48 protein-coding genes, 1 tRNA gene, 1 pseudogene and 1 riboswitch (2 of these 51 cut by a window edge) are annotated in these 57671 nt (G+C 72.3%); of the genes and pseudogenes, 32 read left to right on the top strand and 18 right to left on the bottom strand.

Annotated features, from left to right (window positions below; translation table 11 throughout):
* From AB0E91_RS14650 to mfd, 5 genes are all read left to right on the top strand, one after another.
* Positions 1–2440: the 3' portion of an SUKH-4 family immunity protein gene (locus AB0E91_RS14650; protein ID WP_361780394.1), read on the top strand. 359 nt of this gene lie to the left of the window's left edge; only the last 2440 of its 2799 coding nucleotides appear in the window; its start codon lies beyond the left edge, outside the window; the stop codon is at positions 2438–2440.
* A 162-nt stretch (positions 2441–2602) separates the two neighbouring features.
* Positions 2603–3487, top strand: a complete 885-nt coding sequence (locus AB0E91_RS14645; protein WP_361780391.1) for a cellulose-binding protein — start codon at positions 2603–2605, stop codon at positions 3485–3487.
* A 496-nt stretch (positions 3488–3983) separates the two neighbouring features.
* Entirely contained in the window at positions 3984–4772 is a 789-nt protein-coding gene (locus tag AB0E91_RS14640; RefSeq protein ID WP_161181570.1) for an ABC transporter ATP-binding protein, read from the top strand.
* Positions 4769–7348, top strand: a complete 2580-nt coding sequence (locus tag AB0E91_RS14635) for an FtsX-like permease family protein (protein WP_361780387.1) — start codon at positions 4769–4771, stop codon at positions 7346–7348. The genes AB0E91_RS14640 and AB0E91_RS14635 overlap by 4 nt, the downstream gene beginning before the upstream one ends.
* A gap of 302 nt (positions 7349–7650) precedes the next feature.
* Entirely contained in the window at positions 7651–11184 is a 3534-nt protein-coding gene (mfd, locus tag AB0E91_RS14630; protein ID WP_361780384.1) for a transcription-repair coupling factor, read from the top strand.
* A 98-nt stretch (positions 11185–11282) separates the two neighbouring features.
* Here mfd and AB0E91_RS14625 read toward each other — a convergent pair whose 3' ends face one another.
* Positions 11283–11969, bottom strand: a complete 687-nt coding sequence (locus tag AB0E91_RS14625) for a TetR/AcrR family transcriptional regulator (RefSeq protein ID WP_361780381.1) — start codon at positions 11967–11969, stop codon at positions 11283–11285.
* 115 nt (positions 11970–12084) lie between these two features.
* Here AB0E91_RS14625 and AB0E91_RS14620 point away from each other — a divergent pair, with 115 nt between their 5' ends.
* Both AB0E91_RS14620 and AB0E91_RS14615 read left to right on the top strand, forming a co-directional pair.
* Positions 12085–12960, top strand: a complete 876-nt coding sequence (locus AB0E91_RS14620; protein WP_361780378.1) for a hypothetical protein — start codon at positions 12085–12087, stop codon at positions 12958–12960.
* A 173-nt stretch (positions 12961–13133) separates the two neighbouring features.
* The gene (locus tag AB0E91_RS14615; RefSeq protein WP_361780375.1) at positions 13134–13850 is read left to right on the top strand and encodes an HNH endonuclease family protein; all 717 of its coding nucleotides are present in this window, start codon (positions 13134–13136) and stop codon (positions 13848–13850) included.
* Positions 13851–13945: 95 nt separating this feature from the next.
* On the opposite strand, the gene AB0E91_RS14610 is transcribed toward AB0E91_RS14615, so the two are convergent.
* From AB0E91_RS14610 to AB0E91_RS14595, 4 genes are all read right to left on the bottom strand, one after another.
* Positions 13946–15070 (bottom strand): hypothetical protein, encoded by a 1125-nt coding sequence (locus AB0E91_RS14610; protein WP_361780372.1) that lies wholly within the window; start codon positions 15068–15070, stop codon positions 13946–13948.
* 75 nt (positions 15071–15145) lie between these two features.
* Positions 15146–16888: a M48 family metalloprotease gene (locus tag AB0E91_RS14605; RefSeq protein ID WP_361780369.1), complete on the bottom strand. Its 1743-nt coding sequence runs from the start codon at positions 16886–16888 to the stop codon at positions 15146–15148.
* Positions 16889–17046: 158 nt separating this feature from the next.
* Entirely contained in the window at positions 17047–17763 is a 717-nt protein-coding gene (locus AB0E91_RS14600; RefSeq protein ID WP_361780366.1) for a hypothetical protein, read from the bottom strand.
* 280 nt (positions 17764–18043) lie between these two features.
* The gene (locus tag AB0E91_RS14595) at positions 18044–18736 is read right to left on the bottom strand and encodes a hypothetical protein (protein WP_361781302.1); all 693 of its coding nucleotides are present in this window, start codon (positions 18734–18736) and stop codon (positions 18044–18046) included.
* Between the two features lie 188 nt (positions 18737–18924).
* Here AB0E91_RS14595 and AB0E91_RS14590 point away from each other — a divergent pair, with 188 nt between their 5' ends.
* From AB0E91_RS14590 to AB0E91_RS14520, 15 genes and pseudogenes are all read left to right on the top strand, one after another.
* Positions 18925–21336 carry an N-6 DNA methylase gene (locus AB0E91_RS14590; protein WP_361780363.1) on the top strand — a complete coding sequence of 804 codons (2412 nt, stop codon included), beginning with the start codon at positions 18925–18927 and terminating at the stop codon, positions 21334–21336.
* A gap of 134 nt (positions 21337–21470) precedes the next feature.
* Positions 21471–22097, top strand: coding sequence for a hypothetical protein (locus AB0E91_RS14585; RefSeq protein ID WP_361780360.1), 627 nt, complete (start codon positions 21471–21473; stop codon positions 22095–22097).
* A 38-nt stretch (positions 22098–22135) separates the two neighbouring features.
* Positions 22136–23629, top strand: a complete 1494-nt coding sequence (locus tag AB0E91_RS14580) for a serine/threonine-protein kinase (RefSeq protein ID WP_361781299.1) — start codon at positions 22136–22138, stop codon at positions 23627–23629.
* Between the two features lie 204 nt (positions 23630–23833).
* Positions 23834–24661 carry a glycoside hydrolase domain-containing protein gene (locus tag AB0E91_RS14575; protein WP_361780357.1) on the top strand — a complete coding sequence of 276 codons (828 nt, stop codon included), beginning with the start codon at positions 23834–23836 and terminating at the stop codon, positions 24659–24661.
* Between the two features lie 141 nt (positions 24662–24802).
* Entirely contained in the window at positions 24803–25438 is a 636-nt protein-coding gene (locus AB0E91_RS14570) for a SurA N-terminal domain-containing protein (RefSeq protein WP_361780354.1), read from the top strand.
* A gap of 160 nt (positions 25439–25598) precedes the next feature.
* Entirely contained in the window at positions 25599–26585 is a 987-nt protein-coding gene (locus tag AB0E91_RS14565; protein WP_361780351.1) for a nucleoside triphosphate pyrophosphohydrolase, read from the top strand.
* A 60-nt stretch (positions 26586–26645) separates the two neighbouring features.
* Positions 26646–27938, top strand: coding sequence for a cytochrome P450 (locus tag AB0E91_RS14560; RefSeq protein ID WP_361780348.1), 1293 nt, complete (start codon positions 26646–26648; stop codon positions 27936–27938).
* Positions 27939–28144: 206 nt separating this feature from the next.
* Entirely contained in the window at positions 28145–29179 is a 1035-nt protein-coding gene (locus tag AB0E91_RS14555) for a transglycosylase family protein (protein ID WP_361780345.1), read from the top strand.
* A 192-nt stretch (positions 29180–29371) separates the two neighbouring features.
* A riboswitch (cyclic di-AMP (ydaO/yuaA leader) is annotated at positions 29372–29545 on the top strand.
* Positions 29546–29549: 4 nt separating this feature from the next.
* Positions 29550–30269 (top strand): transglycosylase family protein, encoded by a 720-nt coding sequence (locus AB0E91_RS14550; RefSeq protein WP_361780342.1) that lies wholly within the window; start codon positions 29550–29552, stop codon positions 30267–30269.
* 375 nt (positions 30270–30644) lie between these two features.
* Positions 30645–31931 carry a phosphopyruvate hydratase gene (gene eno / locus AB0E91_RS14545; RefSeq protein ID WP_361780339.1) on the top strand — a complete coding sequence of 429 codons (1287 nt, stop codon included), beginning with the start codon at positions 30645–30647 and terminating at the stop codon, positions 31929–31931.
* 135 nt (positions 31932–32066) lie between these two features.
* Positions 32067–32543: a septum formation initiator family protein gene (locus AB0E91_RS14540; protein ID WP_361780336.1), complete on the top strand. Its 477-nt coding sequence runs from the start codon at positions 32067–32069 to the stop codon at positions 32541–32543.
* Between the two features lie 45 nt (positions 32544–32588).
* Positions 32589–33041, top strand: a pseudogene (locus AB0E91_RS14535) (DUF501 domain-containing protein); the annotation flags it as partial.
* Positions 33042–33233: 192 nt separating this feature from the next.
* Positions 33234–34136 (top strand): Ppx/GppA phosphatase family protein, encoded by a 903-nt coding sequence (locus AB0E91_RS14530; protein ID WP_361781296.1) that lies wholly within the window; start codon positions 33234–33236, stop codon positions 34134–34136.
* A gap of 478 nt (positions 34137–34614) precedes the next feature.
* Positions 34615–35997 (top strand): NAD(P)/FAD-dependent oxidoreductase, encoded by a 1383-nt coding sequence (locus tag AB0E91_RS14525; RefSeq protein WP_199585611.1) that lies wholly within the window; start codon positions 34615–34617, stop codon positions 35995–35997.
* A gap of 190 nt (positions 35998–36187) precedes the next feature.
* The gene (locus tag AB0E91_RS14520) at positions 36188–37486 is read left to right on the top strand and encodes a cyclopropane-fatty-acyl-phospholipid synthase family protein (RefSeq protein ID WP_361780333.1); all 1299 of its coding nucleotides are present in this window, start codon (positions 36188–36190) and stop codon (positions 37484–37486) included.
* An 80-nt stretch (positions 37487–37566) separates the two neighbouring features.
* Here the strand turns inward: AB0E91_RS14520 and AB0E91_RS14515 are convergent, their stop codons facing one another.
* Positions 37567–40095, bottom strand: coding sequence for an FtsX-like permease family protein (locus AB0E91_RS14515; protein WP_361780330.1), 2529 nt, complete (start codon positions 40093–40095; stop codon positions 37567–37569).
* On the bottom strand, positions 40095–40865 hold the full coding sequence (locus AB0E91_RS14510; protein WP_361780327.1) for an ABC transporter ATP-binding protein: 771 nt from the start codon (positions 40863–40865) through the stop codon (positions 40095–40097). Before AB0E91_RS14510 ends, AB0E91_RS14515 begins: the two co-directional genes overlap by 1 nt.
* 456 nt (positions 40866–41321) lie before the next feature.
* Between AB0E91_RS14510 and AB0E91_RS14505 the strand changes: the two genes are divergently transcribed.
* Positions 41322–41405, top strand: a tRNA-Leu gene (locus AB0E91_RS14505).
* 91 nt (positions 41406–41496) lie between these two features.
* Here the strand turns inward: AB0E91_RS14505 and AB0E91_RS14500 are convergent.
* On the bottom strand, positions 41497–41748 hold the full coding sequence (locus tag AB0E91_RS14500; protein ID WP_361111968.1) for a hypothetical protein: 252 nt from the start codon (positions 41746–41748) through the stop codon (positions 41497–41499).
* Positions 41749–41909: 161 nt separating this feature from the next.
* Entirely contained in the window at positions 41910–42317 is a 408-nt protein-coding gene (locus AB0E91_RS14495) for a helix-turn-helix transcriptional regulator (RefSeq protein WP_361780323.1), read from the bottom strand.
* 236 nt (positions 42318–42553) lie between these two features.
* Between AB0E91_RS14495 and AB0E91_RS14490 the strand changes: the two genes are divergently transcribed.
* The 5 genes from AB0E91_RS14490 (at position 42554) to AB0E91_RS14470 (ending at position 46980) form a co-directional block, all read left to right on the top strand.
* Positions 42554–42769, top strand: a complete 216-nt coding sequence (locus AB0E91_RS14490) for a hypothetical protein (RefSeq protein WP_361111975.1) — start codon at positions 42554–42556, stop codon at positions 42767–42769.
* A 48-nt stretch (positions 42770–42817) separates the two neighbouring features.
* Entirely contained in the window at positions 42818–43036 is a 219-nt protein-coding gene (locus AB0E91_RS14485; protein ID WP_361780319.1) for a hypothetical protein, read from the top strand.
* Between the two features lie 122 nt (positions 43037–43158).
* Complete coding sequence (locus AB0E91_RS14480) at positions 43159–45090, top strand: hypothetical protein (protein WP_361780316.1); 1932 nt, start codon at positions 43159–43161, stop codon at positions 45088–45090.
* Positions 45091–45167: 77 nt separating this feature from the next.
* Positions 45168–45842 (top strand): hypothetical protein, encoded by a 675-nt coding sequence (locus tag AB0E91_RS14475; RefSeq protein ID WP_361780313.1) that lies wholly within the window; start codon positions 45168–45170, stop codon positions 45840–45842.
* Between the two features lie 277 nt (positions 45843–46119).
* Positions 46120–46980 (top strand): Bax inhibitor-1/YccA family protein, encoded by an 861-nt coding sequence (locus tag AB0E91_RS14470; RefSeq protein ID WP_361780310.1) that lies wholly within the window; start codon positions 46120–46122, stop codon positions 46978–46980.
* 70 nt (positions 46981–47050) lie between these two features.
* Here the strand turns inward: AB0E91_RS14470 and AB0E91_RS14465 are convergent, their stop codons facing one another.
* On the bottom strand, positions 47051–47281 hold the full coding sequence (locus tag AB0E91_RS14465) for a DUF4287 domain-containing protein (protein WP_161181373.1): 231 nt from the start codon (positions 47279–47281) through the stop codon (positions 47051–47053).
* A 98-nt stretch (positions 47282–47379) separates the two neighbouring features.
* Between AB0E91_RS14465 and AB0E91_RS14460 the strand changes: the two genes are divergently transcribed.
* A complete protein-coding gene (locus AB0E91_RS14460; protein WP_361780307.1) occupies positions 47380–47691 on the top strand; it encodes a hypothetical protein in 312 nt (103 codons plus the stop codon).
* 25 nt (positions 47692–47716) lie between these two features.
* Here AB0E91_RS14460 and AB0E91_RS14455 read toward each other — a convergent pair whose 3' ends face one another.
* The 3 genes from AB0E91_RS14455 to AB0E91_RS14445 form a co-directional block, all read right to left on the bottom strand.
* Entirely contained in the window at positions 47717–48499 is a 783-nt protein-coding gene (locus AB0E91_RS14455) for a hypothetical protein (RefSeq protein WP_361780304.1), read from the bottom strand.
* Positions 48500–48805: 306 nt separating this feature from the next.
* Complete coding sequence (locus AB0E91_RS14450) at positions 48806–50026, bottom strand: acetyl-CoA C-acetyltransferase (protein ID WP_361780301.1); 1221 nt, start codon at positions 50024–50026, stop codon at positions 48806–48808.
* Positions 50027–50213: 187 nt separating this feature from the next.
* Positions 50214–51236: an SGNH/GDSL hydrolase family protein gene (locus AB0E91_RS14445; RefSeq protein WP_361780298.1), complete on the bottom strand. Its 1023-nt coding sequence runs from the start codon at positions 51234–51236 to the stop codon at positions 50214–50216.
* Positions 51237–51397: 161 nt separating this feature from the next.
* Here AB0E91_RS14445 and AB0E91_RS14440 point away from each other — a divergent pair, with 161 nt between their 5' ends.
* From AB0E91_RS14440 to AB0E91_RS14430, 3 genes are all read left to right on the top strand, one after another.
* Positions 51398–52789, top strand: a complete 1392-nt coding sequence (locus tag AB0E91_RS14440) for a cystathionine beta-synthase (protein ID WP_361780295.1) — start codon at positions 51398–51400, stop codon at positions 52787–52789.
* A gap of 439 nt (positions 52790–53228) precedes the next feature.
* Positions 53229–54086 carry a MurR/RpiR family transcriptional regulator gene (locus tag AB0E91_RS14435; RefSeq protein WP_361780292.1) on the top strand — a complete coding sequence of 286 codons (858 nt, stop codon included), beginning with the start codon at positions 53229–53231 and terminating at the stop codon, positions 54084–54086.
* A gap of 112 nt (positions 54087–54198) precedes the next feature.
* Complete coding sequence (locus tag AB0E91_RS14430; protein ID WP_361780289.1) at positions 54199–54810, top strand: hypothetical protein; 612 nt, start codon at positions 54199–54201, stop codon at positions 54808–54810.
* Here the strand turns inward: AB0E91_RS14430 and AB0E91_RS14425 are convergent, their stop codons facing one another.
* The 5 genes from AB0E91_RS14425 to AB0E91_RS14405 all read right to left on the bottom strand — a co-directional run.
* Positions 54811–55185 carry a hypothetical protein gene (locus tag AB0E91_RS14425; protein ID WP_161181059.1) on the bottom strand — a complete coding sequence of 125 codons (375 nt, stop codon included), beginning with the start codon at positions 55183–55185 and terminating at the stop codon, positions 54811–54813.
* A 19-nt stretch (positions 55186–55204) separates the two neighbouring features.
* Complete coding sequence (locus AB0E91_RS14420) at positions 55205–55702, bottom strand: roadblock/LC7 domain-containing protein (protein WP_361780286.1); 498 nt, start codon at positions 55700–55702, stop codon at positions 55205–55207.
* Between the two features lie 31 nt (positions 55703–55733).
* On the bottom strand, positions 55734–56555 hold the full coding sequence (locus tag AB0E91_RS14415) for a transcriptional regulator (protein ID WP_361780283.1): 822 nt from the start codon (positions 56553–56555) through the stop codon (positions 55734–55736).
* Entirely contained in the window at positions 56552–56941 is a 390-nt protein-coding gene (locus tag AB0E91_RS14410) for a hypothetical protein (protein ID WP_361780280.1), read from the bottom strand. Before AB0E91_RS14410 ends, AB0E91_RS14415 begins: the two co-directional genes overlap by 4 nt.
* 179 nt (positions 56942–57120) lie before the next feature.
* Positions 57121–57671, bottom strand: partial view of a diaminopimelate decarboxylase gene (locus AB0E91_RS14405; RefSeq protein ID WP_361781293.1) — the final stretch only. Its footprint extends 820 nt past the window's final position; 551 of the gene's 1371 nt are visible here — the last part of the coding sequence; the start codon falls outside the window, past its right edge — the gene reads right to left on this strand; its stop codon occupies positions 57121–57123.

Below are 57671 nucleotides of genomic sequence, written 5' to 3'. Positions count from 1 at the left end.
GGCGGAGAAGCTGGGGGCGCCTTCGGGGTCCGGGGCGGGGTCGGTTTCAACTCCCGCCGCGGGTACGGCCTCTGGGCCGGTCCCGGGTGCGGCCCCTGCCCCGACCCCTGCCTCGACCCCAACCCCGGCCCCGGCTCCGAGGCCGGTCCCCGAGGCCGGTCCGGGGAGTGTGCCCGGCCCGCGTGAGGGCTCGGGCAGCGGACCCGGTGGCGGGCTCGCCGAGACGCGGCCCGGGGTGCCCGTGAGGGACGGGAGCGGTACGGCGTGGCCCCCGGCCGGTGCCGAGGACGCCTCCAGGACGCCCTGGGCGGGTACGGACACCAACGCGGACGAGGGCGAGGACCGCTCCGTACCGCTGCCCGCCACTGTGTTCTCGCCCCCGGTGGGCGACGGCGCCCCGCGCCCGCCCGCGTCCGAGCCGGGCGCCGAGACCGCGCTGATGTCGGGCGGCAGCCAGTTGCCGCCCACGGCGGTCACCCCGGAGGTGACGGCCCCCGGTGCCGTGCGGCCGGGTTACGCCCCTCCGCCGAGTGGCGACGCCGACGCGCGTCCGGGACGTCCGGTGCCGCCGGACGCCGGTGACATCGCCGACGCCGTGACGAGCAAGGCGGCGCCCCCGCCGCGCAAGGGCCAGGGCGCGCCCCCGCCCCCGCCGAGCGCTCCCGGCACGCCGGGCGCGCGTCCCGGTGGTGCGGCCGGGGACGAGTACGTGCCAACCCAGCTGGTCTCGGCGCTCGGTCCGGAGGGCCGGGACGGCGTTGCTCCACTGGCCACGTCGCCCGGTGCCCCGCAGCAGACCGCGCCGGGTACGCCCCCGGGTGTGCCACGCGCGCCCAGGCCCGCCGGTGCGCCCGGTGTTGCCGACCACGCGGAGACGGTGCTGGCCGCGCCTCCGGTGGGTGGTCCCGGAGTGCCCCCGCCGCCGCAGCCCGCGCCGGGCTTCGTGTCCGCGCCGGGCGCGCGGCCCCAGCCGGGCCCGTCGCCCGCCCCCGGCACGCCTCCGGCCCAGGGCACCCCGCCCGGCTCCGGCGCGCCGTCGGGTCCGGGTACGCCGCCTGCCCCTGGCGTGCTGTCGGGTCCCGGCGCCCCCCGCCCCGCGCCGTCGGGTCCGACGCCCCCGTCCGGTGCGATGCCGCCTCCCGCGGGGGTCGTGCCGCAGCCGGGTGGAGCCACACCGCCGCCCCCCGGTTCCGTACCGCCGGGCGCGATGCCGCCGCCTACCGGCCCCGCGCCCACCGGCCCGGCGCCGTCCGGTGCGATGCCGTACCCGGGTGCCATGCCTCCCCCGGGAGCCATGTCCCCGCCCCCCGGCGCGACGCCCCCGCCCGGTGCCATGCCGCCTCCCGGCGCGCCCCCCGGAGCCGTACCGCCGCCCGGTGCCATGCCCCCGCACGGCGCCCCGCTGCCCCCGCCGGGCGCCCCCGTTCCCGGCCGGCCCCCGGCGTACGGCTATCCGCCCCCGGCGCAGCCCACGGTCGGCCCCGGTTACCAGGCGGTGCTGCGCTACCGCGCCCAGGACGGTTCCGAGCAGCAGTTGATCCGGCGGTCCGCGCCGGGCATGCCGCACCCGGAGTGGCAGATCTTCCACGAGCTGCGGGCGATGAACGTGCCGCCGGATCAAGTCCTGGAGCTGCACACGGAGTTGGAGTCGTGCGAGCTGCCGGGGGCGTACTGCGCGCGGATGATCCGGGAGCAGTGGCCGCAGGCGCGGATCGCGAGCATCGCGCCGTACGGCACGGATCACGCGAGCAGGCAGCAGGGGATGCAGGAGCTTCTGGCGCATCAGGGTGAGCTGCACCAGGTGGCGGACGGCCCGGCGCGTCCGGCGCCGGTGCGTGCCCCGCTGCCGCCGGTGCAGCCGGCCGCGCCGGTCCCGCCGGAGGGTGTCGCGCACGAGCTGGCGGCGGCGTTCGGGCCGGGGGTGCACCGGTTCGACCAGCAGGCGGTGTCGCGGCAGGGTGTGCCGCCGGTGGTGGCGCACACCCTCGTGGTGGCCGGACTCCCGCTGGACATGGGCCCGTTCTTCTGGGCGCAGGCCCAGCCCGGTCGTCCGGTGCCGACGCTGGCGGAGCTGGCCGCCGAGCGCGGGGTGCGGTCCGCCTCGGACGCGGGCTCGTACCTGGTGATGGGCACGGACTTCGGCAAGGCGATCTGTGTGCAGTACGGCACGGCGAACATCGTCGCGGTGCCGGTGGAGAGCGGTCCGGGCGGCTCTCCGGTGCCGCCGCAGTTCGTCAACACCGGGCTTGTGGAGTTCACCCGCTGTCTGGCGCTGCTCGGCCGGATGTGGCGGCTGCGCTACGGCCTGAACCAGGAGCAGGCGGGCCGCTGGACCGTCGACTTCCAGGCCCAGCTGGCCTCCCTGGACCCGGCGGCGCTCGGTTCGCCGGAGACCTGGTGGTCGGTGCTGCTGGAACAGATGTGGGACGGGCTGCTGTAGCCGCAGGCGGTCCCCTCCGCCGTTCGCGTCGGGCCCTTCACTCTCGGGAGTGAAGGGCCCGACCGCGTTGACGAACCCTGACGTCTCTTCAGCTCATTTCGACATGCATCCCATCATTCTGTCGGGTATGTCGGACTGTCCGGGCGGAGAGGGGTTCCACGGGTGAGCAGCGCATCGGCGACGCCGTACGGCTTCAAGGCCGCCCGGGGGCACGGCTACCGCCCCGGCCAGGTCGACGCGTGTCTGGCCGCCCTGTCGCGGGAGCGCGACGAGGCGTGGGAGCGCGTCGCGCGGCTGACCGTCCTCGCCCGGGACATGGCGGCGGAGTCGGCGCGGCTGCGCGAGCGGGCGTCCCGCCTGGAACCGCAGACGTACGACAGCCTCGGCGAACCCGCGCGCACGGTGTTCCGGCTGGTGCGGGAGGAGGCGGTACGGCTGCGCGAGCGCGCCCGGGACGAGGCGCGCGAGCGGGTCGCGGCCGCCGAGGAACACGCGCGGGGCGTGCGCCGTACGACGCGGGAGGCGGCGGAGACGCTGTGCGCCGAGGCGGTGGAGACTGCCCGGCAGCGGCTGCTCGCCGCCCACGCCGAGGCGGAGGCGCTGCGTGTCGGCACCCGGCACGAGGTGCGCGAGCTGCGCCGGACGGCGCTGGACGGGCTGCGCGAGACCCGCCACCGTGCCGCCGCCCTGCTCGCCGCGCAGCCCGGGGAGCATGCTGCGCGCCGCTCGGCCGCCGAGCACGAGCTGACGGAGCGGGCGGCCACGCTCGAAGTGAACACGGCCGAACGGCTGGCCCGGGCGGAGGCCGCCCTCGCGGAGGCGAAGCGCACGCTCGCCGCGGAGAAGGACCGCGCGCCCCGGCTCCAGGAGGCGGCGGACGCGCGAGCCGCCGCGCTCATGGCCGCTGCCCTGGACCACGAGGAGCGCACCGCGCGCGAGACCGAGCACGTCCTGCGCGAACACGGCGAGATCTGGGACGAGGTGCGGCAGCAGGTGGACCACCTCCGCGACCGCCTGAGCGCGTCCATGGCGGCCGCTCGGAGCTGAACTCCGGCCGGCGCCGCCGACCCCGACCCGCCGCCCCCTCGGTGTCCCGTACACGCTTCGCGTGCGCGGGAGTTGTCGCGGTGGCCGCCCGCACGGGATACGGCGAGATACGGCGAGATGCGGCGGGGTGCGGCGGAATCAGGGTTGACCCTGACGCCGCGTGAGGGTGGAGGCTGTGCGGGCCGGGGGTGGAGACGACCCTGAGAACGTCTCCACCCGATGGTGGAGCACCCCTAGGGGTATCTCCGTACCGCGGGTCGGGGAGCGGTCGTCCCCCCGGAGGACGAGACGGCGCCCGTCCGCTCCTTAACCTGGCTTTACGCCGCTGGGGGGGCGGCGTACCCGAGCCGCCGGGGTGGGGTTTGCCCCACCCGGACCGGGGGCTCCGCACCAGCGCGCGGCACCCCCGGGGCCCGCGAGAATCATCGACACAACCCGTACGAACGCACGCGCCGCCGGCGCGCGCTCCGACCTGCCATCCCATAGGAGACATACCGTGACATCGGCTGTGACCGTACCCAGGCACGGGGGCACTGGAGGACCTACGGCCGTTGCCGCGCGGGCGCGGCAGGTCGTGAAGGCGTACGGCGCCGGGGAGACCCGGGTCGTCGCGCTCGACCACGTCGACGTGGACATCGACCGCGGACAGTTCACCGCGATCATGGGCCCCTCCGGGTCCGGCAAGTCGACCCTGATGCACTGCCTCGCGGGGCTCGACACGGTGACCAGCGGTCAGATCTACCTGGACGAGACCGAGATCACCGGCCTCAAGGACAAGAAGCTGACCCAGCTGCGCCGCGACCGGATCGGCTTCATCTTCCAGGCGTTCAACCTGCTGCCGACGCTGAACGCGCTCGAGAACATCACGCTGCCCATGGACATCGCGGGGCGCAGGCCCGACCGGGAGTGGCTGGAGAAGGTCGTGGAGACCGTCGGGCTCGCCGAGCGGCTCAAGCACCGGCCGACCCAGCTCTCCGGCGGCCAGCAGCAGCGCGTCGCCGTGGCCCGTGCGCTCGCCGCCCGGCCGGAGATCATCTTCGGTGACGAGCCGACCGGAAACCTCGACTCGCGCGCGGGCGCCGAGATCCTCGGCTTCCTGCGCCGCTCGGTGCACGACCTCGGCCAGACCATCGTCATGGTCACCCACGACCCCGTCGCGGCCTCCTACGCGGACCGCGTGCTCTACCTCGCCGACGGCCGGATCGTGGACGAGATGCGCCGCCCCACCGCCGAACAGGTCCTGGACCGCATGAAGGACTTCGACGCGCGGGGGCGCACCTCATGACCGTGCTGAAGACCTCGATGCGCAACTTCTTCGCGCACAAGGGCCGCATGGCGCTCTCGGCGATCGCGGTCCTGCTGTCGGTCGCCTTCGTCTGCGGCACGCTGGTGTTCACCGACACCATGAACACCACCTTCGACAAACTCTTCCAGGCGACGTCCTCGGACGTCACGGTGAGCGCCAAGAGCGCCTCCGACACCGGGGAGACCATGTCCGGCACCGGCAAGCCGCCGGTGATGCCCGCCTCCGTGCTCGGCGAGATCCGCAAGGCGCAGGGGGTGCGATCGGCCGAGGGCACGGTGTTCTCCACCCAGGTCACCGTCGTCGACGCCGACAAGGAGCGGCTCTCGCCCAAGAGCGGCGCGCCCACCATCGTCGGCAGCTGGAACGGCAACGACGCGCGCACCATGAAGGTCACCACCGGTGCGGCGCCCCATGGTTCGGGGCAGATCATGGTGGACGCGGACACCGCGAAGAAGCACCATCTGCGCCTCGGTGACGACATCGGCCTGATCACCGCGCTCGGCACGCACCACGCGCGCGTGTCCGGCATCGCCACCTTCACCGTCACCAACCCCGGCGCGGCGATCTTCTACCTGGACACGAGGACCGCCCAGCAGACCCTGGTCGGCCGCACCGGCGTCTACACCAACGTCAACGTCACCGCCGCCAAGGGCGTCTCCGACGACCGGCTGAAGAAGGACGTCACGGCCGCGCTCGGCGGCGGCTACAAGGTGCAGACGGCCAAGGAGGTCGCCAACGCCAACCAGCAGGACGTCAAGAGCTTCCTCGACGTCATGAAGTACGCCATGCTCGGCTTCGCCGGCATCGCCTTCCTGGTCGGCATCTTCCTGATCGTCAACACCTTCTCGATGCTGGTCGCCCAGCGCACCCGCGAGATCGGCCTGATGCGCGCCATCGGCTCCTCGCGCGGCCAGGTCAACCGCTCGGTGCTCGTCGAGGCCCTGCTCCTCGGTGTCGTCGGCTCCGTCCTCGGCGTCGGCGCGGGCATCGGCATCGCCGTCGGCCTGATGAAGGGCATGGGCCTGATCGGCATGCATCTGTCCACCGACGACCTGACCGTCGCCTGGACCACCCCGGCCCTCGGCCTGCTGCTCGGCGTGGTCGTCACCGTCCTGGCGGCCTACCTGCCGGCCCGCCGCGCGGGCAAGGTCTCCCCGATGGCCGCCCTGCGCGACGCGGGCGCCCCGGCCGACGCCAGGGCGGGTGTCGTACGGGCCCTGATCGGCCTGGTCCTGACCGGCACGGGCGCCGCGAGCCTGTACGCCGCGGCCGCCGCCGACCAGGCCAGGACCGGCTCGGGCTGGCTGGGCCTCGGCATCGTGCTGACCCTGCTCGGCTTCGTCGTCGTCGGCCCGCTGCTCGCCTCGGGAGTGGTGCGTGTCCTCGGCGCGGTCGTCCTCAGGGTCTTCGGCCCGGTGGGGCGCATGGCCGAGCGCAACGCGCTGCGCAACCCGCGCCGCACCGGTGCGACCGGCGCCGCCCTGATGATCGGTCTGGCCCTGGTGGCCTGCCTGTCGGTCGTCGGCTCCTCCATGGTGGCCTCCGCCACCGACCAGCTCGACAAGACCGTGGGTACGGACTTCATCATCCAGAACGACAACGGCGGCCTGATCACCCCGCAGGCGGTGCGGGCGGTCAAGGACACGCCGGACCTGGGGCGGGTCACCGAGTACAAGGCCGTTCCCGCGAACCTGACCACCCCCGACGGCAAGGTCGCCAAGAAGGAGACGATCAACGCCGCCGACCCGACCTACGCCCAGGACCTGCGCACCGAGACCGTCTCCGGCACGCTCGCCGACGCCTACCGGGCCGACTCGATGTCCGTCCCCGAGGGCTTCGCCCGCGAGCACGGGATCAAGGTCGGCTCCACGGTCACGGTCGCCTTCACGGACGCCCGCACCGCGAAGCTGACGGTCCGCGCGATCACCAGCGACGCCGGGATGGTCGACAAGGGCGCGATGTACGCCTCCATCGCCACGGTGAAGCGGTACATCCCCGCCGACCGGATGCCGCTCGACGTCCTGGTCTTCGCCACGGCGAAGGACGGCCGGCAGGCGGCCGCCTACACGGCGCTCAAGTCGGCCCTGCGCGACTACCCGCAGTACACCGTGCGCGACCAGACCGACTACAAGAAGGCGTTCAAGGACCAGATCGGCGGGATGCTGAACCTGATCTACGGCCTCCTGGCCCTCGCGATCATCGTCGCCGTCCTCGGCGTGGTGAACACCCTCGCCCTCTCCGTGGTCGAGCGCACCCGCGAGATCGGCCTCATGCGCGCCATCGGCCTCTCCCGCCGCCAGCTGCGCCGCATGATCCGCCTGGAGTCGGTCGTCATCGCCCTCTTCGGCGCCCTCCTCGGCCTCGGCCTCGGCATGGGCTGGGGCGCCACCGCCCAGAAACTCCTGACCCTGGAGGGCCTCAACGTCCTCGACATCCCCTGGCCGACGATCATCACGGTCTTCATCGCCTCGGCCTTCGTGGGCCTGTTCGCGGCGCTGATCCCGGCGTTCAGGGCGGGCAGGATGAACGTGCTGAACGCGATCGCGACGGAGTAGAGGGTGCGCGACCCGGTGCCCGGAGGCTGGAGGAGCCTCCGGGCACCGGTGTTTTTGTGGTTGTCTTTTTTGCGCGTGCTTTTTGCGCGTGCTTTTTGCGCTTGTCTTTCAAGTCCCACTTTTCAACTGACCGAGACGGGCGGGGTTGAGTGGGCAAGACGGGGGTCCAGGGGGCGGAGCCCCCTGGTTGTCCACAGCCCCGACCAAGTCCAGCGGCAGAGACGTACGCTGGAACGTACCCCCGGCCCGTGAAACGAGTCGGGCCGTTCGCGTTCCCACTCCCTGGACGGAAAGCCCCTCGCATGAGCCTGCACGGTCTGCTGGACGCAGTAGTCAAGGACCCCGCCCTCGCGGAAGCGACCACGGCGGCCGCGGACGGCAACCGCACGCACGTGGACCTCGTGGGTCCCCCCGCCGCCCGCCCCTTCGCCATCGCCGCCCTCGCCCGCGAGGCCGGCCGCCCGGTGCTCGCCGTGACGGCGACCGGCCGGGAGGCGGAGGACCTGACGGCCGCGCTGCGCTCCCTGCTGCCCCCGGAGGGCGTGGTCGAGTACCCCTCCTGGGAGACGCTCCCGCACGAACGCCTCAGCCCGCGCAGCGACACCGTGGGCCGCCGCCTGGCCGTCCTGCGCCGCCTGTCCCACCCCCGCCCCGACGACCCCGAGACCGGCCCCATCTCCGTCGTCGTGGCACCGGTCCGCTCCGTGCTCCAGCCGCAGGTCAAGGGCCTGGGCGACCTGGAACCCGTATCCCTGAGCACCGGACAGACCGCCGACCTCAACGAGATCGTGGAGGCCCTCGCGGCAGCGGCGTACGCGCGCGTGGAGCTGGTGGAGAAGCGCGGCGAGTTCGCCGTACGAGGCGGCATCCTCGATGTCTTCCCGCCCACCGAGGAACACCCCCTGCGCGTCGAGTTCTGGGGCGACGACGTCGAGGAGATCCGCTACTTCAAGGTCGCCGACCAGCGCTCCCTGGAGGTCGCCGAGCACGGCCTGTGGGCCCCGCCCTGCCGCGAGCTGCTGCTCACCGAGGACGTACGCGCCCGCGCGCGTGCGCTCGCCGAGGACCACCCCGAGCTGGGCGAACTGCTCGGCAAGATCGCCGAGGGCATCGCCGTCGAGGGCATGGAGTCCCTGGCGCCGGTCCTGGTCGACGACATGGAACTGCTCATCGACGTCCTGCCCAAGGGCGCCATGACCGTCGTCTGCGACCCGGAGCGGGTCCGTACGCGCGCCGCCGACCTCGTCGCCACCTCCCAGGAGTTCCTCCAGGCGTCCTGGGCGGCCAGCGCGGGCGGCGGAGAGGCGCCCATCGACGTGGGCGCGGCCTCCCTGTGGTCCATCGCGGACGTGCGCGACCGCGCGCGCGAGCTGGACATGATGTGGTGGTCCGTCTCGCCGTTCGCCGCCGACGAGGACCTGGACGGCGACACGCTCAAGCTCGGGATGCGCGCCCCCGAGGCGTATCGGGGCGACACCGCGCGCGCCCTGGCCGACACCAAGGGCTGGCTGGCCGACGGCTGGCGCACGGTCTTCGTCACCGAGGGCCACGGCCCGGCCGCCCGTACGACCGAGGTGCTCGGCGGCGAGGGCATCCCGGCCCGCCTCGACCAGGACCTCGGCGAGCTGAGCCCGTCCCTGGTGCACGTCTCCTGCGGCTCGATCGACAACGGCTTCGTGGACCCGGCACTCGGGCTCGCCGTCCTCACCGAGACCGACCTGACCGGCCAGAAGGCCGCGGGCCGCGACGGCACCCGTATGCCCGCGCGCCGCCGCAAGACCATCGACCCGCTCACCCTGGAGACGGGCGACTACATCGTCCACGAACAGCACGGCGTCGGCCGCTACATCGAGATGGTGCAGCGCACCGTCCAGGGCGCCACCCGCGAGTACCTGGTCGTGGAGTACGCGCCCGCCAAGCGCGGCCAGCCCGGCGACCGCCTCTACATCCCGACCGACCAGCTGGAGCAGATCACCAAGTACGTCGGCGGCGAGGCCCCCACCCTGCACCGCCTGGGCGGCGCCGACTGGACGAAGACCAAGGCGCGCGCCAAGAAGGCCGTCAAGGAGATCGCCGCCGACCTGATCAAGCTCTACAGCGCGCGCATGGCCGCCCCCGGCCACGCCTTCGGCGGCGACACGCCCTGGCAGCGCGAGCTGGAGGACGCCTTCCCGTACGCGGAGACCCCCGACCAGCTCACCACCATCGCCGAGGTCAAGGAGGACATGGAGAAGACGGTCCCCATGGACCGCCTGATCTGCGGCGACGTGGGCTACGGCAAGACCGAGATCGCGGTTCGCGCCGCCTTCAAGGCCGTCCAGGACGGCAAGCAGGTCGCCGTGCTCGTCCCCACGACCCTGCTGGTGCAGCAGCACTTCGGCACCTTCTCCGAGCGGTACTCGCAGTTCCCGGTCAACGTGCGCGCCCTGTCCCGCTTCCAGACCGACGCCGAGGCCAAGGCCGTCCTGGAGGGCCTGAAGGACGGCTCGGTGGACGTGGTGATCGGCACCCACCGGCTGTTCTCCTCCGAGACCAAGTTCAAGGACCTCGGCCTGGTCATCGTCGACGAGGAGCAGCGCTTCGGAGTCGAGCACAAGGAGCAGCTGAAGAAGCTCCGCGCCAACGTGGACGTGCTCACCATGTCCGCGACCCCGATCCCCAGGACGTTGGAGATGGCGGTCACCGGCATCCGCGAGATGTCCACGATCACCACCCCGCCCGAGGAGCGCCACCCGGTCCTCACCTTCGTCGGACCGTACGAGGAGAAGCAGATCGGCGCCGCCATCCGCCGTGAACTGCTGCGCGAGGGCCAGGTCTTCTACATCCACAACCGCGTCGAGTCCATCGACCGCGCCGCCGCCCGGCTGCGCGAGATCGTCCCCGAGGCGCGGATCGCCACGGCCCACGGCCAGATGTCCGAACAGGCTCTGGAACAGGTCGTGGTGGACTTCTGGGAGAAGAAGTTCGACGTCCTGGTCTCCACCACGATCGTGGAGTCCGGCATCGACATCTCCAACGCCAACACGCTCATCGTGGAGCGCGGCGACAACTTCGGCCTGTCCCAGCTGCACCAGTTGCGCGGCCGTGTGGGCCGCGGCCGCGAGCGTGGGTACGCGTACTTCCTGTACCCGCCGGAGAAGCCGCTCACCGAGACCGCCCACGAACGCCTCGCCACCATCGCCCAGCACACCGAGATGGGCGCGGGCATGTACGTCGCCATGAAGGACCTGGAGATCCGCGGCGCGGGCAACCTGCTCGGCGGCGAGCAGTCCGGACACATCGCGGGCGTCGGCTTCGACCTGTACGTCCGCATGGTCGGCGAGGCGGTCGCGGACTACCGGCGCCAGCTGGAGACCGGCGAGATCGAGGAGGAGCCGCCGCTCGAGGTCAAGATCGAGCTGCCGGTCGACGCGCACGTCCCGCACGACTACGCCCCCGGCGAGGGGCTGCGCCTCCAGGCGTACCGGGCCATCGCCGCCGCCAACTCGGAGGAGGACATCAAGGCCGTCCGCGAGGAACTCACCGACCGCTACGGCAAGTTGCCCGAGCCGGTGGAGAACCTGCTGCTGGTCGCCGGGCTGCGGATGCTCGCGCGGGCCTGCGGGGTGGGCGAGATCGTCCTCCAGGGCAACAACATCCGCTTCGCGCCGGTGGAGTTGCGCGAGTCGCAGGAGCTGCGGCTGAAGCGGCTGTACCCGGGTTCGCTCGTCAAGGCGAACGCGCACCAGGTGCTGGTCCCGCGCCCCAAGACCGCGAAGGTCGGCGGCAAGCCGCTGGTCGGGCGCGAACTGCTGGGCTGGGTGGGGGAGTTCCTGGCGGCGATCCTGGGGTCGTGAGGGCGCTACGGCTCTGACGGCGGGCGCGTCTCCCTCTGGGGGCGCGCCCGTTGCCGCGCCCGTTGCCGTGGTGGGCGGGGCTGTCAGCTCATGGCGGGTCAGCCTCCGGCGGCTCGGTCGCCGGCGGGCCGGTCGCTCGCGGGCCGGTCGCTCGCGGCCCGGTTTTCGCCGGACGCGGGGTCGGGCCGTTCCTCGTCCGCCGAGTGGAACAGCATCGCCGTGAGCGCGTGGAACACCTCCTCGGGGTCCTGGCCGCCCACCGGTCCGTCGAGGTTGTGGCCGAGGAGCAGGGTGGCGAAGCCGTGGGCCAGGGACCAGGCGGCGATGCCGGCGAGGCGGGCGTCAGGACCCCGGTCGCCGGGGTCCACGGCGGCGACGACCGCGCTCAGCGCGTCGGCGGCCAGGGTGCGGGCGGTGGTCAGTTCGAGATCGTCGGCGCGCAGCAGCTCCGGGGAGAACATCACCTGGAAGTGAGCGGGGTGTTCGCGGGCGAAGCGGACGTAGCGCACGCCCGCCTCCCGCAGGTCCGGCGCCTCCCGCAGGGCCTCGGCCAGCAGCCCGAACCCCTCCGCCGCGATGGCGGTGAGCAGCCCGGTCCGGTCCTTGAAGTGGTGCGCGGGCGCGGCGTGCGAGACACCTGCCCGGCGGGCGAGGTCGCGCAGACTCAGCCCGGCGGGGCCGTCGGTGGCGATGGCGTCGAGCGCGGCGGTGAGCACGGCGCGCCGCAGATCGCCGTGGTGATACGACGAACGCCGCTCGGCGGACGCCGGCTTCGAGGAACTCATGCGTACCAGAGTACGCCCGATCTAGTCATTGACAAGTTTCGCCCACCCCGGCAATCTGGACAGTGTCAAGTTCGGGGCGGCCCGTCCGGGTCGCGTACGGGGGAGGAGTCACGGCATGTCCGAGGAAACCGTGGGGACGGCACGCGCACGCCAGCTCTGGCACCTGCTGGAACCGTTCCACGCACTGCTCTATTACGCACCCGAGGTCGAGCGGGAATCGGCGGCGCTCGGGTACGGCGCCGGGGACCGCTGGCCGAGCTACTTCCCGCTGCGCGCGGCCCCCTTGGGCCCGGTCGGCGCCGAGCGGGTGACCTCCGCGTTCTACAGCTTCAGTCCCCGCATGGTCGCCCGGCACATGGACGGCGTGTGGGACGTCGCCACTCCGGACGAGGTGCTGGCCGCCCGTCTGCGCGGCATGGACGGCGCCTACCGGGCCGTCCTCGGCGACCGGGTCGACGGCCCGGAGCTGGCCGAGGCCGCCGCGCTCGCCCGGCAGGTCGCCGAGGCGGTGGGTGTGGAGGGCCGCCCCCTCGCCGCCGCCAACGCCGAACTGCCCTGGCCCGAGCCCCCGCACCTCCAGTTGTGGCACGCGGCCACGATCCTGCGCGAGCACCGGGGCGACGGCCATCTGGCCGCCCTCCTCGTCGCCGGTCTCGATCCGGTCGAGTCGCTGGTGTCCTTCGCGGCGATAGGCGCCGCGTCCGTGGAACGCTTCGCGAGCCGTGGCTGGAGCCCCGGGGAATGGAAGGCCGCGCGCGAACGCCTCGCCGGGCGCGGCCTGGTGGAACCGGACGGCACGGCCACGGACGCGGGTCGCGCCCTGCGCCGCCGCGTCGAGGAGCACACCGACCGGCTCGCCGTCACCCCGTGGCAGGCGCTGGGCGCGCCCGCCGCCGACCGCCTGGCCGACCTGCTGGGCGACCACTGGGTCGCCGTCCTCTCCTCCGGGCTGCTCCCCTCGGAGTCGACCCTGGGGATAGGCAAAGTGTGAACGAGGCGCGCGAACTCGTGGAGGCCGGAAAGAGCATGAGCCCCTGATGCACCCGATGCCCCTGAACGCCCCTTTGGTTCCTGTTCGTAGGCCGACGTCCGGCGGCTACGGTGGAGGACGGATCGATCCGTCCGCACCGGTGGACGGGCAGGCGCGAACGAGGGGGGCGCACCGTGAGGCGCTTGTGGGGCGGGGCGATCGTCGCCGTGGTCATGACGGCCGCCGTGACCGGATGCCGGACCGACCGGACCAAGGGCTCCTCCGGCCCCGAGGAGACCGGTGCCACCGGCGCCGCCCTGAGCGCCGCCGAGGCACTCCCCGTCAAGGGCCGCGCACCGAAGACCGGTTACTCCCGCGACCGCTTCGGCAGCGCCTGGGCGGACACCGACTCCAACTCCTGCGACACCCGTGACGACATCCTCAAGCGCGATCTGAAGGAGGTGAAGTTCAGCGGAGGCACGTGCAGGGTGACCTTCGGCGTACTGAAGCCCGACCCCTACTCCGGCAAGACCGTCACCTACCGGCGAGGACGCAGCCTGGTCGACATCGACCACGTCGTCGCCCTCTCCGACGCCTGGCAGAAGGGCGCCAAGTACTGGGAGCCCAGCAAGCGCATAGCCCTCGCCAACGACCCGCTCAACCTCCTGGCGGTCGACGCGAGCACCAACCGCGGCAAGGGCGACGGCGACACGGCCACCTGGGTACCGCCGGACAAGTCCTACCGCTGCGCCTACGTCGCCGCCCAGGTCGCCGTCAAGAAGAAGTACGGCCTGTGGGTCACCTCCGCCGAGAAGTCCGCCATGAAAGAGGTCCTGACGACCTGCCCCGGCCAGAAACTCCCCACCGGCGGCAACCCGACGAAGGCGCCGTCACGCTTCAAGGCTCACTGAGCCCAGCGGCCCAGCGGCCCAGCGGCCCAGCGGCCCAGCGGCCCAGCGGCCCAGCGGCCCACCGGGACCGCCGGGACCGCCGAGGCTGCCGGAGGTCAGCTCCCGGTCGCTTGGCCGCGCGGTGCGGGGGCGGGGCAGCCGGCCTTCTCCCAGGCGACGAAGGTGTTGGTACGGGCGAAGACGAAGGCCTTGACCGGCTTGCCGGAGTACGTCCACGGCACGCTGCCGACGTAACCGCCGACCGCCCGGAACTGTTCGACGGCGTCCGCGTACCGCTTCGTCTGGAACAGGGTGTCCGCCAGCAGATGCCGGACCAGCGGCAGCCGGTGGTGTCCGGCGGGCGTCAGGTCCACGGCGTCCAGGGTGGCGTCCAGGGTCGGCTGCACGAACGGCTGGTTGTACACGGGCGCCTTCGAGTCCCGGAACGCGTGCTCCATCAGCGCGTACAGGCGCAGCACGGGGAGCAGGCTGCCCCGCGGGGCGTTGACCGCGGCCTGTTCGGCGAACGCGTACATCAGCTCGTGTGAGCCGCGCCACTTGGCGCACCAGTACTGCAGGGCGCTGACATGGGCGCCGAAGTGGTGGGGGTCGCGCGCGGTGATCTCGGCCCACAGCGCCCGGAAGTCCTCGTGCGACCAGCCGAGCCCCAGGGCGATGGTGATCTGCGCGATCCACGGGCTCGGGTCCTCGGGCGCCATCCGCGCGGCCTCCTGGCAGGCGGGCAGCGCCTCGGCCAGCAGCCGGTGGAAGCCCTCGAACTGCTCGGCCGTGGTGTGCTGGGCCTGCTTCGCGCCGCGGACCTTGCCCGCGAGCGTGATGAGCGCGTCGGCGTGCACGAGCGCGGCGGACGGATCGCCGGGGTACTCGGCGCGCCACGCCTCGAGCCAGGTGTCGTCCTCGGCGGCGGCGTGCACGAGGATGCCGAGCCGGTACCACCGCAGGTCCCAGTCGCGGCCCGCCCCGGCCAGGTAGGCGGCGGCCTGCCGCCAGTCGCCGGCGAGCGCGGCCTGCGCGACCGCGTCGGCCTCCGGGTCGGGGCCCGCGTAGGAGGCGTCGAGCTGCGCGGCGGGCACCAGCCCGTACTTGGCGGGGTCGATGTTCACCGGTGCCTTGGCCTTCGCCTCGGCCCGGGCGGCGCGCGCCTTGCGGGCGTTGCGGGGGATGGTGACGGCCGCGTAGGCGAGGATGCCGGCACCGGCTATGTCGATCAGGACGCTCATACCGGGTCTTTCCGATTCGGGGCCGCCTGGAAGGGGTGATCGAGGAGGCCGTAGGGGGAGGGGAGCGGGAGGCTGTCAGGCCGGAGTATGGAGCGGCGGCCAGGGCGGGTTGGGGGACGAGGGCCAGGACAGGCCGGGAGGAGGGGGTGTCGCGTGGGCGGACGGGAAGTGGGCGCCGACGGACAGCAGCGCACGCAGCGGTGCCGTGTGGGGCCGGTCGGCGGACGCGTGGTCCAGGGCCTCCTCCAGCGCCTCGGCGAACCCGTGGGGTGTCTGCTCCTGTACCGGGGGCCCCGCCCAGCACAGCTCCCACCGGCACAGCCCCGCGTCCAGCGCGGTGAGCAGGGCCAGGTGGTGCAGGGCCGAGCGGAAGGCCGTCCTGGCGAACTCGCGCCTCGCACGGCCCTTGCTCCGGGCCGCCTGTTCCGACAGGGGCAGCCGCTCCGCGACCTCGTGCAGCAGGCCCAGGTCGAGGAGGTCCAGCAGGATGTCGAGGCGGGTGGCCGCGTAGGTGGCGACGCCTCTCGCCGCGGCCACCTCGGTGACGGCCAGCAGCAGCGGATCCGCCTCCCGCGCCCAGTTCTCCCGCCGCGTCTGCGACGGCAGTTCGGCCCAGGGCACTCGCCGCATGGCCAACACCTCGCGGCTCAGTACGGCCCGCTCCAGTGCGGCCAGCACGGCGTCCGGCTCCCGGAGCAGCGCGGACGCGGGGCGCCGTACGAACGGGGTGCCGCGGCCGTCGTCGGGCAGCGCCTCCAGCACCGCGATGCGGTCGGCCGTGGGCGGATGGGAGTCGTACGGAGACCGCTCCCGGGATTCCTCCTCCGGCAGTGGTTCCCGGGCCAGTGCCTCCAGTTCGGCACGGCGTGTGCCGTCCGCGAGCAGGAGGGCGAGGCCGCCGTGGAACTGTCCCTCCGGCGGCAGCAGTCCGGCCTGCCAGCCCATCAGGACGTAGGAGTGCCGACAGAGGTCGTCCGCCGCGTCGAGCACGGGGATGCGGCGCAGCGCGGCGGCGGTGACGTCCCGTCCGGCGACCCGGGCGGCGGCCAGGTCGGCCGCGTACTCCTCCCGGCGGCTGACGGCCTCGGTCAGGCGCAGACACAGCTGGGCGTAGGCGCGGAAGACGATGGCCAGGTAGTGGTCCGGGCCCCGCTTGGGCTCCCGTCGCACCGCCGGTGTCCTGCCCGCCGCCCGGCGTCGCGCGGCCCGCGTGGCGAACGCCTTCTTCTGCTCGGCCTCATCATCCGCGGCCCGTTCCTGCAGCGTGCGCACGGTGTGCAGCAGTCGGCTGCGCAGCGCCCACACCAGGTTGGCGAGCCGGGTGTCGTGGTGCGCGTAGTGTCCCAGTTCGTGCCCGAGCACGGCGTCCAGTTCGTCCTCCGGCAGGCCGATCAGCAGCGCCGCACCGAGGAAGAGCCGCCGTTCGCCCGCGACCAGCCCGAGCCACCGGGCGTCCTCCTGCACCATGGCCACCGCACCCGGGACCACCTGTATCCGGGCGGGCGGCCGTGTGCCCACCCGCTCGGCCAGGTCGCGCACCCGCTCCCACAGCTCCGGCTGCTCCTGCGGCGTCAGCGACACGCCGGGGATCTCCTCCCGCCCGTCCGGGCGGCCACGGCTGAGCACGACGACGCGCACCACGCACCAGGCGATCGCCGCGGAACCGAGGTATCCCTCGAGCGTGACGATCGTGAAGCCCGGTCTCCGGGTCAGGATCACGTCCAGGGCCGCCACCGCGGCCAGGATGAGCACGGCCAGGAGGTAGAAGCCGGCCAGCAGTACGAGGGCGAGCGCGGCACGCGCCGCGGTTCCGGGCACCGCGCGGCCCCGCGGAGCGGTTTCTTCCGCGGCCGACCTGCCGGCCGGGCGGGACGTCGGGCGCATCGGCATCCTTCACGGGAACGAAACGGGGGAGGGAATGGGGGAGGGAACGGGGGAACACCGGTGCCCGGGCCTGTCGCCCGGGCACCGGTGTTCTACTTCAGTGCCGACAGGATCGTCGTCGTCACCTTCTTCGCGGACGCGGCGCCGTTGTCGGTGCCCGCCGTGGACATCACGGTGACGACGGAGTTGCCGGAACGGGCGGCGATCAGGGTCTGGCCGTTCTGCCACGTGCCGCTCGTCAGCGTCATCGCGTACGCCTCGTCACCGAGCCCGGCCATGGGCGCGCCCGTGACCTTCACCGTGGCGTGCATGTCGGTGTCCGTGAACGTGGCGCACTCGGTGGCGACGGACGGCAGTTGCTTCATCACGTCCTGCGCGGTGGTGCCCTGGAACGCGTCGACCTCCTGGGCGACCGACTCGGTCTTCTCCGAGTTGGCGTAGTCGTTCTGCGCGAAGGAGACGCCGCCCTTGTAGCCGGTTGTCTGGATCCAGGATGTGATCTCCAGGTCGGCGCAGTCCGGCTTGGCGGTCTTCCGGGCTGACGGGGACAGGAACTCGGCGCCGCTGTCCGCGGCGCCGTCGGCCTCCAGGGTCATCCCGGACGGGAAGGCCGACGCGGGCGCCAGCGACTCCTTCAGCCGAGTGCCGTTGAGGAGACCGGCGTTGGGGTCCTTCGCCTTGGCGGCTCCGGCGGGCTTGGCGCCCGCGGCGGTGCCGGAGTCGGACGACGAACCGGAGGAGCACGCGGACAGAGCCAGCGGGAGTGCCGCGGTGGCGATCAGCATGACGGCACGGGACGGGAGACGCATCGGATTCCTGTTCGAGTGATGGCGATTATGTACGGTATGCACTTCTGGTCACGTGAAGATCACGCGATCCCCAAAGGGAGGCCAAAGCGCTCTCGGAGGTGGCGCGGGGTGGTTCCTGGGTACCGGCGCGGGCGCGGGCGCGAGTCCGGGGGCCGTGATGCCGGTGCGGTGGGAGCGGCGGGTGCGGCGTGTTCGCGGGCCGCCGGCCGGGGCGCGCCCGGCGGGGTGCCGGGCGCGGTACCGGGTGTTCGGGTCGACGGAGGCGCCGGGGCGCGCTCGGTCAGGACGTCTTCTTCCAGTCGCCGCAGCCGGTCGTCTTGAAGTAGGCGTCCGACGGGCTGATCGTGACGACGGCCGCGCCGGTCGCGTTGTCGTTCGCGACGATCGAGTCCACGCCGTGCACGGCGTCCCTGGTGCGCTCCCAGTAGCAGTTGGCGTCGGCGCCGTTTCCGGTGGACCGGTAGGTGCCCGGCGCGATGTCGGTGCCGACCTTGAACATGCCCCCGTCGCCGTCCATGGAAGAGGCGGGCGTGCCCTTCGCCTTCGGGTCGACGGCCTCCCAGTCCTTGCAGCCGCTGGACTTGAAGAGTCTGTCGGTGGCCTTGACGGTGACGTAACTCGTGCCGGTGACGTTGTCGTTGGCCAGCAGCGAGTCGACTTCGCCCTTGGCGTCCTTGGCGCGCTCCCAATAGCACATGCCGTCGGTGTTGCCGCGCGTGCGATACGTACCGGGCTTCACGTCGGAGCCGACCCGGTAGTCGCCGTCCCCGTCGAAGGCGGCCTTCTTCTTCGCCGCCCCGGCGCCCCCCGCGCTCTTCTTCCCGCCGGGCGTGTGCCCGGCGGAGGCCGAAGAGGCCGCGTCGCCGCTGCCCGAGCCGCCGCCCTTGCCGTCGTTGCCGGCGTTCGCGGACACGACACCGATGACGACGATCCCCACGACGGCGCTCAGTGCGATCTTGCCCTTCATGCCCATGGCGAATCCCTCCCCCAAGCGGCGGCCGCCCCCTTCCGGTGGCCGCTCGTTCGCTGGGTCAATAAGAGCAGAGCCTGTGAACCGAGTCAACACGGTTCACAGAACTGGAGTTGTACACGCCTGTGAAGGCGTGGATCTTGCGTACACGGCTATGCTCGGCACACACACGGACGAGGGGAGCGCGGCGGGTGCAGGACAACGCGACAGAGGTGACCGCGGCCGGGATCGCGCGGCTCGCCGGGGTGGGCCGTGCCGCCGTCAGCAACTGGCGCCGCCGGCACGCCGACTTCCCGAAGCCGGTCGGCGGCACCGAGACCAGCCCGTCGTTCGCCCTCGCCGAGGTCGAGACCTGGCTGCGCAAACAGGGCAAACTCGCCGAGGTCCCGCTGCGCGAGCGGGTCTGGCAGCAGCTCGCCGGGCACCCCGAGGGACCGCTGACGGCACTGGTGCACGCGGGCTGTGTGCTGCTGCTGATCCACGAGCGCCCCACCGTCTGGCTCGATGTCAGCGCCGGTTCGGACGAGCGCCTGGCCGCGATGCTGCCGGAGGCGCTGAAGCGGGTGCTGACCCCGCGCTTCGGCGGAGCGCCGGATCGCACCGTTCACAGCGGCCGGCCCGCGAGCGGTGGGGCGAGGGTGAACAGCGCCCGTGGGGCGGGGGCTGTGAACGCCGCGCACGGCGCGCAGGGTGTGAATCCCGTCCTCGGCACACAAGATGTGAACGCCGCATCCGCTGCCGGTGGTGTGAACCCGGCGCACGCGACGTCCGGTGTGAACACCGGCCCGGCGACGCCAGGCGTGAACACGGGCCCATCGCCCGAGGGTGTGAACGCAGGCACCCCGTCCCCCGGTGTGAACACACCAGGTACGGCACCCACGGTGAACCCCGCGTCCACCAGTCCCGCCCCGCCGACCACGGCACCCGCGCCCACCGCCCCCGCCCCCGCGTCCGCCGCACCCCCCGCCTCCCCCACCTCGGCCCTCCGCCCCCCCACCGGCCCCCAACTCCTCCCCTCCGCCCCCCTCCTGCGCGGAGCCGCCGAGCTGGCCGCCGAGATCGGGGCGCGGCAGACCTTCGAGTTCCTCCTGGGCAGGCAACTGGACGCCAACCCGCGGCAGTACACGCTCACACCGACCGAACTCGCCGGACTCATGGCCGAGCTCGCCGGACCCGCCCGCACGGTCCTCGACCCGGCCTGCGGCACCGGCGCCCTGCTGCGTGCCGTGGACGTCCGCCCCGGCCAGGAGCTGTACGCCCAGGACAGCGCCCCCGACCTCGCCGCGGTGACCGCGCTGCGGCTCGCGCTGCACTCGCGGGCAGCGGTGCGCGCCGCGGTCGGCGACACCCTGCGCGCCGACGCCTTCCCGGAGCTGCGCGCCGACGCCGTGCTGTGCCACCCGCCGTTCAACGAGCGCAACTGGGGGCACGACGAGCTGGCGTACGACCCGCGCTGGGAGTACGGCTTCCCGGCGCGCACCGAGTCCGAGCTGGCCTGGGTGCAGCACGCGCTGGCGCGGCTCACCGACGACGGCACGGCGGTGCTGCTGATGCCGCCGGCCGCCGCGTCCCGCCGTTCCGGGCGCCGTATCCGCGCCGACCTGCTGCGCCGGGGCGTGCTGCGTGCCGTGATCGCGCTGCCGGTCGGTGCGGCGCCGCCGTACAACATCCCGTTGCACGTGTGGGTGTTGCGTCGGCCAGGCCGTACGCCGGTGACGCCCGAGGTGCTGCTCATGGACACGGGCAGGTTCGCCGGGGAGGGGCGGGGCGGCCCGGACTGGGCGGCGGTGCGGGACGCCGTCCTCGATGCCTGGCGTGCCTTCACGCGCGCGGGGCGGCTGGAGGACCGGCCCGGGCTGGCCCGTTCGCTGCCGGTGATCGAACTCCTCGACGACGACGTGGACCTCGCCCCCGCGCGCCATCTGCCGCCGGACGCCGGTGCCGACGGCGCGGAGCAGCTCACGGCGGTGCGCGAGCGTCTCGGCGAGACCCTGCGCCTGACCGCCGACCTCACCCCGCCCCCCGCCGACCCGGCCCCGCCCACGCGCTGGCCGCTCACCACCGTCGGTGAACTCGCGCGCGGTGGCGCGCTGTTGCTGCGCACCGGGGGCAACGGCGGCCACGCGCGCGTGCCCGTGCTCACCGACCACGACGTGCTCGCCGGCACGGCGCCCTCGGGCACGCTCCCCGAGAGCGGCGAGGAGGCGGTGCTGACCGAACCGGGCGACGTCGTCGTGCCGGTGCTGGGCGGCGGCTCGGTGGCGCGCGTGATCGACGCGACGACGGGAGGCGCCGTCCTCGGGCGCAACCTCGTGCTGCTGCGCCCCGACCGCGCGGCACTGGACCCCTGGTTCCTCGCCGGTTTCCTGCGCGGAAGCGCCAACAACCGGCAGGCCAGCAGCTACGCCTCCACCGCGACCCGCCTGGACGTCCGCCGGCTGCAGCTCCCCCGGCTCTCCCTGGACGAACAGCGGCGCTACGGCGCGCGGTTCCGGGCGCTGGACGAGTTCGAGCGGGCGCTGCGGCACGCGAGCCGGTTCGGGGAACAGCTCGTGCGCGGGATGTACGACGGGCTCACGGACGGCACGGTGGCCCCGGACTGAGACCGTCCGGGGCGCCGTACCGCGCCGATCGGCCGGACAACGGTTCGGTAGACCCGGGACCGGTTGTCACCAGCGGCCTATACGCTCGGATCCGGCACACAAGTCGTCCACCCAACAGGCTTCCAGGAGCAGCTATGCACGGCTCCGGCTACGCGCCGCCCAGCCCGCAGCCACCCTCGACCGGGGTACTGGTCGTGCTGCGGGTGCTCTTCGTGGCCGTGGCGCTCCTCAGCATCGGATTCCTGGCGTGGGTGGCGCCGCTCCGCGCGGCGATCGTGACGCGCAGGCGTGCCGAGTGGCTGTTCCTCGCGGGATCGGTGCTGGTCCTCTGTGTCAGCTTCGCCCTCCTCAGCACCGACAACACCAAGGACTTCAGCACCCCGAACGGCAACGCGGGCATGATCATCCTGTTGCTGAACGCCGTTGCCTGCGCCGCTTATTACCTCCAGGCGGACATCCGCCACTTCAGCCACCTCCGCCAGGCCCACGCCGGGCAGCTGTCGATGATGCCGGGCTACGCGTCGTACGCGCGGCCCGTGCCGCCGCCGTTCACCGCGACGAGCGCACCGGGTCTGCCGCAGCCTCCGTACACTCCGGTCCCGATGCCCCCGACCGCCGTGCCCCCGACCGCCGTACCCCCGCCGCCCGTTCCGGCACCGCAGCAGCGCCCGGTGCCCAGCCACATCGACCAGGTGCGCGCCGAACTGGACGAGCTGAGCGACTATCTGCGCAAGCACGACGGCCGCGAGGACGGACGGTGACGGTGACACAGGGACGGGTCGTCGCGGACCGGTACGAACTGGCCACGCTGATCGGCCAGGGCGGCATGGGCCAGGTCTGGACGGCGTACGACCGGCGCCTCGACCGGCGCGTGGCGGTGAAGCTGCTGCGCCCCGACAGGGTGGCCGGGCAGGAGGCGGACGAGCTGCGCCGCCGGTTCCTGCGCGAGTGCCGGGTGACCGCGCAGGTCGACCACCCCGGTCTGGTCACCGTGCACGACGCGGGCAGCGAGGGCGACGAGCTGTTCCTCGTCATGCAATACGTGGACGGCGCCGACCTCTCCGACCATCTCGCGGAGCACGACCCGTACCCGTGGCAGTGGGCGGCCACGGTCGCCGCGCAGCTCTGCGCCGTGCTGAGCGCGGTGCACGCGGTGCCGATCGTGCACCGCGACCTCAAGCCGCGCAATGTAATGGTGAAGCAGGACGGCACGGTCACCGTCCTCGACCTGGGCGTGGCCTCGGTCATGGACACCGACACCACCCGCCTCACACACACCGGCTCCCCGATCGGCTCGCCCGCCTACATGGCGCCCGAGCAGGCGATGGGCGGCGCGGTCGGCCCGTACACCGACCTGTACGCGCTCGGCGTGCTGCTGCACGAACTGCTCAGCGGGGAGGTGCCGTTCGCCGGTTCCACCGCGCTCGGCGTGCTGCACCGGCATCTGTACGAGCCGCCGCTCCCGGTGCGCAGGCTGCGCCCCGAGGTGCCGGAGCCGCTGGAGCGGCTGGTTCTGCGGCTGCTCGCGAAGGACCCGCAGAACCGTCCCGCCTCCGCGCAGGAGGTGTACGAGGAGCTGGTGCCGCTGCTGCCCGCGCGCGGCACCCCCACCGGTGCGCCGCTCGACCCCACGCGCCCCTTCCTGCGCCCGCACGCCCCCTGGCCGGACCGCGCCCGCATCCCGGCACCGCAGCCCGCGCCGGTCGCCCCGGCACCGCCGATGGACGACAAGCCGGACGTGGCGGCGGCCGTGGACGAGGTCAAGCGGCTGCTGGGGGAGGGGCGCATCACCCAGGCCGTCGACATCCTCGGCGCGATCCTGCCCGCCGCCGCCGACCAGCACGGCGAGCACTCCCCGGTGGTGCGCACCCTGCGCAAGCAGTACGCGGCCACGCTCCTGGACGACGGTCAGTACCGGCGCGCGCTGCCCGAACTGCGCCGCCTCGCCGACGAACGCGCCGCCGAGGCGGGGCAGGCCGACCCGCAGTCCCTGCGCCACCGCTACGAGGCCGCGCAGTGCCTGGAGCAGCTGGGCGAACCGGCGGCCGCGCTCGCGGAGTACCGCGCGCTGCTGCCGTACTACGAGAACCGGTACGTCTCCGGCGACCCCCAGCTCGCCCACGAGGTCCGCCGCCGCATCGGCCATCTGCTGCTCGCCCTCGGCGACCGCCCGGCCGCGCACGACATGCTGGCGCGGCTGCTGATGGACGTGGAGCGGGTGCACGGCATGGGCCACCCGCTGGCCGCCGACCTCCGGCGCACCCTGCAGTGGCTGGGCCAGATGCGGGGCTGAACGCGCCTTCCCGCCCGCGGAGATGTCCCGGGCGCCCCGACATTTTCCCGACTCGTGGCATGTCCTGGTAAAAATCATGGACAATCGCGGGGTTTCCGTTTTCTCGCACAGGCGTGCCGTCGATTACGTTGCACGCTGCGGACGCCGACGCGTCCTTTCGTTTCGTACACGGGTTCGTGCACGGTTTCGTACACAGGGGTGGGGATGGCCGGACACCGGCAGTCGAAGAAGGTCCGATACATCGCGTGGGCGACGGCCGGCGCCGCCGTCGTGGCGGGAGCCGGAGTGGCGGCCACGTCGTCCATGGCCGCGACGGCCTGGCCCGCGCAGAAGACGTTCACGGGGCTGGCCTTCGACACCTGCACCGCGCCCTCGCTGTCCGCCATGAAGGCGTGGCACACCGGTTACTACGGCGCCGCCGCCGTCTACGTGGGCGGCAAGAACCGCGGCTGCGCCCAGCCCAACCTGACCGCCTCGTGGGTGAAGTCGGTCAGCGCGCTCGGCTGGAAGCTCATACCGATCTACGTCGGCGCCCAGCCGTCCTGCCAGACCGGCTCCAACCCCGAGAAGATGACGGCCGCCAACGCCGCCTCCCTCGGCGCGGCCGACGCCAAGGACGCCGTGGCCAAGGCGTCCGCGCTCGGGATGAAGGCGGGCAGCGCGATCTACCTGGACATGGAGCCGTACGACACGGCGAACAAGGCGTGCAACGACGCCGTGCTCACCTATGTGCGCTCCTTCGACAAGGGCCTGCGCGCCAAGATCTACCGCGCGGGCTACTACGGCTTCACCAGCTCCAGCGCCAAGGCGATCGCCACCGCGACCGACAAGACCGACCTGCCGGGCAACCTCTGGTACGCGCTGTGGGACCAGAAGAACACCACCACGACCGACTGGCCCTGGGGCGCGAAGCAGTTCACCGACCACAGCCGGGCCCACCAGTTCATGGTGAACAGCAAGGAGACGCGCGGCGGCGTCACGCTCACCGTGGACCGCGACGCCTGGGACGCGCCGGTGGCCATCACCGGCTGACACCCCCGCCGGAGTGACGCGGCGGTGCCCGAACTCGTGGTGAATCGTTGGTCCGATGGGTTGGCCGGAGCAGATCGGCTGCCTACCATCGATCACCGCAAGACCTTGTGCACCGCCGCACAAACTCCTCAGGAGGTCCCCTTGCACCGCCGTCGCTCCGCGTTCGTCCTCTCCGCCGCGATCGTCGCCGCGGCCCCCCTCCTCACCGCCTGCGGGAGCGACGCCCACCCGGGCGCGGCGGCGGTCGTCGGCGGGCAGCGCATCACCGTCGCCCAGCTGGAGAGCCGGGTGAACGAGGTGCGCGCGGCGCAGCGGGCCGCGTCGCCCGACGAGACGCAGTACCAGCAGGTCCTCGCCTCCACCGGCAGCCTCACCCGCGACACCCTGCACACCATGGTCCTCGACCAGGTGCTGGCCCGGGCCGCGCACGACGCGGGCGTCACCGTCTCCCGCAAGGAGGTCCAGAAGCTGCGCTCCGGCCTCGAACAGCAGGCGGGCGGCGCCAAGGGCCTGGAGGCGGCCTGGCTCCAGAAGTACGGCATCGCCCCCGAGCGCCTCGACGACAACCTCCGCCTCCAGATCGAGGCCCAGAAGCTGGCCGCCAAGCTCGGCACCGACACCACCCAGCCCGCCTTCTGGAAGACCCTGTCCGAGGCGTCGAAGCAGCTGCGCATCGACGTCAACCCGCGCTACGGCACCTGGGACGCGAACAAGAGCAGCCGGGTGGACGTCAGGACGCCGTGGCTGCGGGACGCGTCGGCGACGCAGTCGGCCTAGCCTGCCGGGCGAGCCGGGCGAGCCGGGCGGCCTGGACGGCCTGGGCGGCCCGGCGTCGCGCGGCGGCTGCGGTGGTGGCCGCGGTCCTACGATCACAGGAGCTCCCGGCCCCTGTGGACAACTCGCGACGCCCTTCCGCACCGTGGGTTACGTTCGGATCGTGAACGCAACCAGCACCGAAGCCGCCCCCGGCCGCATCGTCCTGCTCACCACCAGCCACCGTGTCGCGCCCGGCCTGCTGTCCTGGCCCGCCTGGCAGGCCCTGCACGCCGCGGACGCCGTGCTGTGCGCCGACGGCGCGCACCCGCAGGTGCCGTATCTGCGGGAGGCCGGGATAGCGGTGTCGGAGGCGGCCCCGACCGCCGGGGAGCTGGTCGACGCCTGCGCGGGCGGCCGCACGGTGGTGGTCGTGGCCACGGGTGAGGGCGAGCCCGCCCTCACCGACGGGCTGGCCCGCCTGGCCGGTTCCGGCCGGACGCGGATGCCCGACCTGGAGCTGCTGCCCGCCTCCTACGACCTGCCGGGCGCCCGGCTCCTCGACCTCGTGCAGGTCATGGACCGCATCCGCGCCGAGTGCCCCTGGTCCTCCCGGCAGACCCACGAGGGCCTGGCCAAGTACGGCATCGAGGAGGCGTACGAACTCGTCGAGGCGATCGAGGCGGGCGACCGCGAGGAGCTGCGGGAGGAGCTGGGCGACGTGCTGCTCCAGGTCGTCTTCCACTCCCGCATCGCCGCCGAGGACCCGGACGCCCCGTTCGACATCGACGACGTCGCCGGGGGCATCGTCACCAAGCTCATCCACCGCCATCCGCACGTCTTCGGCGACGAGACGGCCGAGACCCCGGAGGACGTCAAGAAGCACTGGCTGCGCACCAAGGCCGAGGAGAAGCGGCGCACCTCGGTGACCGAGGGAGTCCCGCTCGGCCAGCCCGGCCTCGCCCTCGCCGCCAAGCTCGCCTCCCGCGCCCGCACCGCCCACCTGGACGTCCCCCTTCCCCAGGGCGACGGCATCGGCTACGAACTCCTGGCCCTGGCCGCCCGCGCCGAGTCCGAGGGGGTCGACCCCGAGACGGCACTGAGAGCGGCCGCACGGGTCTACCGGGATGCGATACGTACGGCGGAGGAGAACGGTTCAGGCGCCGCCTAGCGAGAGCCCGGCCGGAGCCTGGCCGGGTGTCCCTCCCCGCCCCCGGGATACCGTCGACCTGTGACCGATCAGCCCTCCTCCGACCGTCCCGGCGAGCCCGCCCCCGACCTCTTCACCTGGGAGTTCGCCACCGACCCCTACCCCGCCTACGCCTGGCTGCGCGAGCACGCGCCCGTGCACCGGACCAGGCTGCCCAGCGGGGTGGAGGCCTGGCTGGTCACGCGGTACGCCGATGCCCGGCAGGCGCTCGCCGACGCGCGGCTCAGCAAGAACCCGGCGCATCACGACGAGCCCGCGCACGCCAAGGGGAAGACCGGCATCCCCGGCGAGCGCAAGGCGGACCTGATGACGCACCTGCTGAACATCGACCCGCCGGACCACACCCGGCTGCGCCGGCTGGTCAGCAAGGCGTTCACCCCGCGCCGGGTGGCCGAGTTCGCACCCCGGGTGCAGCAGCTGACGGACGACCTCATCGGGGCGTTCGCCGCGAAGGGTTCCGCCGACCTCATCCACGACTTCGCCTTCCCGCTGCCCATCTACGCCATCTGCGACCTGCTCGGCGTCCCCCGCGAGGACCAGGACGACTTCCGGGACTGGGCGGGCATGATGATCCGTCACGGCGGCGGCCCCCGGGGCGGTGTCGCGCGGTCGGTCAAGAAGATGCGCGGCTATCTGGCCGAGCTGATCCACCGCAAGCGGGCCGCGCTGCCCGCCGAACCCGCCCCCGGCGAGGACCTGATCTCGGGCCTCATCCGCGCCTCGGACCACGGTGAGCACCTCACCGAGAACGAGGCCGCGGCCATGGCGTTCATCCTGCTGTTCGCCGGGTTCGAGACCACCGTCAACCTCATCGGCAACGGCACCTTCGCCCTGCTCACCCACCCGGAGGAGCGCGCCCGACTCCAGCGCTCCCTGGCCGCCGGGGAGACCGGCCTGCTCCAGACCGGCGTGGAGGAACTCCTGCGCTACGACGGCCCGGTGGAGCTGGCCACCTGGCGGTTCGCCACCGAGCCGCTCACCCTCGGCGGGCAGGAGATCGCCGCCGGAGACCCGGTGCTGGTGGTGCTGGCGGCGGCGGACCGCGACCCCGCGCGGTTCCCCGACCCCGACGTGCTGGACCTCGGCCGCGCCGACAACCAGCACCTCGGATACGGCCACGGCATCCACTACTGCCTGGGCGCCCCGCTCGCCCGCCTGGAGGGACAAGCCGCGCTGGCCACCCTCTTCACCCGCCTGCCCGACCTGAGACTCGCCGTCGAACCGGCCGAACTGCGCTGGCGGGGCGGGCTCATCATGCGGGGACTGCGCACGCTCCCGGTGGAGTTCACCCCGGTCGGGCAGGCGCACGAGTGAGTGGACCGGATGCGAGGTCCATCACCTGTACCCACGGAACGCGCACCGGCAAACAGGAACATGACGGACACTCAACGATGTGATCTTCACGTGATCTGTGCGGCATGAACTTGTGACAAGCGATCGTCTGCCTATACGTTCACCCATCAGTGTGGCGCCGAGCACCACTCGCCACGCCGTACTGCTGTCGTACGAAAGGCCCCCGTATGCTCTCCGGGAACGGTCGTCACCGTCGCCCCCGCCAGGCTCCGGCGCTCCTCGTCGCGGCCGGTGTGACCACCTCCGCCATCGCGATCCCGCTCCTCGGCGCGGCGAGCGCCCACGCGGCCGACGGCACCACCTGGGACAAGGTGGCCGAGTGTGAAAGCGGCGGCTCCTGGAGCGCCAACACCGGCAACGGCTACTACGGCGGCCTCCAGATCTCGCAGGACGACTGGGACAAGTTCGGCGGCAGCCAGTACGCGGCCACCGCCGACCTGGCCAGCCGCTCCCAGCAGATCTCCGTCGCCGAGAAGATCCTCGCCGAGCAGGGCACCACCCACTGGGCGACCTGCGCCCTGACGGCCGGTCTGACCTCCGACTCCGCCTCGCTGAACGTGGACACGGGCGTCGCGGACACCGCGTCCCCGAGCGCCGGTTCCTCCGACGGCAAGGACACCGCCTCGCCGTCCGCATCGGATTCCGCCGGTAAGTCCGACTCGTCCGAGTCGGCCAAGCCCTCGGACTCGCCCTCCGCTTCGGCCTCGGCCGGCTCCTCCGCCGACCCGTCGGCCAAGCCGTCCGACGACAAGGGCAAGGACAAGGACGCGGACGCCAAGGGCTCCGGCCAGGACAAGGGCGCCAAGTCCGGCGCCTCCACCGCGGTCGACGACCCGGGCACCTCCGGCGACTACTCCGTCCCGGCCTCCGAGGCGTCGGACGACGCCTGGCAGGACGGCGGCTCCTGGAGCCTCGTCGACACCGGCTCGCTCTCCGGCGGCGGCCGCCACCGCGGCGGCACCGCGGACGAGGACGTGACAGGTGGTCAGAAGGCGGACAACGCCGGGCGGCACGCCCTGCCCTCCGCGACCACATACACCATCCACGAGGGCGACACGCTGGAGTCCATCGCCGACTCCCTTGGTGTCGACGGCGGCTGGCAGGCGCTCTACTCCGCGAACAAGAAGGTCGTCGGCGGCGACCCGGACGCCCTTGTCCTTGGTCAGACGCTCAAGGTGCCCGGCGGGACGGACGGCAAGTAGCCCGATTCGGGACGGGATTGACGTCCCTCTTCTGGCTGTATGTCCGAATTGGTGAAAGTGTGGGATGAGTCTCAGAGGCCCTGATCGTCTTTGAAATTCCCCTGTGTCCCTGTCTACGGTCGGTCCGCTCGTCACCACGAGCCCCGATGACCGGAACGCCGAATCCTGCCAGCGGTCACCCGGGAACAGTCGACGCGTCAAGCGCCGCCGGCAGGAGCGGGGGAACCAAGGTAAGTGCCCGGCCCGGTGGCTGACACCGGGACGGGCTTGGGGTGAAGCCACCCCCTCCACGACGGGGAGGGTGGCCGGGCAACTCAACCGGCCCGAACCCGACAGCTCACCTCGCAGGCGTCGGTGAGGGGATCGATCCATGCTGTTTTCCAGCAAGGGCACGCACCGTCGCCCGGCCAAGGCCGTCCGCACCCTCGCGCTCGCCGGTGTCGCCGGCGCCGCGATCGCCGGTCCGCTGATGGCGGCCGGCAACGCCTCCGCCGCCACCGCCTCCGAGTGGGACGCCGTCGCCCAGTGCGAGTCCGGCGGCAACTGGGCCATCAATACCGGCAACGGCTACTACGGCGGCCTCCAGTTCTCCGCCGCCACCTGGGCGGCGTACGGCGGCGCGCAGTACGCCGCCACGGCCGACAAGGCCACCAAGGACCAGCAGATCACCATCGCCGAGAAGGTCCTCGCCGCCCAGGGCAAGGGTGCCTGGCCGGTCTGCGGCACGGGCCTGTCCAGCACGCCGTACAGCTCCGCGGCCGCGAGCACCCCGTCCACCACCACCCCGTCCACCACGGCGAAGACCGCCACGGACACCGCCAAGGCCACGGCGGACGCCGCCGCGCGCACCACCGCCCCCCAGACCGCCTCGCGCTCCGCGAGCCGTCCGGCCGCGACCGTCACCACCCCGACCGGCCAGAAGGTCAAGAAGGGTGACGGCGAGTACAAGGTCGTCAAGGGCGACACGCTCAGCACCATCGCCACGAAGCACCACGTCAAGGGCGGCTGGAAGAAGCTGTTCGACCTCAACAAGGACATCGTCCAGAAGGCCGACCTCATCTACCCGGGCCAGCTGCTGCACCTGAAGTAGCGGCCCCGCGCCGCCCGCTCGAAGGGCGGCGCCCCCGCACCCGCTCACCCGCGCCGCCCCACGCACACGGCCGCGGTGAGCCCCCTCCCCCCCCACCGGTCCCCGCCCCGGCGCGTGTTCCCCCGTACGCGCCGGAGCGGGGTTCCGCGGCTCCGCGGGCCGCCCCGGGGGTCCGTACGCGCAGCCCCCCGCACCACGGCCCTGGCCAGACCCCCCGAACCCCCTTTGTTCCGGGCGTGAACAATGAGTACGGTCTCCCTGTCCACGGGACGGTCGGTCGACGGCCGACACCCCGGGGACGGTTAGGCTCTAGTCGCAAGGCAGTGCCGCAAGGCACACCGCCCCGCACATCTCAGCGTCACATCCAAGAAGGAGATGCTCGTGCCGTCCATCGACGTCGTCGTAGCCCGGGAAATCCTGGACTCCCGAGGCAACCCCACGGTCGAGGTCGAGGTCGGCCTCGACGACGGCAGCACGGGTCGTGCCGCCGTTCCGTCCGGTGCCTCCACCGGTGCCTTCGAGGCCATCGAGCTCCGTGACGGCGACCCCAACCGCTACCAGGGCAAGGGTGTCGAGAAGGCCGTCCTCGCCGTCATCGAGCAGATCGGCCCGGAGCTGGTCGGCTACGACGCCACCGAGCAGCGCCTGATCGACCAGGCCATGTTCGACCTGGACGCCACCGACAACAAGGGCTCGCTCGGCGCCAACGCCATCCTCGGCGTCTCCCTCGCCGTCGCCCACGCCGCCTCCGAGGCCAGCGACCTCCCGCTGTTCCGCTACCTGGGCGGCCCGAACGCGCACCTGCTGCCCGTTCCGATGATGAACATCCTGAACGGCGGCTCGCACGCCGACTCCAACGTGGACATCCAGGAGTTCATGATCGCGCCGATCGGCGCGGAGTCCTTCTCCGAGGCCGTCCGCTGGGGCGCCGAGGTCTACCACACCCTCAAGAAGGTCCTGAAGCGCAAGGGCCTGGCCACCGGCCTCGGCGACGAGGGCGGCTTCGCCCCGAACCTCGGCTCCAACCGCGAGGCCCTCGACCTCATCCTCGAGGCCATCACGGAGGCCGGCTACGTCCCCGGCGAGCAGGTCGCCCTGGCGCTCGACGTCGCCGCGTCCGAGTTCTACAAGGACGGCAAGTACCTCTTCGAGGGCAAGGAGCGCTCCGCCGCCGAGATGACGGAGTACTACGAGGAGCTGGTGGCGGCCTACCCGCTGGTCTCCATCGAGGACCCGCTGTTCGAGGACGACTGGGCCGGCTGGAAGGTCCTCACCGACCGCCTCGGCGACAAGGTGCAGATCGTCGGTGACGACCTGTTCGTCACCAACCCCGAGCGCCTGGCCCGCGGCATCGAGGAGGGCATCGCCAACGCCCTGCTGGTCAAGGTCAACCAGATCGGCTCGCTGACCGAGACCCTGGACGCCGTCGAGATGGCCCAGCGCAACGGCTACAAGTGCATGATGTCCCACCGCTCCGGTGAGACCGAGGACGTCACGATCGCCGACCTCGCCGTCGCCACCAACTGCGGCCAGATCAAGACCGGCGCCCCGGCCCGCTCCGAGCGCGTCGCCAAGTACAACCAGCTCCTGCGCATCGAGGAGATCCTCGACGACGCCGCGGTCTACGCCGGCCGCAGCGCGTTCCCGCGCTTCAAGGGCTGAGCATCTTCGTAAGGGCTCAGCTCTCCAGCTAGGGCTGAGTCCGCGCGGGAGTCCGCTCCCGCCAGTCGTCCTACGTCCCCGGACCCGGTCCCGTACCGTGTCCGGGGACGTACGCGTGAACGGGAGGCGGGGAAGATGGCCACGAGGGACCGGGACCGTTTCTCCACCACGACCAGGCTCAGGCTGCTCGGCGAGCAGACGGCGGCCCGCGTCTACCGCTCCCAGACCAAGCGCCAGGCCCGCCGCTCCCGGCTCACCGGCCGCGCCGCCCTGCTCGCCCTGGTGCTGTGCTCGCTGATCGTCGCGCTCGCCTATCCGATGCGCCAGTACGTCTCCCAGCGCGCGGAGATCGCCGACCTCCAGCGCCGCCAGGAGCAGGCCCGCGCACGCGTCGAGGAACTGCGCGACACCAAGGCGCGCTGGCAGGACGACGCCTACGCCGAACAGCAGATCCGGCGCAGGCTGCACTACGTGATGCCCGGCGAGACCGGGTACGTGGTCATCGACCCGGGCGCGGCCAGGCAGTCCCGCGCCGACAAGGGGGCCGCCCACCGGCCCTGGTACGCGAACGTCTGGGACGGCGTCGACAAGGCCGACGCCTCCGACCAGTGACCGGCATCCGCCGGTGACCCACAGAAAGCCACTCTGGAAGCAGTCATGGAAACGCCCCCGCCGCCCACTCCGCGCACCGAGCCCACCGAAGCCGACGTGGAGGCATTCAAGCAGCAGCTCGGCCGCCCGCCGCGCGGTCTGCGGGCCATCGCCCACCGCTGCCCCTGCGGACAGCCGGACGTCGTGGAGACGGCCCCCCGGCTGCCCGACGGCACCCCCTTCCCGACGACGTACTACCTGACGTGCCCGCGCGCCGCCTCGGCGATCGGCACGCTGGAGGCGAACGGCGTCATGAAGGAGATGACCGAGCGGCTGAAGACCGACCCGGAGCTGGCCGCCGCCTACCGCGCCGCGCACGAGGACTACATCCGGCGCCGCGACGAGATCGAGGTCCTCGCGGGCTTCCCCAGCGCGGGCGGTATGCCCGACCGGGTCAAGTGCCTGCACGTCCTCGTGGCCCACTCGCTGGCCGCGGGCCCCGGGGTGAACCCCCTGGGCGACGAGGCCCTCGCGATGCTGCCCGAGTGGTGGGCGAAGGGCCCGTGCGTGACGCCGGAGGGCGGCGCGTGCGGTGCGGCCGTCCAGGAGACGGGCTCTCAGAAGCCGGGCTCTCAGGAGACGGCCGAGGAACCCGCACGGTCCGCCGACGGCTTCACCCGTGTCGCCGCCGTCGACTGCGGCACCAACTCCATCCGCCTGCTCGTCGCCGACGTGAACCCGGAGACGGGCGAGCTGCGCGAGCTGGACCGCCGCATGACCATCGTCCGCCTCGGCCAGGGCGTCGACCGCACCGGCCGGCTGGCTCCCGAGGCGCTGGAGCGGACCTTCGCCGCGTGCCGCGAGTACGCCGGGGTCATCCGCGAACTCGGCGCCGAGAAGGTGCGGTTCGTGGCGACCTCCGCCTCCCGCGACGCGGAGAACCGGGACGAGTTCACGCGCGGTGTGGTGGACATCCTCGGTGTCGAGCCCGAGGTCATCTCCGGTGACCAGGAGGCCGAGTTCTCCTTCACCGGCGCCACCAAGGAGCTGACCGGCGGCGACGGCTTCGACCGGCCCTACCTGGTGGTGGACATCGGCGGCGGCTCCACCGAGTTCGTCGTCGGCGAGGACCATGTGCGGGCCGCGCGCTCCGTGGACGTGGGCTGCGTGCGCATGACCGAGCGCCATCTGGTCGAGGACGGCAAGGTCACCGACCCGCCCACGCCCGAGCAGGTCGCCGCCATGCGGGCCGACATCGAGGCCGCCCTCGACCTCGCCGAGCAGACCGTCCCGCTGCGCGAGGCGCGCACCCTGGTCGGCCTCGCCGGTTCGGTCACCACCGTGTCCGCGATCGACCAGGAGCTGCCGGAGTACGACTCCGCGCGCATCCACCACTCCCGCATGACGCGCGGCCGCGTCCGCCAGATCACCGAGTGGCTGCTCTCCTCCACCCACGCCGAGCGCGCCGAGGTCCCCTCGATGCACCCGGGCCGTGTCGACGTGATCGGCGCGGGCGCGCTGGTCCTGCTCGCCCTCATGGAGCGCACCGGCGCCGAGGAGGTCGTCGTCAGCGAGCACGACATCCTCGACGGCATCGCCTGGTCCCTGGCGTAGCGCTCGGGAACCGCTGTCCGTACGGCCTTGCGGAGAAGGCTCGTTACCGCCTGGTAGCGAGCGGCTGAGCAGGCCGTACGACGGATGAGCAGGGTCGCGGGGTGGCCGACACGCCGCTTCGCGACCCTTCTCCGGAAACCTTCGTGAAGTTCTTCACAAGGAATTCGACCCCCGGGGGCAACGCAAGGGGCCGCATTGACCCATTCGGGGGCTCAACGGCCCTTTGAGGGTGCTCACGAGAGCGTTGCGCGGGTGTTTCGCGGAGGTGTCCGAGGGGCCTCCGGAAGGTGATCCGTGAGGGTGCCGAGAACCCGGAGGGCCAGCTCACGCGGCCTTGACAACGGGTCAGAACGACCTTGAGTTCCCCGCGCGGAACATGATCTGTGTCACGTGAGCGGCGGAGGATAACACAGGCCCTCTCCAACCTTGTGAAGGGGCGCACGAGCTACCCCTCTGAGGCAGGTGGATACTCGATGCCATGAGCACCACGGAGCGTCCCAGGATCCTCGTAGTAGGCGGTGGGTACGTAGGCCTGTACGCAGCTCGGCGCATCCTCAAGAAGATGCGCTACGGCGAGGCGACCGTCACGGTCGTCGACCCCCGGTCGTACATGACCTACCAGCCCTTCCTGCCCGAAGCCGCCGCCGGCAACATCTCGCCCCGGCACGTCGTCGTCCCGCTGCGACGCGTGCTGCCGAAGGCGGAGGTCCTCACCGGCCGGGTCACCACCATCGACCAGGACCGCAAGGTCGCGACCATCGCCCCGCTCGTGGGCGAGGCGTACGAACTCCCCTTCGACTACCTGGTCGTCGCGCTCGGCGCGGTCTCCCGCACCTTCCCGATCCCCGGCCTCGCCGAGCAGGGCATCGGCATGAAGGGCATCGAGGAGTCCATCGGCCTGCGCAACCACGTCCTGGAGCAGCTGGACAAGGCCGACTCCACGACCGACGAGGAGATCCGCCGCAAGGCGCTCACCTTCGTCTTCATCGGTGGTGGCTTCGCGGGCGCGGAGACCATCGGCGAGGTCGAGGACATGGTCCGCGACGCCGCCAAGTACTACAAGAACGTGTCCCGCGAGGACATGCGGTTCATCCTGGTCGACGCCGCCGACAAGATCCTTCCCGAGGTCGGCCCGAAGCTCGGCCAGTACGGCAAGGAGCACCTGGAGAGCCGGGGCGTGGAGATCTACCTCTCCACCTCCATGGACTCCTGCGTCGACGGCCACGTCGTGCTGAAGAACGGCCTCGAGGTCGACTCCGACACGATCGTGTGGACCGCGGGCGTCAAGCCCAACCCGGCGCTGGCCCGCTACGGCCTGCCGCTCGGCCCGCGCGGTCACGTCGACTGCGCGCCCACCCTCCAGGTGCAGGGCACCGACTACATCTGGGCCGCCGGTGACAACGCCCAGGTCCCGGACCTCGTCGGCCGCAAGGCGGGCAACGAGAACGCCTGGTGCCCGCCGAACGCCCAGCACGCGCTGCGCCAGGCCAAGGTCCTCGGCGACAACGTGGTCTCCGGCATGCGGGGCTTCCCGCAGAAGGAGTACGAGCACGCCAACAAGGGTGCCGTCGCGGGTCTCGGCCTGCACAAGGGCGTCGCGATGATCGTCCTGGGCAAGACGAAGATCAAGCTCAAGGGCCGTCTCGCCTGGTACATGCACCGCGGCTACCACGGTCTCGCGATGCCGACCTGGAACCGCAAGATCCGTATCTTCGCGGACTGGACGCTCGCGATGTTCCTCAAGCGCGAGGTCGTCTCGCTGGGCGCCATGGAGCACCCGCGCGAGGAGTTCTACGAGGCCGCCAAGCCGGCCCCGGCTCCGGCCGCCGCCAAGACCGAGGAGAAGGCCAAGGCCTCCTGACCTCCGGTCACCCAGTTCCATCCGAAGGGCCTCCCCGCTGTCCGTGGTGCGGGGGGCCCTTCGGCGTTTCCGCCGCCGCGCGGCCTACGCTCTTTTGCCCTGTTGTAACTCCAATGCGGGACTGTGCCGGGTAGTCCGGTCGTTTAGGTGGTAACGGACATCCGGGATTGCCGTCTTGGAGGTGTGCGCCATGGCCGACGCCGCGTCGCGACTGGTGAGTGTTGCCGAGCAGTTGCTGGGAGCCCCGCTCCCGGTGCGTATCCGCGCCTGGGACGGTTCCCAGGCGGGTCCGCCGAACGTTCCCGTACTCGTCGTGCGCAACCGCCGGGCGCTGCGCCGCATTCTGTTCAAGCCCGGAGAGCTGGGGCTCGCCCGCGCCTGGGTCTCCGGCGACCTGGACATCGAGGGCGACCTGTACAGCGCCCTCGGCGCGGTGGCCGGGTCGATCTGGGAGCGCGGAGAGGACTCCCGCACCCTCGCCGAGGCGCTGCGCGACCCCGGCGTCCGGGCGGGCGTACGCGAACTGCTGCGGCTGATCGGGCCCCCGCTGCCGCCGGCCCCGCCGCGCGAGGAGGTCCGCCCCCGCCGCCATCTGCACACCCGGCGCTCCGACAAGCGGGCCATCAGCCACCACTACGACGTGGGCAACGACTTCTACGAGATCGTCCTCGGCCCGTCCATGGTCTACTCCTGCGCCTACTGGGAGGCCCCCGAAGCAGGCGGCACCCTGGAGTCCGCCCAGCGCGACAAGCTCGAACTGGTCTGCCGCAAGCTCGGCCTGAAGCCCGGTCAGCGACTCCTCGACGTCGGCTGCGGCTGGGGCTCCATGGCCATCCACGCCGCCCGCGAGCACGGCGTGAGCGTCGTCGGCGTCACCCTCTCCCAGGAACAGGCCGCCTACGCCCGCAAGCGCGTCGCCGACGAGGGCCTGACCGACCGGGTCGAGATCCGCGTCCAGGACTACCGCGACGTGCGCGACGGCCCCTACGACGCGATCTCCTCCATCGGCATGGCCGAGCACGTCGGCGCCGAACGCTATCTGGAGTACGCGAGCGATCTGCACGCCCTGCTCAAGCCCGGCGGACGGCTGCTCAACCACCAGATCGCCCGCCGCCCGCACCGCGACGAGTCGGCGTACGAGGTGGACGCGTTCATCGACGCCTACGTCTTCCCCGACGGCGAACTCGCCCCTGTCGGCACCACCGTCGCCCAGCTGGAGCGCGCCGGGTTCGAGGTGCGGGACGTGGAGGCGCTGCGCGAGCACTACGCGCTGACCCTGCGGGCCTGGGTCACCCGCCTGGAGGCCGACTGGGGACGGGCGGTCCGGCTCGCCGGGGGCGGCCGCGCCCGGGTCTGGCTGCTGTACATGGCCGCCTCCGCGCTCGCCTTCGAGCGCAACCGGATCGGCGTCAACCAGGTCCTCGCCGTCCGCACCCCCGAGCCGGGCACCTCGGGTCTCCCGCTCCGCCCGCGCACCTGGCACGGCTGACCGCACGCGAAGGGGCCCCGTTCCGGACAGGAACGGGGCCCCTCGGCCGTACGCGAGCCGCTGCCCGCTGCTGTTCGCCGCTACTCGGCCTTGATCGCCGTCAGCATGTCGAGGCGGGCCGCCCGGCGGGCCGGCCACAGCGCCGCCAGGACGCCGACCAGCGCGGCCAGGAACAGGAAGAGCGCGATCCGGCCCCAGGGCAGCACCAGTTCGTAGGTCGGCATCTTCGCGCCGATCAGCGCACCGGCCGCCCAGCCGAAGAACACACCCAGACCGATGCCGAGCACCCCGCCGAACAGGGAGATCACCAGGGACTCCAGGCGCACCATCCGCTTGACCGACCGGCGCTCCAGGCCGATCGCGCGCAGCATCCCGATCTCCTGCGAGCGCTCGAAGACCGACATGGCCAGGGTGTTGATGACACCGAGGACCGCGACGATCACCGCCATGCCGAGCAGGCCGTAGACCAGGTTCAGCATGAACGTGAAGATCTTCGCGACGCCGTCGGAGATGTCCTTCTTGTCCTGGACCGCGATCGCCGGGTTGGAGCCGAGGGCCTTCTCGATGCGGTCCTTGGCCGCCGCCGAGGCGCCGTCCTTCATCTTCACCATGACCTGCATGTCGGACGGGTCGCTCAGATGCGGGGTGAGAGTGCTGTTGTCGATCATGATGCCGCGGAGCATCGCGTTGCCCTCGTAGACCCCGGCGACCGTCAGCTGCCCGGCCTTGCCGTCGGCGTAGTGCACGGTGAGGTGGGAGCCGGCCGTCCAGCCGTACTCCTTCGCCCGGTCCTCGTCCACGACGATGCGGGTGCCGTCCACGGTGAAGGAGCCCTTGGCCATCTTCAGGTCGGTCAGCTCACCGATCGAGCGGCCGTCGACACCGGTCAGGAACTCCGTCTTGCCGCCGATGCGGGAGGGGGCGTTGCGCAGCGGGCTGCTCGCGGCGACCCCGTCGACGGCGGCGATCTTCTCGGCCACCTGGGGGGAGAGCGGACCGTGGGTGGACATCGAGACGACGTAGTCGGCGCTGATCGCGGCGCTCGCCATCTTGTCGATCGACTTCTGCAGGCTGCCCGCCATCACCGTCATGCCGGTGATCAGGGTCAGACCGATCATCAGCGCGGACGCCGTGGCGGCCGTACGGCGCGGGTTGCGCACCGAGTTCTGGCGGGCCAGCTTGCCCGAGATGCCGAACATCCGCAGCGCGGGCGCGGCGGCCGCGATCAGCGGACGTGACAGCAGCGGGGTCAGCACGAACACGCCGATGATCAGCAGGACGGCTCCCAGGCCCATCACGCCCTGCCCGGTGTCGGTGCTCATCGTCCGGCCCGCGAGGACCACGGCGACACCGGCCCCGGCGAACAGCGCGCCCAGGGTGTTGCGCAGCACCAGGGACTTGGTGGTGGCCTTGGCGTGGACGCTGTTCATCGCCGCCACCGGCGGGATCTTCGCGGCGCGGCGGCCGGGCAGCCAGGCGGCGAGCACGGTGATGACGACACCGACGGCGAGGGCGGCCACCACCGTGGTCGGGGCGATCACCAGCGGGCCGTCGGGCAGTTCGGCGCCGAAGGTGCCGAGCAGGGAGCGCAGCCCGGCGCCGATGCCCACACCGGCCGCGAGACCGGCGACACCGGCGACCACGCCGACCGCGGCCGCCTCGGTCAGCACCGAGCGGGTCACCTGGCCCCGGGAGGCGCCGACCGCGCGCAGCAGGGCCAGCTCCTTGGTGCGCTGGGCGACCAGCATCGTGAAGGTGTTGGCGATGATGAACGTGCCGACGAACAGCGCGATCCCGGCGAACACCAGCAGGACCTGCTTCAGACCGCTCATGCCCTCGGCGATCTGCTCGGCCTGGTCGTCCGCGAGCTTCTTGCCGGTGGCGGTCTCCACGAGCTTGGTCGGCAGCGTCTTGTCGAGGGCGGCCTTGAGCGCGCTCTGGCTCGTGCCGGGCGCGGCCTTCACATCGATCTCGTCGTACGTGCCCTTCTTGCCGAACAGGGTCTGCGCGGTCGGCGTGTCGAACAGGGTGAGGCTGCCGCCCGCCGACACGTTGCCGTCGTCGGTGGTGAAGACGCCGCTGACGCGCGGGGTGAGGACCGGTCCGTCGACCGAGAGGCGGGCCTTGTCGCCGACCTTGTACCCGGCGCGCTGCGCGGTCTTGGAGTCGAGCGCGATCTCGTCGGGGCCGTGCGGGGCGCGGCCGGAGACGAGCTGGTAGCGGGGGTCGTCGGTGCCCCAGTAGTTGCCGCCGGCGGACTGCCAGCCGCCGCCGACCAGCTTGCCGTCCTTGCCCGCGAGGGCGGTGAAGCCGCCGACGACACCGGTGGCGGACCGGGCGCCCGGGGTCTTCGCGGCCTTCTGGAGCAGGGCCTCGGTCAGCTCGGGGTTGTGGCCGACCTGGTCGCCCCTGGACGCCTGGTGGCGGGGGGTGACGGCCACGTCGACCCCGTCGAAGCCCTTGGCGGAGCTGTTCTGGAAGGCCTGGGAGACGGTGTTGGTGAAGACCAGCGTCCCGGACACGAACGCCACGCCGAGCATGACGGCGAGCACGGTCATCAGGAGCCGGGCCTTGTGCGCGAGGACGTTGCGCAGGGCGGTGCGGAACATCAGCTGGTACGGCCCTTCGCGTCGAACTGCTTCATCAGGTCGAGGACCTTGTCGGCGGTCGGGTCCTGGACCTCGTCCACGATCCGGCCGTCGGCGAGGAAGATCACGCGGTCCGCGTACGCCGCCGCGACCGGGTCGTGGGTCACCATGACGACGGTCTGGCCCATCCCGCGCACGGAGTTGCGCAGGAAGCCCAGCACCTCGGCGCCCGAGCGGGAGTCGAGGTTTCCGGTCGGCTCGTCACCGAAGACGATGTCCGGCTGGGAGGCCAGCGCGCGGGCGACGGCGACGCGCTGCTGCTGGCCGCCGGAGAGCTGCGCGGGGCGGTGGGTGAGGCGTCCGGACAGTCCGACCATGTCGATGACCTGGTCCAGCCACGCCTTGTCGGGCTTGCGGCCCGCGATGTCCATGGGCAGCGTGATGTTCTCCAGCGCGGTCAGCGTGGGGAGCAGGTTGAACGCCTGGAAGATGAAGCCGATCTTGTCCCGGCGCAGTCGCGTGAGCTGCTTGTCCTTCAGGGAGCCCAGTTCGGTGTCACCGATGCGCACCGACCCCGAGGAGAAGGTGTCGAGCCCGGCCACGCAGTGCATCAGCGTGGACTTGCCGGAGCCGGAGGGCCCCATGATCGCGGTGAACTCGCCCTGACGGAAGTCGACGGAGACCTGGTCGAGGGCGACCACCCGGGTCTCGCCCTGCCCGTAGATCTTGGACAGCTCCGTGGCGCGCGCGGCCACGGCGGTGCTCCGGCCGGCGGTGGGTGTGGTGGTCACGGAAGGGCGCTCCTGTCGGTACGACGCTGTGGGACTGACATCCATCGTCCCCTCCCCTTTCACCGCACCGGTCAGCCGCTGCTCCCGTTCCCGGAACCGACTGCGGTCGGACGGGACGGCCCGGTGTCATACCTGGGGAGGACCCCCGACCCTGAGGCCACCCGAGTGGGACCGGCGGGGGACAGGCCGGGGGCTGGCGCGGGGCCGGCGCGGGGCCGGGTGGGACCGCTCCCGTCGGGAACGGGTGGCCCGCCCTCGTTCGACAGGTGAAATTCCGTCATTCCCAGTGCGTCGCGGGCTCGGCCCCGTCACGCTGTTGGCAAGTGCGGATGGCCTGCACCGTGGTCTGATGCACCCTCAGACATCAATAAAATAAGACAACATCGGTTCGCACTCTCCGCTGTCCTCGGGAGCCTCCCGATAGGCTCGGGAGCTCGAAAGCGGAGCCCATGGCCTGCCCGGATGGTGGAATGCAGACACGGCGAGCTTAAACCTCGCTGCCCCTTCGCGGGCGTGCCGGTTCAAGTCCGGCTCCGGGCACATGCTCGCCACCGCCGACCAGCGCGGATGCTGGGCGGCGGCCCCTTCGCCGACTCGCTCCGGGGCACACCGGACCGCGCTCCGTGCCCCCTCAGCCCTCGTACACCGTCAGCACCACCCCGTCCGCCTCGATCCGCCGGCCCGCTCGCATGCCGTTGGCGCGGAGGGTGAGGAGGCAGGTGTGGAAGAGGGTCAGTTCTTCCGTGTTCAGGATCGCTGCGGCCAGGTCGAGGAGTTCGGCGACCGACGCGTCGGTGAGGATCTCGGGCAGTTCGCCGGAGAACAGGACGACGGATTCGCCGTCGGGGCCGCGGACCACCGCGGTGGCCGGCCCGCCATGCACGAACAACACGTTCCCCCCAAGGGCCCGGGGTCGTGCGGCTCTCGCTCCTCGGGCAGTCGTGAGACTAGCGGGGTATCTCGGCATATTCGGGCCCAGTTGCATTCTTTTTCCGACTTGGGCTCCGAGTGGGCCGCAGACCGGGCAACCGCGGCCAGAGGCGGTCAGTTCTCCGGCGGGCGCTTGGCCGAGCGGCCGAGCAGGGACTCCACCAGGGCGGCGACATGGCGCCGGTCGTCGGACGACAGCCGCTGGACGCTGGCGATGAGCAGGTCGACCTCGGGGTCGCCCGTCGCACCGGCGCTGTCCGGACCGGCCTCGGCCGGGTTGGCGCCGTACACGTGGATGCCGCACGCCTCCGCCGCCGCGCGCCGCACGGTGTCCAACGGGAGTCCGAGTCCCTTGGACAGTCCCTCCAGGGTCGTGGCCTGGGGCATCCGCACCACGCGCTCGGCGGTGGCCAGATGGTGGACGGTGGAGCGGGGGACGCCGCCACGTCTCGCCACGTCGCCGTAGGACCAGCCCTCACGGTCCAGGCGCTCGCGAATCAGCTGCTGCAGTGCGTTGGTCACCCTGGTCACTTCCCGCTCGTCCTGCTCGCCGCCCGCCGAACCTCGTTGTCGGGGGGATTCTACGGGCGAGTAGGGGCACGGCCGAAAGGGTGATTCCCCGAACGGGTTGCGGAGAGCCCCCGCGAGGCCCTAGTGTCCAATCTCGTTGGACAGCTCGTCCGACCAAGTCGGACAGAGTCCGGGGGGAACCTGACTCCGTTCGACCGGAAATGCCTATTCCCAAGGGGGAATTCATCATGATGGACGCTCACGAGCTCGAGGCCGAGTCCGCGGAGCTGCTGCCGGGCCGCGAGGCCCTGGGCAAGCTGAAGTTCAGCTTCAACAAGACGACGAACGTCACCAAGCACGTCGCCAACATCGCGGCCTCGAACCAGTCCGCCGCGCTGAACGACCACTCGGCGTTCTCCGTCGCCAGCTCCGGCGCCGCCCAGACCATCAGCGTCACCCAGTAACACCCGCGCACCGCCACCCTCCGAGATCTTTCCGAAAGGACCACCATCATGAGCATGGACATGCGTGACCTGGACGCCGAGTCCGCGGAGCTGCTGCCGGGCCGCGAGGCCCTCGGCAAGCTGAAGTTCAGCTTCAACAAGACGACCAACGTCACCAAGCACATCGCGAACATCGAGGCCCAGAACCAGTCGGCCGCGCTCAACGACCACTCCGTGTGGTCGGACGCCCAGTCGCAGGCCGGCCAGGCGATCTCCGTCAAGCAGTAACGGCACCGCCGCACAGGCGGCCATGGGGGCGGACCGCGCCCGAATCCGGGGCGGTCCGCCCCCGCGGCCATGCCGGGGGGAAGCGGCGGCCATGACGTGCATGACGTGGGGGGAGACCACACATGACGGTGTCGGGAAACGGCACGACCACGCTCTACGACACCGGCCCGCTGCCCGGGCCCGGTGGCTGGCCGGTGACGTACGAGCAGGTGGCGGCCGGCAGTCTGCCGGACGCGGAGGTGCCGTCCCGGCCCGTTCCGCGCATCAGCGCGGGGATGAAGCTGCACGGCGAGTACCAGGGTTCGGGCTTCACCGAGCCCAAGTACATCGCCCGTCGGGGGGACGGGCAGGTCGTGCAGCTGTCACGGCTGCTGTATCTCGTGGCGTCGTCCGTCGACGGCGTCCGCGACGTCGACACCATCGCCCACCGGGTGAGCGCGCGCTTCGGCCGTGAGGTCAGCGGGGAGAACATCCGCTACCTGGTGGAGAACAAGCTCGAACCGCTCGGCGTGACCGTGCCGGAGGGCCAGGAGAGCGACGAGGTCGACGCCCCGCGCTCCGACCTGCTGCTGGCCCTCAAGGGTCACCGGGTGATCTTCAACGAGCGCCGCACTGCGAAGATCGCCAAGTCGCTGCAGTGGCTGCACAGGCCGGTCGTCGTCGCCGCCGTCCTGCTCACGGCCGTCGCCATGGACGTGTGGCTGTTCGGCTTCTTCGGGGCGATCGAACCGGTCCTGGAGGTCCTCGACCAGCCGATCCTGATCCTGATCGTCTTCCTGCTCACCGTGGCCTCCCTCGTCTTCCACGAGTTCGGCCACGCCTCGGCGTGCAGATACGGGGGCGCCCGGCCGGGCTGTATCGGCTGCGGCCTCTTCCTCATCTGGCCGTCCATGTACACCGACGTCACCGACGTCTACCGGATCAACCGCGCCGGCCGCATCCGCACCGACTTCGGCGGCGTCTACTTCAACGTCGTCTTCATGCTGGCCATGGCCGGTGCCTACTTCGCCACCGGGGAGCCGTTCTTCCTGGCCGCGGTCTACCTCGGGCACTTCGAGATCCTGGAACAGCTGATGCCGGCCGTCCGCCTGGACGGCTACTACATCCTGGGCGACCTCGCCGGAGTCCCGGACCTCTACGGCAAGATCAAGCCCATCCTGCTCTCCCTGCTGCCCACCGCCAAGGGACGGGCGGCCCGCGAAGAGGTCGCCGGGCTGAAGAAGTCGGCGCGCGTCATCGTCGCGACCTGGGTGCTCACCATGGTCCCGCTGATCATCGCCGAGCTGGCCTACGGTCTGTGGAACCTGCCGCGCATCATCACCACCATGGTCCGCTCGCTGACCGAGCAGCTGGTCGGCACGGGTTCCGCCTTCGCCGACGGCAAGATCGTCGAGGGTCTGGTCGGCGTGCTCGGCAGCTTCATGCTGCTCTGCCCGATGGCGGGTGTCATCTACCTCACCATCAAGATCGGCGGCCGTCTCTTCCGGGCCGCCAAGCGTGCCACCGCCGGACGCCCCGCGCTGCGCGTCACGCTGTGCGCGGCCCTGCTCGTCGGCCTGGGCGGCCTCAGCTACGCCTGGATGTCCGGGGTGACCCCGAAGCCGCTGCCCAAGAAGCCGCCGATCGCGCCGATCCTCCAGCCCGGGGTGCCCACGACCGCGCCGCCGCCCATGGACGCGTCCACGCCCGAGAAGGGCAAGGGCAGCCCGTCCGCGAGCCCCGGCACCGCGTCCGCCTCGCCGTCGGCCGTGCCCGGTGCGGCACCGTCCGGCGCCTCCGGCAGCCCGAGCGCCACGGCCTCCGGCAGCGCGTCCGCGTCCGCGCCGGAGCCGTCCGCCTCGTCCTCGGCGCCCGGCGGCAAGCCCACCAAGGGGGCGAGCCAGTCGGCCGAGCCCGGCGGCAACGGCGGACCGGGCGGCGGCCCGTCGCAGGGGCCGACGGGCACCGCGACCGACAGCCCCACCCCGACCCCCACGGAGAGCGTCACCCCGAGCGAGCCGCCGGGGAGCACGCCTCCGCCCACCGACCCCCCGGCCCAGGCGGCGTCGTCCTGACCCCCCTCCGGCCCTGTGTGACCACGCGGGTCGCACCCCCCTGAACCACATCGCATCCATTTCTTCCAGGAGACTCCATGGGAAGTCATCGAAAGCCGCGCCCGAGCAGCGGTCCGTTCAACGGACGCGCGGTCCGCACCGTCCTCCTCGCCGCGGGCGCCGCCGGAGTGGCGACCGCCGTCCCGGCCCACGCCGCGACCGGGCCCGCCCGGGCCGCGATCGTGTCGGACAGCGTGTTCAGCAACGCCAACCGGCTGCACCACACCCAGACGAAGGATTCCTTCACCGTCCGCGAGTTCGGCAACGTCCGGTCCGCCTCCGTGCGCAACCAGGCCAACGCCGCCTCCGTGGCCTGCTCGGTCGACGACAAGTGCCGCTCGGTCGCGCTGTCCTTCCAGATCGTCACGATCGCCGGGGACGTGCACCGGCTCAAGGCGGTCAACGTCAGCGACGCGACCAACAAGTACTGCAACGGCTGCCAGACCCTCGCGGGCGCCTACCAGTTCGTCGTCTCCACGCCCGACCCGCTCAAGCTGGACGCGAGCGCCCGCCGCCAGCTCGCCGACATCGAGCGCCGGCTGGACGTGCTGACCCGTTCCACGCTGCCCGCGACCGAGCTGCAGACCCGGGTGGACGCGCTGGCCGGCGAGGTCAACGGCGTCCTCAAGAACGCCGTGGCCAAGGCGCCCAAGGGCCACGACCGGCCCGACGTCACCCTGCACCGCCGACTGGACGGCTGGCCGGGCCACTGACCCCGTCCTGACCGTCCCGCCCGGCCGGCCGCCGGTCCCGCGAGCGCCTCCCGCGGACCGGCGGCCGGCCCCTTTCGCAGCGGCCCCGGACGCCCTTCGTTTACGGGGCCCGTACGTCCCTCGGGCATTACTTACTCCATGGCCGGGAACACCGGTTCGGCATAACGTGTTCGGCAACACGGCGGGGGAAAGATCCTCCTCAGGGATTACGATCCTTCCTTTGCCAATCCATTACTCTTGAGGCCGAGGCCGCGCACGGCGGCCGTGGAGGAGTGAAATGAGGAGCAGCAACCCGGTCTTCTCGCGACGGGGGTTCAGCCGCGACAACGGCTACGCCGGTTTCAACACCGCACCGCAGGCCGGGTACGCACAGGGCAGCCCCTACGCGCAGAATCCGTACGCCCAGAACCCGTACGCGCAGCCCGACCTGGCGCACGGTGCCCCGCCGCAGGCCCCGCCCGCCGCCGGCCGGATGACGATGGACGACGTCGTCACCCGTTCGGCCTTCACCCTCGGCACGGTCGTCGTCGGCGCCGTCCTCGCCTGGACGCTGCTGCCGGTCTCCACGACCAGCTACGGCCTGGCGATCGGTTCCGCGATCATCGCCTTCGTCCTGGCGATGGTGCAGAGCTTCAAGCGCACCCCGTCCCCCGCGCTGATCCTGGGATACGCGGCCTTCGAGGGCGTCTTCCTCGGCGTGATCAGCGAGATGTTCAACAGCCAGTGGAGCGGCGCCCCCTTCCAGGCGGTGCTGGGCACCATGGCGGTCACCGGCGCCACCCTCCTGGTCTACAAGGCCGGCTGGATCCGCGTCACCGCGCGCTACGCCCGCATCGGCATGGCCATCGCGATCGCCTTCGTGGTCGTCATGGCGGTCAACCTGCTGCTGGTCGCCTTCGGCGTCGCCGAGGACGGCGGCCTGCGCAGCATGGGCCCGCTGGGCGCGATCGTCGGCATCATCGCGATCCTGCTCGGCGCGTTCTTCCTGACCCTCGACTTCAAGCAGATCGAGGACGGCATCTCCTACGGCGCCCCGCGCGACGAGTCCTGGCTCGCCGCGTTCGGCCTCACCATGACCCTGGTGTGGATCTACGTCGAAATGCTCCGCCTGGTCGCGATCTTCAGCAACAACGACTAGCGGACACCCCGCAGCGCACGCGAAGGGCCCCCGGTTCGGCACCGGGGGCCCTTCGCGTGTGTCCGGGCCGCTAGCGCAGCTTGCGCGCCGCCCTCCTCAAGTCGTACTCATGGATGATCGCCTTGGCGTGGCCGTAGGCCAGATTGTGCTCGTGCCGCAGCCAGCTGACCTTCTCCTCGAAGCGGACGAGGGCGGGCCCCTCCTCCACCGCGCGCAGCCATTCGGAGACGGCGCGGCCGGTGCAGTGGGGAATGCGGGCAAGCATGTTGCGATGGGTCTCTTCGGAGAAGACTTGGGACATCGGCGCCTCCGAACGCAAAGGGGATACAGGCCGGTCCTCCCCGTCACCGTGCCCGAGCACGCGCCGCTTGGCAACAGTGCCCGCGTTACGCTCGGGCGGTGCTGGATACGACGCCCCTGACCAAAGCAGTGGAACACTTCGCCGACCGGCTGCGGGCGGCCCCGCAGAGCCGGCTGCAACGCAGCGCCGCCGCCGAGGCCCTGGCCCTGGCGCGGGAGATGGCCCGGCGCACGCAGGCGGTGGAGGAGCCCGGGACCGAGCCCCGCGAGATGCCGGACGCCGGGATGTTCGCGGCGGCCGACCAGATCACCGTCGCCGGGCACGACCTGGCGCTGGTGCTGAGCACCGATGAGCAGGTCGCCGAGGCGGTCGAGCTGGTGGAGGAGGCCCGCAAGCGGGCCGGGGTGTGAGGAGCCTCCGCGCGGCTCCGGGTGCTCAGAGGGACGCGATGACGCGGTCCGCGAGGACGTACACCGTCTCCTCGCCGCAGGCGAAGGTCAGCGTGTAGGCGCCGGAGATGCCCGAGCCGCCGAGCAGATACGGCGCGTCGCCCGAGCGCAGCGCGGCCGCGAGCCGTTCCGCCGTCTCGCGGTGGCCCGGGGTCATGCACAGGGTGGTGCCGTCGGCGAAGACGTAGACGTCGAGGGTGCCGAGCGGGCCGGGGCGTACGTCGCTGAGCGCGACCTGCTGGGTGGCCAGCTGCTCCAGGGTGGTGGCGGCGCGCTCGTCCTCGTGTCCGGCGGTTGCCTGCACCGGGACGAAGTCGGGGTGCGAGGGGTGGCGGCGGCGGGCCGCGGCCAGCTCCGGGGACTCCCCGGTCTGCTCCTCGGACTCGACGGCGGGCTCGGCCACGGGCTCGAGACCCGCGAAGTCGGCCTGCCGGGGCAGGAAGGGCTCGACGTCGGCCAGGCCGTGCAGCGAGGGGGCGTCGGAGGCGTCGCGTGCCTCCTGGGCGGCCCAGAACGCGCGGGCCTCGGCCAGCTCGCGCTCCCGCTCCTCCGCGAGCGCCTCGGCCACGGCCGCGCGTATCTCCTCGGCGTCGGCGGTGGTGCGGGCGGCGGGCAGCAGGATGCGCAGGGCGGCCGCCTGGTTGTCCGCGAGCTGGGCCTGCAGCTCGGCGAGCTGACGGCGCAGCCGCAGCACGGTGCACAGGACGGCGACGCCCACGGCGCCCGTGGCGACCGTGGTGAGCAGCAGGGCGATGGGCATGGCGCTCACTGACGTACTCCCAGGTTCAAAGTCGACCCCCGACTTCCTACAACAGCTTGAAGGGCGGACTGACCGGCTGTCAGTGCGTAACGTCACGAAACGGACGGCACTTCGGCCTCGGCGGTGCGTGGCGCCTCCCGGCCCACGGCACTGACCTGCGTCGATCCCCCGGCGAGCGAGATAGGTCACACCCTGAGGGAGATTGGATCACAAAAAGGCCCAGCGCCCAGGGGGTTTCCCGGGTTCTGGGCCTTTTCGGACCGACGGTGCCCGAGCGGTCACCGAGGGTCGATCAGCTCGTCGGTTCGGGCGCGATCAGCTCAGGCGCTCGATGACCATCGCCATGCCCTGGCCGCCGCCGACGCACATGGTCTCCAGGCCGAACTGCTTGTCGTGGAACTGGAGCGAGTTGATCAGCGTGCCGGTGATGCGGGCGCCGGTCATGCCGAAGGGGTGGCCGACCGCGATGGCACCGCCGTTGACGTTGAGCCGGTCCAGGTCGATGCCCAGCTCCTGGTAGGAGGGGATCACCTGGGCGGCGAACGCCTCGTTGATCTCGACCAGGTCGATGTCGCCGACGGAGAGCCCGGCACGGCGCAGCGCCTGCTTGCTCGCCTCGACCGGGCCGAGGCCCATGATCTCGGGGGAGAGGCCGGAGACGCCGGTGGAGACGATGCGGGCGAGCGGGGTCAGGCCCAGCTCGCGGGCCTTGGTGTCGCTCATGATGACCAGCGCGGCGGCGCCGTCGTTGAGCGGGCAGCAGTTGGCCGCCGTGACCAGGCCGTCGGGGCGGAAGACGGGCTTGAGGCCCTCGACGCCCTCCAGGGTGACGCCCGCGCGCGGGCCGTCGTCCTTGGACACCACGGTGCCGTCGGGCAGCGTGACCGGGGTGATCTCGCGCTCCCAGAAGCCGTTCTTGATGGCTTCCTCGGCGAGGTTCTGCGAGCGGACGCCGAACTCGTCCATCTCGCGGCGGGTGACGCCCTTGAGCCGGGCCAGGTTCTCGGCGGTCTGGCCCATGGCGATGTACGCGTCGGGGACCAGGCCGTCCTCGCGCGGGTCGTGCCAGGTGGTGCCCTCCTGCTGGGCGACCTCGGCGGTACGGGCCTCGGCCTCGGCGAAGAACGGGTTGCGCGTGTCGGGCAGGCTGTCGGAGTTGCCCTTCACGAACCGGGAGACCATCTCGACACCGGCCGAGATGAAGACGTCGCCCTCGCCGGCCTTGATGGCGTGCAGCGCCATGCGGGAGGTCTGGAGCGAGGAGGAGCAGTAGCGGGTGATCGTGCAGCCCGGCAGGTGGTCCATGCCCATCTGCACGGCCACGATCCGGCCCAGGTTGTTGCCCTGCTCGCCGCCGGGCAGGCCGCAGCCGAGCATCAGGTCGTCGATGTCCTTCGGGTCCAGCTCGGGGACCTTGGCGAGCGCCGCCTGGATGATCGTGGCGGTCAGGTCGTCCGGGCGCAGGTCCTTCAGGGAGCCCTTGAAGGCGCGGCCGATGGGGGAGCGGGCGGTCGACACGATGACGGCTTCGGGCATCACGGCTCCAGTGGCGTAGGAAAGAACGGGCAAGACCCACTCGGAAGTTACCCGTACGTATGGCCCGGGTCACCCGGGTGCGGGTGTGACGCTGGCCGCAATTGTCTAAGCGCTTGCTTGGCGCGCTTGCCCGGTGCGCTCGCTTGGTTCTGGCGCGCTCGCTTGGTTTCCGCGACCCGCCCGCGGGCTACGACGACGGCGCCGCCGGTTCCGTCTCCGGCACCCCGCGCCTGCGCCGCCGCTTCAGCAGCGCCCACGGCCCGCGCGGGCCCGACGGCATCGCTGCCGTGACCTCCGTGCCCGCCTCCGCCGCGGCCTCGGCCGCCGCCCGCGCCACCGGCAGGAAGCCCTCGCGGCGCGCCACGTCCGGCCCCTCCTCCTCGGCGGGCCACAGGCCAAGGGCCGCGCACACCGTCGGCAGTACGGCCATGGCGGCGGTGGCGTACCCCTCCGCCGAGGGGTGATAGCTGTCCGGACCGAACAGTTCCCGGGGATTGGCTGCGAACTCCGGGCCGAGCAGATCGCCGAGCGAGACCGTGCGCCCACCCTGCTCCACGACCCCGATGGTCTGCGCCGCCGCGAGCTGCCGGGACGCCCGCCGGGCCAGCCAGCGCAGCGGCTGCTGCACCGGCTCGATGGTGCCGAGGTCGGGGCAGGTGCCGACGACCACCTCGGCGCCGGCCGTGCGCAGCCGCCGTACCGCCGCCGAGAGATGGCGCACCGAGCGGGTCGGGGGCATCCGGTGGGTCACGTCGTTCGCGCCGACCATGATCACGCAGATGTCGGGCACGGGCAGCGGGGACGCCAGCACCAGGGCGACCTGGCGCTCCAGGTCGTCGGACTGCGCGCCGGGCAGCGCCACGTTCTTCAGCACCACCGGCCGCTCCGCGACCGCCGCGAGCCCCGAGGCCAGCAGCGCGCCCGGGGTCTGCCCCGCCCGGTGGACACCCTGCCCGGCCGCCGTGGAGTCGCCGAGCAGGGTCAGCCGGAGTGGCGGCTCACCGGGCTCCTCGAACCCGGCGCCGTACACCCCGTCGGCCTGCGGCACCCGGCCGCCGGTCGCCCCGTTGCTCACCTGGCGCCGGGCCAGCCGCATCTCGGCCAGCACCAGGCCGACCGCGGCCACCCCGACCAGCCCGGCACCGCCGCCGCCGTACGCCGCCCCGGCCGCGATGCGCCGGGCCACTCTCGCCCTCGACAGGTTCGCCATGCGACGCCGCCACCTCCTCCTGGTCGTACACCCACTCCTTGCCCCGTACGGCACGTGTGCCAATCTCCACAGGGAGTGAAGGTCCGTCCGGCGTCACCCGGGGGCCGTAGGCTGGCGGAAACAACTACGACCACTGTTTTTGCAAGCAACCGGAGACAACGGTGCAATTCCACGACTCGATGATCAGCCTCGTCGGCAACACCCCGCTGGTGAAGCTCAACAACGTGACCGAGGGCATCCAGGCCACCGTCCTGGCCAAGGTGGAGTACTTCAACCCCGGCGGTTCCGTGAAGGACCGCATCGCCCTGCGCATGATCGAGGCGGCGGAAGCGAGCGGCGAGCTGAAGCCGGGCGGCACGATCGTCGAGCCGACCAGCGGCAACACGGGCGTCGGCCTCGCCATCGTGGCCCAGCAGAAGGGGTACAAGTGCATCTTCGTGTGCCCCGACAAGGTCAGCATGGACAAGATCAACGTGCTGCGCGCGTACGGCGCCGAGGTCGTGGTCTGCCCGACCGCCGTGGACCCGGAGCACCCGGACTCCTACTACAACGTCTCCGACCGGCTGGTGCGTGAGACGCCGGGCGCCTGGAAGCCGGACCAGTACTCCAACCCCAACAACCCGCTCTCCCACTATCACTCGACCGGCCCCGAGCTGTGGGAGCAGACCGAGGGGAAGATCACGCACTTCGTGGCGGGCGTGGGCACCGGCGGCACCATCTCCGGCACCGGCCGCTATCTGAAGGACGCCAGCGACGGCAAGGTCGCGGTCGTCGGCGCCGACCCGGAGGGCTCGGTCTACTCCGGCGGCTCCGGCCGCCCGTACCTGATCGAGGGCGTCGGCGAGGACTTCTGGCCCACCGCCTACGACCGCACCGTGGCCGACGAGATCGTGCCGGTGTCCGACAAGGACGCCTTCCAGATGACCCGCCGCCTCGCCAAGGAGGAGGGCCTGCTCGTCGGCGGCTCCTGCGGCATGGCGGTCGTCGCCGCGCTGCGCGTGGCCGAGCGGCTCGGCCCGGACGACGTGGTCGTCGTCCTGCTCCCGGACAGCGGCCGCGGATACCTGAGCAAGATCTTCAACGACGAATGGATGGCCGACTACGGCTTCCTGGAGGACGAGGGTCCGAGCGCCCGCGTCGCCGACGTGCTCAGCGACAAGGAGCACGGCTCCATCCCCTCCCTGGTGCACATGCACCCGGAGGAGACCGTGGGCCAGGCCATCGAGGTGCTGCGCGAGTACGGCGTCTCGCAGATGCCGGTCGTCAAGCCGGGCGCCGGTCACCCCGACGTGATGGCCGCCGAGGTCGTCGGCTCGGTCGTGGAGCGCGAGCTGCTGGACGCGCTGTTCTCGCAGCGGGCCTCCCTGGGCGACCCGCTGGAGAAGCACATGTCGGCCCCGCTGCCCCAGGTCGGCTCCGGCGAGCCGGTCGCGGACCTGATGCAGGTGCTCGGCTCGGCGGACGCCGCGATCGTGCTGGTCGAGGGCAAGCCGACCGGTGTCGTCAGCCGCCAGGACCTGCTGTCCTTCCTGGCCAAGGGCGGTACGCGGTAAGGCATTTCGGGCGCATCCACCGATCCGTGATGCGTTCTCGCCGGCTCGTGGCGCACGCGGCATCTGAGTGTCACGTGCGCGCAGCACGTGCTTAACACGGGCCCGGCACAGTAAGGGGTACCGGCCGGGTGGGAGCGGCTCCCCGCCCAGGCCGGTGCCGTACGGCGACCAGGACCTCCGGAGCGGCTCCCGGACCTCCATGGACGCCAAGGACGCGCCCGTCGGGCCTGACCCGGCGCGCGTCCCTCGCGGGGACCGCCGTCGTCCCGCCCCCCGGTGACGGGGGTGCGGCGGTCCCCGCGCAAGCCGCTCTCCGCGCGCTCGCGCCTGCCCTTTCTCCGCCCTCGTCCGCCATACCCGGGGCACTGCGGACGCCGTCCCTGTATAACGGTATGCAGGGAGCGTTCGGAGTGAATAGCGGGTGGGGGCGGCGAGAGGGATGAGTGTGGGCGACAGTCCTGCGAAACGGTTGCAGGCGCTCTTCGAGGGGCACCGGCTCACACCGACCCAGCGGCGCATCGCGCACAGCATGGTGCGGAGGGCCGCCGACGTGCCCTTTCTGTCCAGCGTGGAGCTGGCGGACCTGGCCGGGGTGAGCCAGCCGTCGGTCACCCGCTTCGCGGTCGCCCTCGGCTTCGACGGCTACCCGGCGCTGCGCCGTCATCTGCGCGAGGTGGTCCCCGTCGAACCGGCCGCCGAGACCGGCTCGTACAAGACCGGCTCGTACAACGAGTACCAGCAGGCCGTCGAGGCCGAGATCGAGAATCTGCGGCACCTGGCCGACCTGCTCGCCGATCCGGCCCCGGTCCAGCAGGCGGGCCTGCTGCTCGCGGCCTCCCGGCCGCTGCCGGTGCTCGGGCTGCGCGCGGCCGCCCCGCAGGCCTTCGGCTTCGCGTACTTCGCGGCCAAGGTCCACCCGGACGTACGGCTGCTCGACGAGGGCGGCTCCATGGTGCAGGACCGGATCGACGCCGCCGTACGGGCCGGTGCCTCCGCGCTGCTGTGCTTCGCGCTGCCCCGGCATCCGCGCGAGGTGCTCGACGCCCTCGCGTACGCCAAGGAGGCGGGGCTGACCGTCGTCACCGTCGCGGACTCCGTGTTCGCGCCGGTCGCCAAGCACTCCGACCTGCTGCTGCCCGCCGCCGTCGGCACCGGGCTCGCCTTCGACACCCCGTGCGCGCCGATGATGCTCGGCCGGGTGCTCCTGGAGGCGCTGTGCGACGGACTCCCGGACGCGCAGGCCCGGTTGGAGGAGTTCGACGCGCGGGCCGCGGCCCGTGGACTGTTCGTGGAGTGAACCGGCGCCGTCTTAAGGCTCGTCTCAGGTTCCGGCGCTAGCGTGCCGCGCTGACAGGGTGATCCCCGGCGCGGACCGGGTGATCGACGAGACCGTGACACGGGAGGGTGACGTGGCGCGTGAAGGACGCGGCGGACGCGAGGGACGTGGCGGACACGGGCTGGCCCGGGTGGCCGTCGTCGTACGGGCCGGAGCCGCTCCGCTGGGGTGGCTCGGGGTGTTCGCGGCCGGGGCCGGCGCGGTGCCGTCGGGGCTGACGGGCCGAACACCGGGCATCGTGGCCGGAGTTGTGCTCTTCGTCGGAGCCGCCGCCGTGGTGGCGCTGACGCGCCGGACACGGTACGTGACGCTCGCGCGCGGTGCGGCCCGCGCGGGACGGCACGACGTGCTCCAGGACCGCAGGGTGTCCGTGCGCAACTGGCGCCGGGGACACCGCTGGTGGCTGCTCCTGGCCTTCGCCGCCGCGCTCGGCAGCGCCTTCGCGGTGCCCGTGGCCGGGGGCCTGCTGCTCGCCGGTGCCGGTCTCGGACTGCGGCTCAAGGCCGCCTGGATCGGGCGGCGCGAACGTGCTCTGGACGCCCTGCTGTGGGTGCGGGTGGACTGGCTGGACGACCGGGGCGGCGACCCTGCGGGCAAGACCGTCAAGGGGCTGCGCGCCACGGGCGTCGCGGCCGGCGACGCGGCCCCGGGCGGGGCCCGCCGCCGTACTCCGGCCGCCGTCTGATCAGACCTCCAGCTCCGCCTCGATCCGCTTCAGCTGGTGCCGGGCCATCGCCAGGTTGGCCCGGCCCGACTCCAGCACCAGGTACAGGAAGAGGCCGTTGCCGCCGCGCCCGGTGAGCAGGCGGATCAGGTGGTACTGGTCCGACAGCGTGATCAGGATGTCCTCGATCTCGGCGTTGAGACCCAGGTGCTCCATGGTGCGCATCTTGGCGCGGATCACGTCGGTGTTGCCCGCGGCGGCGACGTTCAGGTCGAAGGTCTTGCTGCCGCCCATCGTGCCCAGCGCCATGCCGCTGGTGTAGTCGACGAGCGCGACGCCCGTGGCGCCCTCGATGGTCGTGAGCGCTTCTTTCAGCGCCGTCTCGGTGTTCGCCATGGTGGGGTCCTTTCGCGGTTCAACTGTCGGTTGCGGTAGGTGTCTCGGTGGTCGGTGTGCGCAGGACGCGCGGGGTGCGGGTGCGCGGAGGCACGGCGCGGGCGGGCCGCTCTACGGGATGGGTGCGCGCCTCAGCCTCGGCGGCGTCGAGCAGCTCGCCGACCCGGGCGCCGGAGCGGCGGCCCTCCAGGTGCAGCCGCCCGACGTTGACCCGGTCCTGGGCCAGCAGGGTCAGCACGGCGGTGCGCCCGGCCGCGTAGGTCGCGACGTAGCCGCGCTCGCCGCGCACCAGCAGCTCGCGGAAGCCGCCGTTGCCGGTGGCCTCGGCGACGCGTACGGAGACTCCGAGCGCGGCCGCGGTCAGCGCCGCGAGCCCGTCGGGGTCGACGCCCGGTGTGTCGTGGGCGACGACCAGGCCGTCCACGCCGGCCGCGAGGGCGCCGGTGAGCTGGGGTACCCGGGTGCGCAGCCGCCGCAGCTCGTCCAGGACGGCTTCCAGGTCCTGTTCACGCAGCATCAGCTCTGTCCTCTCGGCGGGGCGGTGCCGTTCAAAGGGCCTCCAGCGCATCCCTGAGCCTCTTCAGCAGCGCGATGTCGGGGTCGGTGACCGTCAGCAGTGGTGGAGTCGGCGGGAGCGGCGGCGGGTCGGGCGCCCGGTGCACCGGGGCGAGCAGCCCGGCCGCGGCGAGGCGGCGGACGTCCACCAGCGTGTGGAACGCCTGCCTGCCCAGCTCCCAGGCGATCAGGGTGGCCGTGCGGACGCCGTCGGCCCGGTCCAGGACCGCCCTGCGGCGGGCGGTGACCGGCGCCGCCGCCACCGGCGCGGCCCGCACCAGCGGGGCGCTGTCGGTCGCCGGGTCGGGCCACAGCCGGTGCAGCAGCAGCCGGCGGCGCAGCGTCTCGCGCTCCAGCGCGACCACCGGGACCGAGGGCAGCGGGCCCGCGGCGGGCGTGCCGTCGTAGCGGAAGCGGCCCGGGGTGCTGCTCGGGGCGAGCGCGAAGTACCCGGCGTCGTACAGCGCGTCCAGGTGGCACAGCTCCAGCGCGCCCTCGGGCAGCAGCCCGGAGTCGAGGAGCAGCCGGGCGGCCTCCGGGACGCTCGCCGTCCGCTCGGCCGCCCGCTGCCAGGCGGTGACGGCGAGGGTGCCGTGGGCCGTCAGCAGCACGTCCAGGCCGGGTGCGAAAGGGCTCTCGGCGTGCACCACCCGCCCCCGCACCAGATACAGCGTGCCGTGCTCGCGGACGAGGACGCCGGTGGCCTCCTCCTCGGCCAGACGCCGCAGCATCGGGGAGACCGCGCCCGCGGCTCTCTCATGCGGGCTCGTCCTGTCCCGCACCGGCAGCGGCGGAGGTATCTCGACCACGGTCATCCCAGCACCAGCCGGGAGGCCATCTCGCCGAGCCGGATGCGGGCGAGGGCGAGGTTGCCCTCCTCGCGGCCGAGCCACAGATGCAGGAACACGCTGCTGTCGAAGGAGGTGTCCACGAATCTCAGCAGGTGGTAGCTGTCGTGGTTGCTGACGATCACGTCCTCGACCGGCGGCCGTCCCTCGTCCGGTCCCACGGCGGCGAACGCGCCGTGCTCGGCGGTCATCCGGGCCAGTTCGGCGGCCTCGGCGGCTGTCGTCTCATGATCGCCGCCGGGCGCCTCCCCGACGGTGCCGAGGGCCAGTCCGCTCGTCCAGTCCACCAGCGCCGCCCCCCGGGCGCCGGGCAGCCGCATGGCTTCCAGTAAGCACTCGTCGATTCCGGGCACCGTGGCTCCCCTCCCGCCTGTGACTCCGGTTGAGTGACAACGACACTACGCATCGTGTGCGCGACGGGTGAGGGCTTTGGCATTTTCCTTTGGAACGTGCGCCCGGCGTACTAGTGTGGGTCGATTGGCGCGCGTTTCAAGGGTGTTGGTCCCTTTGTCCATGGACCGCACGGCCCGCGTCAATGGCTGCCGGACGCACCCAGGGTGGTGAGCGCGGCCGCGTGCGCCCCTCCGGATTCGGCTACGATCTCCGCCATCGTCTGCGGGGCCCGTACGGTTGCGAACGCCACGCCTCCCGAACCGTCCGGAACGAAGCCGTAAATCCCTGGCCGGGCAAGGGAGTTGTAGGGGTAGTGGTGGGCGAACGCGTACGCGCCCGTGTCCAGCACCGCAGCGAAGTCCCCCTGCTCCAGCGCGGGCAGCGCCCGCCCCTCGGCCAGCAGGTCGCCCGCGAAACAGGCCGGCCCCGCCACGTCCTGCACCACCTCGGGCCCGCCCTTGGGCCGCCCCTCGGCGTCGTACGCGGCGACCCTGAGCGGCCACAGCTCGGGCGCGTACACCGTCCGCGTCGCCACCTGGACCCCCGCGTGCGTCACCGCGATCCGCCGCCCGCCCGCGCTCTTGGCGTACTCCACCCGGGCCACCACCGTGCCGTGCTTGGCCAGCAGCGACCGGCCGAACTCGGTCACCAGGCCGTACCGCCCGTCGAACAGCCCCGGCACCTCCTCGG

The organism is Streptomyces sp. NPDC026659 (assembly GCF_040638245.1).
GTDB lineage: Bacteria > Actinomycetota > Actinomycetes > Streptomycetales > Streptomycetaceae > Streptomyces.
Note: the sequence above shows the minus strand (reverse complement) of the source record. Positions and strands in the feature narration are given on the sequence as shown.

What these genes read in the sequence shown, in the direction of transcription:
- AB0E91_RS14635 (WP_361780387.1), top strand. Translation starts at nt 4,769, where the DNA reads ATGACCGTGCTGAAGACCTCGATGCGCAACTTCTTCGCGCACAAGGGC.
- mfd (WP_361780384.1), top strand. Translation starts at nt 7,651, where the DNA reads ATGAGCCTGCACGGTCTGCTGGACGCAGTAGTCAAGGACCCCGCCCTC.
- AB0E91_RS14625 (WP_361780381.1), bottom strand. Translation starts at nt 11,969, where the DNA reads ATGAGTTCCTCGAAGCCGGCGTCCGCCGAGCGGCGTTCGTCGTATCAC.
- AB0E91_RS14620 (WP_361780378.1), top strand. Translation starts at nt 12,085, where the DNA reads ATGTCCGAGGAAACCGTGGGGACGGCACGCGCACGCCAGCTCTGGCAC.
- AB0E91_RS14610 (WP_361780372.1), bottom strand. Translation starts at nt 15,070, where the DNA reads ATGAGCGTCCTGATCGACATAGCCGGTGCCGGCATCCTCGCCTACGCG.
- AB0E91_RS14600 (WP_361780366.1), bottom strand. Translation starts at nt 17,763, where the DNA reads ATGCGTCTCCCGTCCCGTGCCGTCATGCTGATCGCCACCGCGGCACTC.
- AB0E91_RS14595 (WP_361781302.1), bottom strand. Translation starts at nt 18,736, where the DNA reads ATGGGCATGAAGGGCAAGATCGCACTGAGCGCCGTCGTGGGGATCGTC.
- AB0E91_RS14585 (WP_361780360.1), top strand. Translation starts at nt 21,471, where the DNA reads ATGCACGGCTCCGGCTACGCGCCGCCCAGCCCGCAGCCACCCTCGACC.
- AB0E91_RS14575 (WP_361780357.1), top strand. Translation starts at nt 23,834, where the DNA reads ATGGCCGGACACCGGCAGTCGAAGAAGGTCCGATACATCGCGTGGGCG.
- AB0E91_RS14555 (WP_361780345.1), top strand. Translation starts at nt 28,145, where the DNA reads ATGCTCTCCGGGAACGGTCGTCACCGTCGCCCCCGCCAGGCTCCGGCG.
- AB0E91_RS14550 (WP_361780342.1), top strand. Translation starts at nt 29,550, where the DNA reads ATGCTGTTTTCCAGCAAGGGCACGCACCGTCGCCCGGCCAAGGCCGTC.
- eno (WP_361780339.1), top strand. Translation starts at nt 30,645, where the DNA reads ATGCTCGTGCCGTCCATCGACGTCGTCGTAGCCCGGGAAATCCTGGAC.
- AB0E91_RS14540 (WP_361780336.1), top strand. Translation starts at nt 32,067, where the DNA reads ATGGCCACGAGGGACCGGGACCGTTTCTCCACCACGACCAGGCTCAGG.
- AB0E91_RS14525 (WP_199585611.1), top strand. Translation starts at nt 34,615, where the DNA reads ATGAGCACCACGGAGCGTCCCAGGATCCTCGTAGTAGGCGGTGGGTAC.
- AB0E91_RS14520 (WP_361780333.1), top strand. Translation starts at nt 36,188, where the DNA reads ATGGCCGACGCCGCGTCGCGACTGGTGAGTGTTGCCGAGCAGTTGCTG.
- AB0E91_RS14515 (WP_361780330.1), bottom strand. Translation starts at nt 40,095, where the DNA reads ATGTTCCGCACCGCCCTGCGCAACGTCCTCGCGCACAAGGCCCGGCTC.
- AB0E91_RS14490 (WP_361111975.1), top strand. Translation starts at nt 42,554, where the DNA reads ATGATGGACGCTCACGAGCTCGAGGCCGAGTCCGCGGAGCTGCTGCCG.
- AB0E91_RS14485 (WP_361780319.1), top strand. Translation starts at nt 42,818, where the DNA reads ATGAGCATGGACATGCGTGACCTGGACGCCGAGTCCGCGGAGCTGCTG.
- AB0E91_RS14480 (WP_361780316.1), top strand. Translation starts at nt 43,159, where the DNA reads ATGACGGTGTCGGGAAACGGCACGACCACGCTCTACGACACCGGCCCG.
- AB0E91_RS14475 (WP_361780313.1), top strand. Translation starts at nt 45,168, where the DNA reads ATGGGAAGTCATCGAAAGCCGCGCCCGAGCAGCGGTCCGTTCAACGGA.
- AB0E91_RS14470 (WP_361780310.1), top strand. Translation starts at nt 46,120, where the DNA reads ATGAGGAGCAGCAACCCGGTCTTCTCGCGACGGGGGTTCAGCCGCGAC.
- AB0E91_RS14465 (WP_161181373.1), bottom strand. Translation starts at nt 47,281, where the DNA reads ATGTCCCAAGTCTTCTCCGAAGAGACCCATCGCAACATGCTTGCCCGC.
- AB0E91_RS14450 (WP_361780301.1), bottom strand. Translation starts at nt 50,026, where the DNA reads ATGCCCGAAGCCGTCATCGTGTCGACCGCCCGCTCCCCCATCGGCCGC.
- AB0E91_RS14445 (WP_361780298.1), bottom strand. Translation starts at nt 51,236, where the DNA reads ATGGCGAACCTGTCGAGGGCGAGAGTGGCCCGGCGCATCGCGGCCGGG.
- AB0E91_RS14435 (WP_361780292.1), top strand. Translation starts at nt 53,229, where the DNA reads ATGAGTGTGGGCGACAGTCCTGCGAAACGGTTGCAGGCGCTCTTCGAG.
- AB0E91_RS14425 (WP_161181059.1), bottom strand. Translation starts at nt 55,185, where the DNA reads ATGGCGAACACCGAGACGGCGCTGAAAGAAGCGCTCACGACCATCGAG.
- AB0E91_RS14420 (WP_361780286.1), bottom strand. Translation starts at nt 55,702, where the DNA reads ATGCTGCGTGAACAGGACCTGGAAGCCGTCCTGGACGAGCTGCGGCGG.
- AB0E91_RS14415 (WP_361780283.1), bottom strand. Translation starts at nt 56,555, where the DNA reads ATGACCGTGGTCGAGATACCTCCGCCGCTGCCGGTGCGGGACAGGACG.